At 35.1% G+C, this 57,671-nt stretch carries 29 protein-coding genes and 1 pseudogene (1 of these 30 running past the window's edge); 22 read left to right on the top strand and 8 right to left on the bottom strand.

The genetic code is table 11. The annotated features are described in order from the left end of the window. The 3 genes from NQQ59_RS23735 to NQQ59_RS23725 all read left to right on the top strand — a co-directional run. Nucleotides 1-1,087 carry the 3' portion of a calcineurin-like phosphoesterase C-terminal domain-containing protein gene (locus tag NQQ59_RS23735; RefSeq protein WP_144212186.1) on the top strand. It extends 488 nt beyond the left edge of the window, so only the last 1,087 of its 1,575 coding nucleotides appear in the window; its start codon lies beyond the left edge, outside the window; the stop codon is at nt 1,085-1,087. A gap of 13 nt (nt 1,088-1,100) precedes the next feature. Beyond that, nucleotides 1,101-1,997, top strand: a complete 897-nt coding sequence (locus NQQ59_RS23730) for a glycerophosphodiester phosphodiesterase family protein (protein WP_186296535.1) — start codon at nt 1,101-1,103, stop codon at nt 1,995-1,997. Nucleotides 1,998-2,195: 198 nt separating this feature from the next. Beyond that, nucleotides 2,196-3,488 carry a DUF3108 domain-containing protein gene (locus NQQ59_RS23725; RefSeq protein ID WP_144212187.1) on the top strand — a complete coding sequence of 431 codons (1,293 nt, stop codon included), beginning with the start codon at nt 2,196-2,198 and terminating at the stop codon, nt 3,486-3,488. A 35-nt stretch (nt 3,489-3,523) separates the two neighbouring features. On the opposite strand, the gene NQQ59_RS23720 is transcribed toward NQQ59_RS23725, so the two are convergent. The 5 genes from NQQ59_RS23720 to NQQ59_RS23700 all read right to left on the bottom strand — a co-directional run bounded on the left by NQQ59_RS23720 (nt 3,524) and on the right by NQQ59_RS23700 (nt 13,626). Continuing rightward, entirely contained in the window at nt 3,524-4,504 is a 981-nt protein-coding gene (locus NQQ59_RS23720) for an SDR family NAD(P)-dependent oxidoreductase (RefSeq protein ID WP_144212189.1), read from the bottom strand. 430 nt (nt 4,505-4,934) lie between these two features. Next, nucleotides 4,935-6,743: an alpha/beta hydrolase fold domain-containing protein gene (locus tag NQQ59_RS23715; RefSeq protein WP_144212191.1), complete on the bottom strand. Its 1,809-nt coding sequence runs from the start codon at nt 6,741-6,743 to the stop codon at nt 4,935-4,937. Beyond that, nucleotides 6,727-9,693, bottom strand: a complete 2,967-nt coding sequence (locus NQQ59_RS23710; RefSeq protein ID WP_144212193.1) for a glycoside hydrolase family 2 protein — start codon at nt 9,691-9,693, stop codon at nt 6,727-6,729. Before NQQ59_RS23710 ends, NQQ59_RS23715 begins: the two co-directional genes overlap by 17 nt. After that, nucleotides 9,693-10,817 (bottom strand): glycoside hydrolase family 88/105 protein, encoded by a 1,125-nt coding sequence (locus NQQ59_RS23705; RefSeq protein WP_144212195.1) that lies wholly within the window; start codon nt 10,815-10,817, stop codon nt 9,693-9,695. Before NQQ59_RS23705 ends, NQQ59_RS23710 begins: the two co-directional genes overlap by 1 nt. 22 nt (nt 10,818-10,839) lie before the next feature. Next, a complete protein-coding gene (locus NQQ59_RS23700) occupies nt 10,840-13,626 on the bottom strand; it encodes a glycosyl hydrolase (protein ID WP_144212197.1) in 2,787 nt (928 codons plus the stop codon). 422 nt (nt 13,627-14,048) lie between these two features. On the opposite strand from NQQ59_RS23700, the gene NQQ59_RS23695 reads away from it, so the two are divergent. The 14 genes from NQQ59_RS23695 (at nt 14,049) to NQQ59_RS23630 (ending at nt 41,680) form a co-directional block, all read left to right on the top strand. Beyond that, nucleotides 14,049-17,201, top strand: coding sequence for a SusC/RagA family TonB-linked outer membrane protein (locus NQQ59_RS23695; protein WP_144212199.1), 3,153 nt, complete (start codon nt 14,049-14,051; stop codon nt 17,199-17,201). 41 nt (nt 17,202-17,242) lie between these two features. Beyond that, entirely contained in the window at nt 17,243-19,345 is a 2,103-nt protein-coding gene (locus NQQ59_RS23690) for a RagB/SusD family nutrient uptake outer membrane protein (RefSeq protein ID WP_144212201.1), read from the top strand. A gap of 438 nt (nt 19,346-19,783) precedes the next feature. Continuing rightward, a complete protein-coding gene (locus tag NQQ59_RS23685; protein WP_144212203.1) occupies nt 19,784-22,927 on the top strand; it encodes a SusC/RagA family TonB-linked outer membrane protein in 3,144 nt (1,047 codons plus the stop codon). Nucleotides 22,928-22,933: 6 nt separating this feature from the next. Then, nucleotides 22,934-24,469 carry a RagB/SusD family nutrient uptake outer membrane protein gene (locus tag NQQ59_RS23680; RefSeq protein ID WP_144212205.1) on the top strand — a complete coding sequence of 512 codons (1,536 nt, stop codon included), beginning with the start codon at nt 22,934-22,936 and terminating at the stop codon, nt 24,467-24,469. 434 nt (nt 24,470-24,903) lie between these two features. Continuing rightward, nucleotides 24,904-28,041 carry a SusC/RagA family TonB-linked outer membrane protein gene (locus NQQ59_RS23675; protein ID WP_144212207.1) on the top strand — a complete coding sequence of 1,046 codons (3,138 nt, stop codon included), beginning with the start codon at nt 24,904-24,906 and terminating at the stop codon, nt 28,039-28,041. A gap of 22 nt (nt 28,042-28,063) precedes the next feature. Further along, complete coding sequence (locus NQQ59_RS23670; RefSeq protein ID WP_144212209.1) at nt 28,064-30,007, top strand: RagB/SusD family nutrient uptake outer membrane protein; 1,944 nt, start codon at nt 28,064-28,066, stop codon at nt 30,005-30,007. Between the two features lie 286 nt (nt 30,008-30,293). Then, nucleotides 30,294-31,769 (top strand): sialate O-acetylesterase, encoded by a 1,476-nt coding sequence (locus tag NQQ59_RS23665; protein WP_257698456.1) that lies wholly within the window; start codon nt 30,294-30,296, stop codon nt 31,767-31,769. 49 nt (nt 31,770-31,818) lie between these two features. Continuing rightward, entirely contained in the window at nt 31,819-32,838 is a 1,020-nt protein-coding gene (locus tag NQQ59_RS23660) for a family 43 glycosylhydrolase (protein ID WP_144212212.1), read from the top strand. A 2-nt stretch (nt 32,839-32,840) separates the two neighbouring features. Then, a complete protein-coding gene (gene rhaM / locus NQQ59_RS23655) occupies nt 32,841-33,170 on the top strand; it encodes an L-rhamnose mutarotase (RefSeq protein WP_144212214.1) in 330 nt (109 codons plus the stop codon). Between the two features lie 120 nt (nt 33,171-33,290). Continuing rightward, the gene (locus NQQ59_RS23650; RefSeq protein WP_144212216.1) at nt 33,291-34,640 is read left to right on the top strand and encodes a glycoside hydrolase family 88/105 protein; all 1,350 of its coding nucleotides are present in this window, start codon (nt 33,291-33,293) and stop codon (nt 34,638-34,640) included. A gap of 206 nt (nt 34,641-34,846) precedes the next feature. Further along, entirely contained in the window at nt 34,847-36,181 is a 1,335-nt protein-coding gene (locus tag NQQ59_RS23645) for a TolB-like translocation protein (RefSeq protein ID WP_144212218.1), read from the top strand. A gap of 86 nt (nt 36,182-36,267) precedes the next feature. Further along, the gene (locus tag NQQ59_RS23640; RefSeq protein ID WP_257698455.1) at nt 36,268-37,659 is read left to right on the top strand and encodes a family 43 glycosylhydrolase; all 1,392 of its coding nucleotides are present in this window, start codon (nt 36,268-36,270) and stop codon (nt 37,657-37,659) included. Between the two features lie 19 nt (nt 37,660-37,678). Further along, a complete protein-coding gene (locus NQQ59_RS23635; protein ID WP_144212219.1) occupies nt 37,679-39,007 on the top strand; it encodes a rhamnogalacturonidase in 1,329 nt (442 codons plus the stop codon). Between the two features lie 231 nt (nt 39,008-39,238). Beyond that, nucleotides 39,239-41,680 carry a glycosyl hydrolase 115 family protein gene (locus NQQ59_RS23630; protein ID WP_144212221.1) on the top strand — a complete coding sequence of 814 codons (2,442 nt, stop codon included), beginning with the start codon at nt 39,239-39,241 and terminating at the stop codon, nt 41,678-41,680. 105 nt (nt 41,681-41,785) lie between these two features. On the opposite strand, the gene NQQ59_RS23625 is transcribed toward NQQ59_RS23630, so the two are convergent. From NQQ59_RS23625 to NQQ59_RS23615, 3 genes are all read right to left on the bottom strand, one after another. Next, the gene (locus NQQ59_RS23625) at nt 41,786-43,300 is read right to left on the bottom strand and encodes a rhamnogalacturonan acetylesterase (protein ID WP_144212223.1); all 1,515 of its coding nucleotides are present in this window, start codon (nt 43,298-43,300) and stop codon (nt 41,786-41,788) included. Between the two features lie 174 nt (nt 43,301-43,474). Further along, nucleotides 43,475-46,339 (bottom strand): glycoside hydrolase family 2 protein, encoded by a 2,865-nt coding sequence (locus tag NQQ59_RS23620; protein WP_144212225.1) that lies wholly within the window; start codon nt 46,337-46,339, stop codon nt 43,475-43,477. Nucleotides 46,340-46,359: 20 nt separating this feature from the next. Next, a complete protein-coding gene (locus NQQ59_RS23615) occupies nt 46,360-47,667 on the bottom strand; it encodes a rhamnogalacturonan acetylesterase (RefSeq protein WP_257698454.1) in 1,308 nt (435 codons plus the stop codon). A 321-nt stretch (nt 47,668-47,988) separates the two neighbouring features. Here NQQ59_RS23615 and NQQ59_RS23610 point away from each other — a divergent pair, with 321 nt between their 5' ends. The 5 genes and pseudogenes from NQQ59_RS23610 to NQQ59_RS23590 all read left to right on the top strand — a co-directional run. Next, nucleotides 47,989-51,390, top strand: a complete 3,402-nt coding sequence (locus NQQ59_RS23610; RefSeq protein WP_144212229.1) for a DUF4450 domain-containing protein — start codon at nt 47,989-47,991, stop codon at nt 51,388-51,390. Between the two features lie 95 nt (nt 51,391-51,485). Beyond that, complete coding sequence (locus NQQ59_RS23605) at nt 51,486-53,615, top strand: hypothetical protein (RefSeq protein ID WP_144212231.1); 2,130 nt, start codon at nt 51,486-51,488, stop codon at nt 53,613-53,615. A 213-nt stretch (nt 53,616-53,828) separates the two neighbouring features. After that, complete coding sequence (locus tag NQQ59_RS23600) at nt 53,829-55,682, top strand: rhamnogalacturonan lyase (RefSeq protein ID WP_144212233.1); 1,854 nt, start codon at nt 53,829-53,831, stop codon at nt 55,680-55,682. A 491-nt stretch (nt 55,683-56,173) separates the two neighbouring features. Then, on the top strand, nt 56,174-57,244 hold the full coding sequence (rhaT, locus tag NQQ59_RS23595; RefSeq protein ID WP_144212235.1) for an L-rhamnose/proton symporter RhaT: 1,071 nt from the start codon (nt 56,174-56,176) through the stop codon (nt 57,242-57,244). A gap of 26 nt (nt 57,245-57,270) precedes the next feature. After that, nucleotides 57,271-57,671 (top strand): annotated as a pseudogene (locus NQQ59_RS23590) (bifunctional rhamnulose-1-phosphate aldolase/short-chain dehydrogenase); the annotation flags it as partial.

Here is a 57,671-nt window from a genome sequence, read left to right as displayed (position 1 = left end):
CAAAAACATCCCATTCGGGTTAAGTATGGGAGATTTGGTTGGAAATGATTTGAGTTTGTTCAATCCGTATATTCAGGCAGTAAAAAAAGTCGGAATTCCGTGGTACAATCTGTTAGGAAATCACGATTTAAATTTTGATGCCAAAGCAGATCATTTGGCTGATGAAACGTATGAAGCTCATTTTGGTCCTGCTAATTATACTTTCAATTACGGAAAAGTGCATTTTATTGTAATGGATGATGTTTTATATCCAGATCCAAGAGATCATGAAGGATATTGGGGAGGTTTTACGGAAGAACAATTAAAATTTATAGAAAATGATCTGAAAGTCGTTCCAAAAGATAATTTAATTGTTTTGGCTTTCCATATTCCAATAAGTGAGCCTGATGCTAAAGACGATTCTTTTAGAGATGAGGACCGTCAAAAATTATTTGAATTGTTGAAGGATTTCCCAAACACACTTTCACTTTCAGCTCATACGCATTTGCAAAGACAAGATTTCTTTGATAAAAAAGATGGCTGGTTGCAAGAAACGCCACATCATCATTACAATATCGGAACAACTTCAGGTGACTGGTATTCTGGAAAACTGGATGAAAAAGGAATTCCAATTTCTGTTATGAGAGACGGAACGCCAAAAGGATATGCTTTCATTCATTTCAATGGAAACAAATATACAGTGGATTACAAAGTGGCAGGAAAACCAGAAAATTATCAAATGAAAGTTTTCGCTCCAAAAGTAGTGGCAAAAGCAAAACGCACAAAGTCTGGAGTATTTGCCAATTTCTTTATGGGAAGTAAAAAAGACAAAGTGGTTTACCGCGTAGATCAAGGAGAATGGAAAGAAATGGAATACGTTGAGGTTCAAGATCCATCATACGTAGAATTGGTTTATGAATGGGAATTATCAGAAGTGCTAATGCCAGGAAAACGTTCATCAGATCCTGAAAAAAGCACGCACGTATGGAGAGGAAATATCCCTTCGGATCTTGCGATTGGAGAACATGCTATCGAAATTAAAGCGACAGATATGTTTGGTAAAACACATACCGCAAATACAACTTACAGAATAGATAAAGTAAAATAATCGATTTCATAAAATGATAAAAATCAAAAAGATAAGTTGTGTTTTAATAGCAGTTTTGGCGGTATCTTCTTGTGGAAGTCAAAAAGCAATTACTTCAAAAATTGAGGTACAAGGTCATCGAGGCGATCGCGGGAATTTTCCTGAGAACTCAATTCCTGCCTTTATCAGCGCTGTAAATAAAGGTGTTGATGTTCTAGAATTGGATGTTGTAATCTCTAAAGATCAAAAAGTAGTTGTTTCTCACGAAGCTTTTATGTCATCACAATATATGTCAGATTTTGCAGGAAATCCGATTTTAAAAGAAAAAGAGAAGACTTATAATCTCTATGAAATGACGTACGACAGCATCAGAAAGTTTGACGGTGGTTCAAGAGGAAATGCTAATTTTCCGAACCAGCAAAAACAAAAAACATATAAGCCTTTGTTGTCAGAATTGATCGATACGATTGAACATTATATTGCCAAAAACAATTTAAAAACAGTTCGATACAATATCGAAATCAAATCTGAAAAAGCGGATTATGGTAAAAAACAGCCAGAACCTGAAGTTTTTACTCAAATGGTAATGAAAATTATCAAAGAAAAAGGTATTGACGGAAAGATAAACATCCAGTCTTTTGATCCGACGATTTTAAATGTGATGCACAAAAAATATCCAAAAACAAAATTGGCTTATTTGGTTGGAGAAGGAGCTATCGCTAAAAATCTTTCACTGCTTGATTTTAAACCAGAAATTTATAGTCCACATTATAAACTGTTAAATAAAGCTTCGGTAGATTCTTTAAGAATTTTAAAAATGAAAATTATTCCATGGACTGTAAATGATGAAACTGCTATCAATAATATGATTCAACTCCAAGTAGATGGAATTATTACCGATTATCCTGAACGAGTTTTAAGTAAAAGATAAAAATCTGTTTAGTTGTGTTTTTTTTTGAATAGGCCTTCAATTTAATTGAAGGCTTATTTGGTTTAAATCCCTTTTAATTTTAGAAAAAGGGCTGAAAAGCCAATTTGATCCAGAGAAAAATAAAAGTTTTTTTCTTACATTTGATAAAGAAATTAAGTATTCTAAAACAATTTGCCCCATTAAATTATAATAGTACGCATGAAATTATCTGCACTTATTCTAGCAGTGAGTCTGCTTCCATTTGCTGCATTATGTCAAAAAACGGTTGGACCCGGCAGCAAGGATATCAACACCAAATATATCAAACCCGAAAAATCACTTTTTACTGTTTATTATGTTAAAGATACGAGCTGGACAAAGCAAGGATCAATGGTATACGATGTTGTTTTATCGAATAATCAATTAAGTTTGACCAATTCATACACCCCAAAAGACAATTCTAGAACTAGTAATCGCATTTCTATAGCAGATGCCCAAACACTAAAACCTATTAGTTATGACAGTGATGGTAAGGAAATAAAATTAAGCCTTAGTTTTAGTAATCCAATTACTGGGACCTATTATTCCAAGAAAACCAAAAAGACAAAAAAAATAAATCTAAATCTTCAAGATCCATTTGTTGATTTCAACTGGACAGATCTTATGATCGGAACATTGCCATTAGATGTGGGGTATAAAGCACGTTTTGCTCAATTTTATTATAATGATGAAACCTCGATACATCTGGAATATTACACGATTAAAGAAGTAAAAAGCTTTATTTACAATTCTCCCAAAACGGGTAAGCATGAAACATGGCTTGTTAGTGTTACAGAAGAAAGTACCAAAGCAGTTTATAATTTTATTATAGATAAAAAAGACCGCCGTCTTTGGCAACGCGAAATGTCAATGGGTAAAGGTATGTGGGAAATCACAGTAAATGAGGAATTGGATTATCAACCTATTAAAAATAAATTCAATAAAGAAGAGGTTGTTCAACAGATCTCGAAAGGAAATAGTGTTGTTATTGGTACTGCGTATGCACGAGCAAATTCTGGTAAAAAATTAGGAGGTTTAGTTAATACAGCTAAAAAGCAATTTGCTCCAAAAGGAACAGAAATCACACTTTTTCCTAGTTCTGCGTATTATGAAGAGTGGGTAGAAGTGAATAATAAAATCCGTAAGCAGAAAAAAATGCCTGAAGTTCCCTTGAATCGTGATTTTGGTTACTCTATCAAAAAGGCCAAAGTGTATGATGACGAAGGACATTTTGAGTTTTCAGATCTAATGCCAGGAACTTATGTGATTATGGCTAGCTTTGATTTTTCTAACTCGTATAACTATTCGTATGTTTCAGGTTATACAAATTATTACAATTATTGGGGATATACGGGTTCTACAACAAATTATGGTACAGCGAGAGCATCTTATGTAGACAAAGCGAATATCGAAAAACGTGTAACCATAGACAAGGATGGCGAAAAGAAAGAAGTCAACTTAAAGGAAATGTAATCGTTGTGATTTAACAATTTTAAATAAAGAAGACTCTATTTTTTACTGACCAACAGAAAACCTAGACCAAATCCTAGTCCTGCAAAAAAGGCCAATTTTAGATTGTCGATTTTTTTGGAGGGAGGATTTCCATAAACGCGTAATGGTTCTTTAGAATTGGTCAAAACATTTCCAGGGTTATTTTCCTTTTCGGTATTAAGTTTCATTTTTGTTCTCAAAACAGCTGATGCGGAATTGATTATTAACTTGGGAAATAATTGATAGGTTTTGGTAATTGCCGAAGCTCTTAAATCTGGAAATAGATCTTTTCTTGGATGTTTTGCAAGATTGACCATTTGTGCTGCAGTATCTCGAGGATCAGAGGCTATGGAAGAAATTTTCATATCAAATCCAGAATATTTGGCAGAATGAAGATTACCTGTAGAATTTTGTAATTGAGGATAGAGATTGCAGATATGAATGTTTTTTCTGTTCGATATTTCACCTTGAAGACATTCCATCATACCTCTAATTCCATATTTCGAGGCAGAGTATACAGCGCTGTATGGCGCAGGCATAAATCCTCCAATAGAAACATTGTTAATCAAAATGCCTTTATTTTGATCTTTAAAAATTTTGATTGCATGATAAGCTCCATGCATGTATCCGAATAAATTGGTTTTAAGAACTTGCTCGTGAATTTCCATTGGAATTTCTTCAAATTTTCCACTGGCCATTACACCGGCATTATTGACCCAGATATCAATTTTACCATACGCTTCTAGAGCCTTGCTAACAACTCTATTTACGTCTTCTGCGATTGACATATTAGCAGACACCCCGATGGCAGAGACTCCAAGTGCACGACAATATTCTACAACGTCATGTAGCCCTTTTTGGCCTCTTGCTACTGCAATAATGTTACAGCCTTCATTTGCAAAAGCTTCAGCCGCTGCACGACCTACACCGCTGCTTGCACCTGTTATTACTACATTTTTTCCTTTAAGGTTGCTACTACATGCTTGTATATCTTTCATATCTCGATTTATTAAGGTGTCATAAATTACTTCGGAGTATTCTTGCAGTTAATTATTCAGAGCTTCTTTTTGAAAAGATGTTATTCGTTTTTTCATTGGTTCTGCTTGAGGAACTTTTTAAAGTATGTTTTTTCTCAGAAGTTCTGGTGCTTGATATTCTGTTTTTCTTATTTGGAATATTCATAGTAAATAATTTAATTACTGAAGAATTTGTTTTTAGAATGAATTGTAAAATTATTCTATGTTGTTTATTTTGAGTTATATAATTACGTTTGGTAATTGCTTAATTAAGAGGTTCTTTTTTTTAAGTTTAAAAAATGAAAAACTAAAAATCCTTGATATCGATTAAATCTTAAAATACAAAAGCCCCTTTTGTAAGGGGCTTTGTTAATCATTATAATGTAAAAATCAGTCTGATTTTTGGCTGTTTCTATTCCTTTTTTAAAGTCATAATTTCATCAGCCGAAACTTTGATTACAGTACCATGTCTTGTACCAGTCGGGAAACTTACTTGTTCTGAAATATCTTCCCAGCCTTTTGAAGTTTCCTTCACAGCACCATATTTTTTTTGTGTGTATTTATCAAAATAAACAATCCAGTTGCCATCAATCTTTATTGCTGTCGGGCCTTCTGCCCAATAATCTCCTGTAATAGGTTTGCTTGCTGAACTATAAGGTCCGGTTAAATTTTTACTGTAAGCCACTTTTAAATTCTTCTGAACCGGATTTCTGGTTTCATCTTTTAAATACATAACATATTGTTGGTCCTGTTTTACAATAGAAGCATCTATGACATTAAAACCTGGTTCATACAATAATTTTGTTTTTGCGAATTTTTTAAAATCTTTAGTAGTCGTGTAATAAATTCTATGATTGTATCCTTTTTCTTCTTCTGATTTTGTTTCTGGAAATTTACCATTAATTGTAGAGGCCCAATAAATCATATACGTTTTTGATTTTTCGTCATAAGTAATTTCAGGTGCCCAAGTATTTCTGGCTTTTTCTTCATGCGCCATTACTGGAATAAATTCTTGTTTTGACCAATGGATCAAATCTTTAGATGATGCATAACCAATGCCTTTGTCTGTCCAGCTTACCGTCCAAACCATATGATACAATCCGTCTCCGCCTTTGATAACACAAGGATCACGCATTAACTTATCTTTTCCAACTTCTGGAGTTAAAAATGAAGTGTCGTTTTTTAAACTTGTCCATTTGTAACCGTCCTCGCTATAAGCCAAATGAAGTCCGTCTTCACCATTCCCTTTAAAATAGGTAAATACATAACCATCAGGTTTTAAAGTATAATCGTTTGCAGAAAGCCATTTTTCACAGTCTTTTGGCCAATTGGCATTGGTGCCTTTAACACCTAATCCGAAACCGTGACCGCCATTTTCATATAAATGCATTTCTGCCGAAACTTTTTCTTTCTTTAAGCCTAAATAATAATTAATACTATTTTCAACAGGAACCGCTTTGTCGTCCGTTGCATGAACTAAAAATGCTTTTGGCGTTGAAGCATTGATTTGTTTTTCATTTGAATATTTCTCAGTCAGTTCATTGTTGGCATTTTTGCCTAATAAATTGTCCTTTGAACCTTGATGTGTAACGCCTTCCTGCATTGAAATAACAGGATAAATCAAAATGGAAAAATTAGGTTTTGCACTAATCGTATCTGACGGAGTATAAACTTTATCATTGTAATGCGTTGACAACGTAGAAGCCAAATGTCCTCCAGCCGAGAATCCCATAATTCCAATTTTATTTGGATTCAGTTTCCATTTTACAGCATTTCTTCGAACAACTCTTATGGCTTCCTGAGCATCTTGGAGAGGACCAACAATTTTGTTTTTCATAATTAAATCGCTTGGCAATCTATACTTTAAGACAAAAGCGTTTATTCCCAAGCTATTAAACCATTCAGCAACTTTAAAACCTTCTTTATTGATTGCCAACATGCCGTAACCACCACCAGGACAAATGACAACAGAAGTTCCGTTTGATTTTTGCGGATCGGCTAAATAAACAGTAAGCGTTGGTAAAGTTACTTTTCGAACTCCATCGGCAATACCATTTTTATCTTTGTCAACTATTTCAGAATAATCTTTTGAGACAATTTCGTCTGGAATTTTATCCCATAACGGAATTTCTTTTTTCTGCGAAAGTGCCGGAATTGTAAGCGAGAGAGACAGAAAAAGCAATGTGGCTTTTAAACGATTTAAATTATTTGATTTTTTCATAAAATTCTATTTCAACAATGCGTAATTGACCAGCCGCATCAACTGATGTTTTATCTTTGTATAAATCTAACTCTTTTGTTGGATCTACTTCAACAATTTTCGAAAATACGTCTTTTTCTTTGTTAGCGCCAATTAATTCAATAGTGATTTTTTCTGCCAAAACAGGTTCCAACGGAATCGTAACATAACCTAAACTCTGAGTTGTATTTCCTTTAAAAACTTCTTTTCCGTCTGCTAAAATTCTGATTGGATAGATTTTGCTTCTCCAGCCTGTAAATTTAGCAACAACTTCATTAACAATTGATGGTTTTGAAAGCGTGTAGGTTATCGAACCTGTATTGATATTTCCGTCATTTCGCCATTCGGTTAATTCGTTATCGTCATAACTTTTGTACGTATCATTATTGTTTGAAGGAGAAACGGCATTCAAAATATTTACCGGAATCCTTTTTTGTCTATAAGAAGGTGTTTTTGGAGTTGGCCCTCGTTCTAAATTCGAAGGCAGATTATTGCCTGGAAGTTCTTCTGAAAGACCATTTATTGTATTTACGGTTTTAGTCTCAAATGAAAGTTCAGCCGATTTTAATCCGTTAGATTGAGCTGAAATCGTAATTTTTCCGGCTTTCGCCAAAGATTGAATCATAACTCTATTCACACCATTTTCAACTGGAATTTCTTTAGAAAGAATATAATTTTTTGGACCTTGAGCAATTCCACCCAACCAAGTAAGAGGACCATTTGTAGTAAACGAAATCATATTATTACTGATTGGACAGCGATTCCCATTTTTATCCAAAACTTCAACTTCAATTAAAGCAGTATCAGCACCATCAGCTAACATTCCTTGTGGTTGTGTGATTAATTTCAGTTTGATTTGAGAAGGTTCGTCAACGGTTATTTTTTTATCTTGACTTAAAATAGTCCCATTTCTATCATAACCAATTGCTTTAATTGTGCCTGATTTAAAGGCAATATTTTCAAAAGTAAATAAAAATTCACTGCTTCGTTTTCCAAAACCTTGTGAAATTCCGTTGACAAAAAGTTCGACTTTTGACGCTGTAGAAACGACATAAATATTCTTTACAACATTGTCAGCATAGTTCCAATGTCCCATAATGTGTGTACGATGTTTTTCAACATCAACCCAGCCGTCCCACATCACTTGATGCGCCCAATAACCGTCTTTTGGAATACGCATAGCATCAACTTCGCCACTAGTTCTGTAATTTGATTCACCACGATGATGTGTATTAGAATCCGAAAAAATAATATTTACGCCACCAGAATTTACTCGTTTTCCAGTTCCAGGTCTTTCTCTGTAATAATCATACCAACGAATCACATTTTCAATTGCATGGTGATCCTGATTATGATTGTAATCGGAAGCTGGATTTCCGCGATACAAAGGGCCGTCGCCTTCTTTATGAAAAGGAGGAGAGAATTCATCCCAGTATTTTCGCATTCCTTCATCTCTCGAATATTCGGTTGCCCACAAAGGTTTTCGCGCACTTTTATTGATGTAAAGCATTTCTCCACCATATTCGGCTTCTTGGCTGTCTAACATTTCACGGGAACCGATTGCACGCCCGCCAAAAGGATCATAAGTATCTCTAAGGCTTTTCATTTCGTGCATGTGCGCTTCGCTGATGGATTCGTTGCCGCTTTCATAAAAAATAATACTCGGATTATTTCTGTTGTAAATAATGGCATCACGCATCAGGTTTACACGTTGTTTCCAAGTGTCGCCTTGTGCGTCTTTTTCTGCATCACCGGCTGGCATAGCTTGTAACAAACCAACTCGATCGCAAGATTCAATATCTTGTTTCCAAGGAGTAACGTGCATCCATCGAACTAAATTCCCATTTCCTTCGACAATTAATTTATTACTGAAATCGCTCAACCAAGCTGGAACCGACATTCCAATTGCTGGCCATTCGTTGCTGGTTCTTTGCGCATAACCTTTTACCTGCAAAACTCTGTCATTCAACCAAAATTGCCCTTCGGCGAAAGCTGTTTTTCTAAAACCAGTTTTGGTTGCAACTTCATCCACAACTTTTCCATCAACTTTTAAAATGGTTTTTACCGTGTATAAGTAACCGTAACCCCAACTCCAAAAATGAAGATTGTTTACTAGAGAATTCGCTTTTAGTATTTTGGTTTCATTTGGCGCAATTGTCGTCTTTTCTCCAGAAAAAGAAGTCACTTTTTTGCCTTCTAAATCTTCAATAATCACATTATATTCAATAGTTTTTGCAACATCAAATTCATTGCGAATTTCGGTTTCAGCGTTTATTACTGCGCTTTCTTCTTGAATATTAATTTTTGAAGGATAAATATAAACTCCAGTCGTCTTTAGATTGGAATAGAGTGGAAGTGTCTGATATAATTTATTGGTAATATGTAGAAAAACATTTTTTGGGATTCCGCCGTAATTGGCATTGAAATTAATGTTATTCCATTGATACGATGCTCCTGTGGATTGTTCCTTGTATTTCCAGTCGTTGTCGATTCTTAATGCGACAATATTTTCTTGTGGAAAAGGTTTGATTAAATTTGAAATATCAAAACCAAAAGCCATGACGCCATTTTCATGCAGTCCAACTTTTTGTCCGTTGATATAAATGGTTCCGGCTTGGCGAATGCCTTCAAATTCTAGGAATATTTTTTTGTTTTTAATTCCTTTGGGAAGCTTGAATTTTTTTCGATACCAAACAATTCCGGTTGTGAGATGTTCAATGTCTTTTTCGAAAGCTTCTTCTTGATTGTAAGCGTGAGGGAGTGTGATTTTTTTCCACGAATTATCATTAAAACTAAGAGACTCTGCATTTTGAGAGTCTCCTGTTTTTAGTTTCCAATCGGAATTGAAATTGTATTTTTCTCTCTTAAATTCCTGAGAAAATATCGTGGTTTTAAAAAGAATTAAAACAAGAAATAAGAGTGTATTTTTCATTATTTCATTTTATAAATTTCTGAACCAGCTAGTAAGAAACAGCCTAAACCATAATCTTCAAAATCAGGAATTTTATCATATGATAACGGCTGACCGTCTTTAGGTTCTTTTCCAGTTGATTGTAAAAATCCTAAAAATCCATTTGTGTGTAAACTTTCAGTTGTCATGGCATTCCAAGCTTTTTGAACAACAGGCAAATACGTTTCTTTTTTCAAAATACCACTGTTGATTCCGTAAGCCATTCCGTAAACGAACAAAGCAGTTCCAGAAGTTTCTTTTTCGCCGAAATTTGTAGGATCATGTAAACTTACATTCCAGAATCCGTCAGGTCTTTGAATTGGAACTAAAGCTGCCGCCATTGCTTTTAAATCTTTAATATATTGATCTCTGTGTGGTGCGTTTTCAGGAATAATAGTCAGCACTTTTGCCAATGCGCCAATAACCCAACCATTTCCACGGCTCCAGTAGCAGTTTTTTCCATTTGGTTCTTTGTACGGCGGATCAAAATCGGCATCACGCCACCATAAACCATCTTTTGGATTGAAAAGTCCATTATCACCATGTTTGTTTCTTGAATACATGTACATTTCATACATTTTTTCAAAGTAACGATTGTCTTTTTCTAAAACTCCCATTTTCGCAAAAACCGGCATTCCCATTTGTATAGCATCAATCCAAGACCAATCATCCAATTGAGGAGTGTTTAAAAGCATATTGATATTTGCTTTTGTATTTTTTAGTTTTTTAGAATCTGGTTCTAAATTATACAAGTCAATATAAGTTTGAGCAGCACAGTAATTATCGGCGTTACGAGTTGTATTTCCTCCGTTGAATCCCCATTTATGAAATTCTGACCAAGACATAGCATAATCGTAATACGCCTCTTTTGGGAAAATTTCATGTAACGCCATTAATCCTTCATAATAAACTCCACGTGTCCAAATGTTACTTGGACGTTCTTTATTAGTGATGATCGTTTTACCTGTTTCTGGCCATTTTTGCATGAAATAATCATTGGCTAAAATCATTTGTTTTAGAACTAATTTTTTGTCAAATGGCTGTTGCGCGCTGATTGTACAGGTGTACAAAAAGCATATTGAGAAGAATAAGGATAATTTTTTCATTTTTTGTATTCTTAGTTAATAGTTAGTTTTGCTGTTTTAATGGTGTAAGTGTTATTGGTCCTAAAAGTCCCGAAGGCATTGGAGCCCATTTTGTTGCATCAAATTTTTTATAATCTTTATCGACCATATTGATTTCATAAAAAATCTTCCATTCTTCGCCTTTTAATTCTTTATTGCGAATGCGGTTTGCAGAAAGATTGGTTACTTGAATTTTTAATGTATTTTTTCCAGATTTTAATTTTTCGATATTTAATTGATAAGGAACAGACCACGCTGTACCTATAAATTCATCATTTAGCCAAACTTTTGCGCTTTCGCGAACATCTCCTAGGTTTAAACTCCAATGTTCAATTTTTTTATTTGGATTTTCAAATTGTAAAGTATATGTCGCTGAACCTGAAAAAGCTTCGGCTTCTGGGCTTAATTTTGTCCAAGATTCTAAAGTTGAAACTGTTGCGCTTGGTGGCAATTCTGGTCCGCCTTTGTCAAAATTGATTTTCCAGTTTCCTTTTAATGGTACGGCTTCAGCAATTGGTTCGTAATAATTCCATTTTTTTTGTGAAGCCGTATTTTCTGTTTTTAGAAAATAAGATTCTCCTGGTGCAATTTTAATTTTAACCAAAGTTCTATTTGCTTCTTTTTTTACAATTGCATTTCTAAATTCTCTAGTTAACGGATTTAAAATCACCACTTCTTTATTTCCAATTTCTATCGGAATAAATTCATCAATTGTTTTTGGAGTATGATTTACCAAATAATATATTTTTTCGCCATCAACATTTCTTCTAATGAATTTTAAACCTGTATTTACAAGCGTTTCAGGATAAATTTGAGCATTTTCTAAGGTTTTGAAAATATCCGAAGTTGGCTTAACCAAATCGCTATTTGCAGTCAAAATATTTTGAAGATCTTGTTCTTGCTTTTGATAATCATTAAATCCAGGAACAGATTCTGGAAGCCCTTCAAAGATGATTTTGGCACCCGCTTTTTGTAATTCGATCAGTTTTTGAATGGTTGCAAGCGGCATTTTTTTCACTGGCGGAATTACTAATGCTTTAAAAGTTGTTCCGTTAAGATTTATTTTTCCATTTATAACTTTGGCTTCAGCAATAAAATTATCTGAGATAAAATCTACGCCATAACCTTTATTCATTAAGTTTTTAGTCGAACTGTAAAAAGTTGTCGGATGAAGCCATTCTTGCAATGAATGTATTTTGAATTCAAAGAATAAGGTTCCTTTTTGATATTTGTCCCAAGTATCAAAAATTGGCCAATAAAGCAAAAGTTCATTATCAGATTTTCCTTGTTGCAATAAAGATTGGCAATTTGAAATATAAGAGAATAGAGAAGGAGCATCTTCCCAAATACTGTTATTTGCATTGAAATTGACTGACGCATAAAATTGCCATCCCGGCCAGACAGCGCGATCTGGAGAATAAGTTGAACCATGAAGAAAAATATGATTGATTCCGCTCAGCATCAAATCTTCAGCTTCTGGTTTACATTGTGAAAGTGCCGTTTTAAAATGTTCTCTCAACCAAGTAAAAGTCTCAGATGAAACGAGATTTTTCCCAGAAATATGTGCTGCTGATGATGAAAATTTCAACATAACCGGATCCGCATCGCCTTCGCGGATGTCTTCTTTTTCTCTTCTAAAACCTGGAATATCAAAAGGCATAGAGCCAAAAGTTTCACATTCAGGAATATCGGCTGCGGCGTATAAATCAATTAAATTTCCAGGTGATCCATGCGCTTGAAGTTTAGTTTTAAAGCTTTTTGAATGTGCCCATTCTGTCCAAGGTTTATCGAATTTAGTCAATAATAAATCACCAATGGTCTGGCGATAATCACTTCTAATGCGATTTCCAATTTCACCATCGGTTTCATTTAATAATATTGGCAATTGTTTTTTTAAATCGTAGCCTCTTAGTTTTTGAAATTCTTCGAAGAATTTAGGTGTAAAATCAGTTCCGTAAACTTCGTAGCTATCATTAAAAATAGCTCTGATTTTTCCTTCACGACCTTTGAAAGCATTGTTAAATGGAACAACATAAGCATTAAAAGCATCTTGCGAATAGTGATCTAAGGTAAAACCGCTTCCGCCCGGTGCCGCTCTTTTTACTTGTTGACCAGTTTTGCCACTATAAACAGCATAAATGGTATAATCTGTCTTTTTAGCTTTCCATTTTAATTTATTTGGTTCGGTCTGATTTGGAATTTCTACAGATTTCCCATCAATTCCTTTATCTTTTGTTTTCGTCTGATTCTTTTTCAGCTGATCGGTTAAATTGATGTAAGAACCGTCTTTTCCATAAGCCACTACATATAATAATTCGGTAGGATTTTTTTCTTTTTGGTTTTGAAGTGTAATGTTTTTATCAATAGTCTCGTCTTTTTTAATCTGATATTTTTCAATAATCAGTTTTGTTGCGGCGTTTGCGACTGTCACATGCGATCCGCCATAAGGCCAACCTGTTCCTAAAACCATGTCAACTTGCATGTGAAGGCTGTCTGCTACATGAATGGTATAATCCAGCATTTCCATCCATTTTGGAGATAGATAGTCGATGAAATTGTTTTCTTCGCCTTTTACGCCATATATTGGGGTGATTTCGACACCTCCAATTCCGACCCTATGAAAATCAATTAAACTTCTTTTTAAGTTTGGTTTATCTACTGCACTTCCCATCCACCACCATCTTGCCCAAGGCTGATTTACATTAGTTGATTTAGGCCATGGTGAACTTTCCTGAGCTGGAGCAGTAATAATACAACTTAAAAGAAATAATAAAAGGTAATGTAGTTTCATTGGCTAAGATTTTAGTTTAATAAAGACAGTAAATCTCTTTTGTTTTTATCGCTTTATTGGCATCATGCAAAATGTCATTAGAGTAAAAGTATTAGGACTAAATTACAAACCTATCCTGTAGCATCCTGTTTGTTGTGAAATTAAATACTTAGTAAAAGTCTGTTATTTTTATATATATCATATTTTAATTCATAATAAATAATAAGAAGTGAAAAAAAAATAAAGAAAAAAAATGGATATGTTATTTTGTGTTTTTAATATTTGTATTGTATTGAAAATCAGCTTGTTGTGTTTTTTTTTCATGACTATTTTTTGTTAAGATAACTTTAACAATCTGAAAGTTAACAGGATACTACAGGATACAGCGCCAATCTCTTCTGGATAAATTTGGTTTAACTATAACTAACCAAATTTTACTTTTTATGAAAAACAAATGGAGTCTTTTTGTGGTCTTCCTTATGTGTGTTTTATTGCATACATCAGGTTACGCACAGAACAAAATGGTTAAGGGTACAATTACTGATGTATCCGGGCTGCCTGTTCCGGGAGCCAATGTGATTATTAAAGGAACAAAGCAGGGAACTAGCACTGACTTTGACGGGAAGTATTCTATAAGTGCTTCACCAGGACAAGTATTGGTTTTTTCTTCTACTGGTTCTAAAACAGTTGAAAAGACTGTTGGTACTAATTCAGAGATCAATGTAAGTCTAGCTGATGAAGTATCTGAGCTTAATGAGATAGTTGTCGTGGGTTACGGAACTCAGAAGAAATCTGATGTAACAGGATCAGTGTCAACTATATCTGCTCAGCAGTTAATGAATCGACCTGTTTCTAATGCTACTGAAGCTTTACAGGGTAAGATTGCTGGGGTTGACATTACTACAAACGAACGTCCAGGAAGTCTTGGTACCGTTCGTATTCGTGGTACTAGATCTTTGACGGCAAGTAATGATCCTTTGTATGTTGTAGACGGTGTACCATTAATGTCTGCTTCTGCAATTGAAACTTTAAATCCAAGAGATATTGAATCGATGGATATTCTTAAAGATGCATCTGCCACAGCGATTTACGGATCTCGTGGAGCAAATGGTGTTATTATTGTGACGACTAAACAGGGAAAAGCAGGTAGATTTACTTTAAACTATGCAGGTACTGTGACTACTTCTGAAATTGTTGATAGGGCACCATCAATGAGTGCATCTGATTTTATTACTTTCAGACGTTGGGCGGCTTATAATCTTGATCCTACTAAATATGCGCATCCTGATTCTCCTACTCAGGCAAATGATAGATTGATTTTTGACAGTGCATTAGATGGACAAACTTCAAGAGATAATGTATTAAAAGGATGGGCAAGTGGTTCATGGGATGCTTCTAAGGTAACCAATACAGACTGGACTGATTATGTAACTCAGGGAGGAGTAAGTACAGAGCATGTTATTAGTGCAAGTGGTGGTTCTGAAAAAGTAAATACATACGGTTCTGTTGGTTATTTAGATAATCAAGGTACTCAAAGAGGGCAATGGTACAAACGTTATACCGCAAAACTGACTTCAAATATCACTCCGGTGGATTGGTTTAAAATGAATGCTTCTTTCAATGTTTCATGGAGCGAGCAGGATTATGGAATGTCAACTTTAAGTGCAAGAAGTGGTACAGCTCCAGATGCAATTTATGGAGCAGCTAAACAGATTTATAATATTGCAGTTCCTTATGATGCAAACGGTAATTTGATCATTAATCCGGGTGGTGAATCTGGAGTTTATACGATTATGGACGAGTGGGATAAAAGTACACAGCAATCGCAAACACTGCGTGTTTTGGCAAATTTTTCTGCTACTTTAGATTTTGGAAAAATGACGAAATCATTAGAAGGGCTTACTTATAAGCTAAATTTCGGACCTGATTTCCGTCATTGGAGAGAAGGTGCTTATATTGACGGGACATCATCTTTAAAAGTGAATTCAAATGGAAGTGCGGGTGTTAATTATGCACGTCTTCAAAACCGTCGTGATTTTTCATGGACAGTAGATAACATTATTAACTATGATCGTACGTTTGCAAAACATAAAATTGGATTAACTTTATTACAAACGGCATCATCATGGAATATAGAAAATTCTTCAATGAGTGCTAATAATATTCCTAAACCTTCATTTTTATGGAATGCTATGGGGTCGGTAGATGCTACAAACGCAGCTAACAATGCACGTATGAGTTCTGGGCTTACGGAGCGTGGTATCAGTTCTTATATGATTCGTACAAATTACGGATTTGATAATCGTTATCTATTGACAGTTTCAGGACGTTGGGATGGAGTTACGCAATTATCTGAAGGACATAAATGGGACTTTTTTCCTTCTGCGGCATTAGCATGGCGTATTAATAATGAAGATTTTTTAAAAAATGTTGCCTGGGTTGATAATTTAAAACTTCGTTTAGGTTTTGGTACTTCTGGTAACTCTTCTGTTGATCCTTATGGAACTTTAGGAAATATTAGTCAAATATTCCTACCTTTTAATGGTATGAGTAACGTAGCAGGTTTCACTACAAACGAACCTTATTATACTGCTAATCAAACAGGGATGCCTAATAAAAATCTGGGTTGGGAAAAAACAACACAGTACAATCTAGGTGTTGATTTTAGCTTCTTGAACAACAGAATTAGTGGTACTATTGATGCTTATAAATCTGATACTAAAGATTTATTATTACAAGTTGATATTCCTCCGGTATCAGGTTATCCATACATTGTTTCTAACATTGGTCAGACAAAAAATCATGGAGTGGAGGTAACACTTAATCTTATTCCAATACAAACTGCAAGTGGATTTACATGGGAAACTAATTTAAATGGTGCATGGCAAAAAGATCAAATTGTAAAATTAGCAAATGGCGCAAATGATATGGTAAGCAATTCTTGGTTTATTGGTGAATCTATCGCTGTTCGTTACGGATATGATAATCAAGGAATTTGGCAAAATACTCCAGAGGATCTTGCAGAAATGACGAAATGGAATGCTAATGGCTACAAATTTACTCCTGGAAATGTTAGACCAAAAGATCAAAATGGTGATTATAAAATGGATGCTAGTGATCGTGTAGTTGTAGGTAACAGTAACCCTAATTGGACAATGGGATGGAATAACAACTTTACTTATAAAGGATTTGATTTAGGAATAAACCTTTATGGTCGTACAGGATATACGGCTTCTTTAGGAGGTGAAGCTTTGACAGCACATGCTAATCAACGTGAGACAGATTACTGGACTCCGGATAATCCAAATGCTGAATTTCAAAAACCAATTTTAGGTCAGGCGACTTCGGGTTCACAAGATGCTTTTTCTGGACTTCTAGGTTTCCAAAAAGCATCATTCGTAAAAATTCGTAATATTTCTTTAGGCTATAATTTATCTAAAGATTTTGCAAATAAAATTGGATTAGCAAACATGAAATTATATGTTCAGGCCGTGAATCCTGGAAGTATCTACCAATCATTAAAATGGTACGATTTTGACACTAATAGAACTTATTTCAATCGCAGTTTTGTTATGGGGGTTGAAGTTGGGTTTTAATAAATTGTGGCGAATTGAAGTATAACATTAAAAGTGAAAAAATGAATAATATAAAAAATATAGGAATCGGTCTTTTATTAATGGCGGGGGTGTTTTTTACTTCGTGTTCAGAAGACTTTCTTGACGAAGAACAAACAAATGCATATTCTACTGCTTATTTTGATACACCTGAAGGGCTTCAAGCTTTAACAGTATCGCTTTATGGTAATATTCGCTGGCATTTTGGTTTCGAATGGTCTTACGGAAATACTTTGTATGGTACCGATGAGTTTACTAATGCAAATGACCTTACCAATGAAATGTGGAATACTTATGATAATCGTTTTGGACCGGTAGGAGCATCAACTGCAACAGGAGCTGCTAATGGAAATGCAACCAATCCAAATGCGCTTTGGGATGAAATGTACTATGGTATTGCCTCTTGTAATACGATCATTGCTAAAGCAGAAACTGTGATTTCAGATTTGAAAATCAGAAATCGTTGTTTGGCCCACGCGTATTTTTTAAGAGGATATAACTATTATAGACTTGTTGCACAATACGGGGGTGTTGTTCTTCAAACTAAACCAATTGAAGGAGTTGTTCGTAACTATGAGCGTGCTACAGAAGAGAAATGTTGGGAACAGGTTGTATCTGATTTCCGTAATGCTTACAGTCTTTTTGAAGGCGAAGTCTTTACTTATGGAAAGGGAATTACTTGGACAAAAGCAACAGCAGCACATTTTTTAGCAAAAGCATTGTTATTTCGTTCATCTGAGCGTAATGATTCTTGGAATAGCGCCTATAAAGATACCGATCTTAAAGAAGCGATTGATGCTTGTTCATACGCAATTACAGCACGTGGACCATTGACAGCTAATTATAGTGATTTGTATGCAAACTGGACAGGAATTGATTGTCCGAATGAACAATTAAATGAAATTTTGATGGCTGCAGGTCACAATGGTGATGCCTCTACAGTAGGTCGTTTTGGAAACCGTACGTATAGTTATTTTGCTCCTCAGTTTTCAAGTTTTTCTGGAGGATGGGTAAAACGTGGTGTATGGATTGGAAGTATGGATTTTCAGCGTTGTCGTCCAACAGAATATACTTACGGGATTTTTGATCACGTAAATGATGCCCGTATGTGGAAAACTTTTAGAACTGTTTATGGTGCTAATACTGTAATTACTCCGAATCCTTCAGGTGTAAAAGTTGGTGATCCTGGTATTATAATGATTTTGAATACCAAAAATGACAATACCTATAATAATGCTAAATTTGGAGCAAGTGTACAGGCACCAACTTGGACAGATGTTAATGGCCGTCTACCTGAATGGAATACAGGAGCTAGACAAACTGCTACTACAGGAACTTTGGCTGTTAAAAAAGGACAATTTGTACCTAACTCTTCAGTATTGTACCAAAATGGAGTTTATGTAGCGCCTACTTTTAAAAACCAGCCAATTTGTAACTTTTTTGCTGGGATTAATAAAACGGAAGATGGTTCACGTACTGCTGAAAGAGGTGATGCACACCGTGATGTAATTATGGCTCGTCTTGCCGAAACGTATTTAGTACGTGCAGAATGTTATGCCCGTCTTGGTCAGTATGGAAGTGCTATGCAGGATATTAATGTAGTACGAGTTAGAGCACAATGGAAAGCGGGAGAAAATAGATCTTATTACAATGATGGTTCTCAGGCTTTTAAAGTTAATCCTTTAAATACAGGAAGTTCAGCTACAAACTTTACGGCTTCTAATTTAGATATGAATACGTATTATTTGTCTAATCCAACACTTGCTGTTACAACTGCGGCTTCAGACTTAAGATTAACTTCTTTTCCGAATAGCTTACCTGCAGAAGATGAAGCAGTAATGGTTAAAGTTGGAGCTTCAACAGATAAAGAACGTGCGATAAACTTTATTCTTAACGAATCAACTCGTGAGCTTTTAGGTGAATGGCAACGTTGGGAAACACTTTCTCGTACCGGAATGCTGATCAAACGCGCTAAAGCATTTAATGCTGAAGCTGCTCCAAATATTACAGTTAATAAACATGAACTTCGTCCAATTCCTCAAACGTTTATTGATGGATTATTAAACGATGATGGTTCAAACTTGTCTAGTGCACAAAAAGCAGCATGGCAGAATCCAGGATATTAGTATCTTTTTATTTTTTGTTTTTGAAGAAGGAAATCGTCTCATTTTGAGACGATTTTTTTTCAATTTAGGTGATCCTAATCACTGTTTAATGTTTCCATAACTCATGAGTTTTTTCTAAACTGGGTACATAAGTTTTTTATAGAGAAATAGTTGCTTTTTAAGGGGTGAATTTTATCTTTTTATAAAATATTTTGATAAAAATTACAATTTTATAAGCTAAGGTGTTAATGTGTTTTTGTTTTGATAAATTTTTAATTCTTTCCTTTAAAATAAAGGTTTAACGAGTTTTTACGGGTTAAAAAATATTTAAATAAAATCTTTAATTCGCTGTGAATTACTGTCATTACTGGGAAGTTTAACAGGATAGTACAGGATACTGTGAATAGTGCTTCTAAATAAATTTGGTTTTAACTGATTATCTAACCAAATTAAACTTTTATGAAAAACAATCTTAATCTTTTACTGATTATGATCTTATGCTTGCTGGCATACTCATCCAGTTATGCGCAAGAAAAAACGGTTACAGGAACCGTTACAGATCCAGCCAAATTATCAATTCCAGGAGTTAATGTCATTGTCAAGGGAACCAATAGGTCAACTAGTACAGATTTTGACGGTAAGTACTCCATTTCTGCCGCATCTGGAGAAACGTTAATTTTCTCTTTTGTGGGATTTGTTAAGAAGGAAGTAAGATTAGGGGCTGCTGCTAATTACAATGTTTCACTAGATGCCGAAAGCGCCAATCTAAACGAAGTGGTAGTAATTGGGTACGGTACCCAAAAGAAGAAACTTACTTCTGGAGCAATTTCAGGAATTAAAACAGAAACTTTTACAGAACGTCCAATCTCAAGAATCGATCAGGGATTAATTGGTCAGGTAGCTGGAGTTCGTGTTAAACAGACCACTGGTTTACCAGGACAGCCTTTTAGTATAGAAATTAGAGGAGCTGGTTCTATTACAGCAGGAAATGAGCCTTTGTATGTTATTGACGGATTCCCGATTTATACGGAAGGATCAAACAGTAACGGAGGTTTTTCTAATGGAAGCCCACTTGACAACATGAATCCAAACGATGTGGCTTCGATTGAAGTTTTAAAAGATGCTTCGGCAGCTGCAATTTATGGTTCGAGAGCTTCAAACGGGGTTGTGATTATTACCACAAAAAAAGGTAAAACAGGGAAACCAAAATTTACTTTCAATACATACGGAGGAGTGAATAAGGAAGCCAACAGAGTAGATATGTTATCGGCAGAAGGATGGATTAAACGTGCAAAAACGATGATTGATTCGCAATGGGTTGGTTCTGGAATTGCTGGAGCATCGGCAAGTCAGACTACTGCAGAAAGAATTGCGGCTTACAATGCAGTAAATCCTTCAACTCCGCTTACAACATCCAATTCAAGATATTTTACATACTTGTATGATGACAGATGGGATATGCCAGGACATCCTGGACTAGATTATATTGACTGGCAGGATAAAGTTTTCCGTACAGGAGAATTCAGTAACTATCAATTAACTGCGTCAGGAGCTACAGAAACTGTTAATTATTACGTTTCTGCCAATTATCAAAAAAATACAGGATATATCATCGGAACGGATTATTCTCTTTTTTCTGCAAGAGCCAATGTGGATGTTAAATTATCTGAAAATTTTAAAATGGGAATCAATTTAGCACCTTCATACTCCATTAAAAATGATCCAGGAGTTGAAGGAAAAGACAATACTTTGTTTAAAGCGCTTACTGCAACTCCTGTTTTTGAAAGTGCTTCAAACGCAGCTGGAGAAAAATATACCACTCGTTATGCTTGGGGATCTAGTACAACAAATATGCTGAATGCTTTAGCTAGGACAGGAAGAAATTCCATGTATAGAAATCTGATTTCAGGATATGCCAGCTATCAGTTTGCTAAAAACTTTACATTAAAAAGCACGATTAACTTTGATAACTCAGACAACGTAAACGAGAGTTATACGCCAAATGATGTTATTGCAAGTATCAGAGGAGCTTACAATACATACAGAAGACAGAATATTGTAAATGAAAATACACTTACCTATGACAGAACTTTTGGGAACCACAGTTTTAATGTGCTTTTAGGAGAATCTTTCAACTCCTATGAAATTACAAAATCCACCATGTCATCTGGAGCGCTTTACAACAGTTCAAGTATAGAAACGCTTCCTGCGGGATCGATTGGTTCTACTAATGCTGAGAAAAATGCCTTGCTATCTTATTTTTCACGTCTTCAGTATAATTACAAAGAAAAATACATTTTATCGGCTAGTATCAGACGTGATGGATCTTCAAAATTTGGTACAGACAGAAGATGGGGAACTTTTTCTTCTCTTTCGTTAGGATGGAGAGTGAAACAAGAAGCCTTTCTTCAGGATGTTGACTGGTTAACCGAATTTAAATTAAGAGCTAGTACTGGTATAAACGGAAGTAATAACATCGGAAGTTATGCACAGTACGCAACTCTCGGAACATACAACTACTCAATTGGAGGTGCAGTGGCAATTGGTCAGGGAGCTGCTTCTATTCCAAATCCTTCTTTACATTGGGAAGAATCAAAAAGTATAGATTTTGGATTGGATTTCGGATTTATTAAAAACAGACTTACTGGAACATTTGAGATGTACAGAAAAAATAACAGTGAATTGTTGTTAAGAGTACCGGTTCCAGGAGATTCTGGTTTCCAAACGTATTTAACTAATATTGGAGAAGTACAGAATCAAGGATGGGAATTTGAGTTAAACTCTCTAAACGTTAAAACACCAAGTTTTGAATGGAGAACTTCTGCGAACATCAGTCATAATGAAAACAAAGTTTTGGCATTAGGGCCAGACCAGTCTAAAATTGAAATTAGTAACTCATTTGATGGAGGTGTTCCATTTGTAAAATTAGAAGTTGGAAAACCAATGTACACCATCTTTGGATTAAGACAAAATGGAGTTGTGACTCAGGCAGATATTGATGCTGGTGGAACTACAATTGGAGGGAATAAATTGGTATTAGGAGATCCAAGATATGTGGATCAGAACGGAGACAAAAAAATCAATTCAGAAGACCGTGTCGATTTAGGAAATCCAACTCCAAAATATACTTGGGGAATCACGAATACTTTTAAATATAAAGATTTTGATTTAAATGTTCTGGTTCAAGGACAAAATGGAGGAACGGTTTATGGTTTGACAGGACGTGCGATTGATCGTACAGGAATGGGGTCTGTAGAAAATTCATTAAATGTTGATCCGGCTGTTAGAGGAAACTGGAGAACCTCTTTTGGTTATCAGGCCAACTCAGACTGGTTGTATAAATCAGATTATGTAAGTGTTAGAAGTATTTCAATTGGATATAACTTAAGACAAGCACTTAAAGGAGTTTCAAGAATCGATAACGCAAGATTATATGTAACAGGCGAAAACTGGTTTTATTGGAATAAATACAAAGTAGGTTTCAATCCAGAAGCAGTAAATACTTCAGGAAGTTCAAACAGTGATTTTGCTGTTCCCGTTGATTATGGTGGAGCGCCTTTGGCAAAATCTTTAGTAATTGGACTTAACATTAATTTTAATTAAAGAAAAATGAAAAAATATATCTTCATAGCAGCAAGTGCTTTATTGTTATTTGCACAGTCATCTTGTACAGAGGAGCTGACACAGTTGCCTTTGTCTCAGGGAACAATCGAAAACTTTTATGCAACTCCAGGCGATTTTGTACAGGCCAGAAATGCTACTTATTCTATAGCTTTTCACGGAACTTCTGTTTACGGTTATGCAAACCGATTAATGAACTTAAGCGAAACCAGATCGGATAACTTGATGGCGACAACACAGGCTTCAAGAGATTGGGAAGGAATCAACAGTTTTTACACTTCGATTAGTTCTAATACGTATGTAAAAGAAGCTTATTTAACTAATTACAATGCGATTTATAAAGCCAATCAGTTATTGGAAAAAATTGCTGAAAAAGGAGATGCGATTTTCACCAATCCAGCTGATAAAACTTCAATGGCTGCAGAAGCTCGTTTTTTAAGAGCGTTTTGTTATTTTGATTTAGTAAGATGGTTTGGTCGTGTTCCTTTAATTGATAAAACTTTGACAGCTCAGGAAGCAGCAAAAATTCCAAGAACAGCTGTTGCAGATGTTTATAAATTAATTATTTCAGATTTAGAACAGGCGATTCCAGATCTTGCTCCATCTTATGATACTGCAAATTTTGGACGTGTTACTAAATATGGTGCAAAAGCATTACTAGGATTGGTTTACATGACACGTTCAAGTCCGACTTACGGAATTGATGGCGCCACATTAGGATTAAATGAATGGGATAAAGCATACAAAGAATTAAACGACATTAAATTAAGTGGTTTATATACTTTTGGAGCAGAGTACGATCCTATTTTTAAAACAGAAGGAAATGCTAATAAAGAAAATGTATTGGTAATTCCGTATACTCAAAATATTTCAACTCCCGTAGGAGGTAACTTTATGGTAGAATTGGGTTACGAGCCTTATTTTGCTTCTTTAAACTTGTCAGCGCAGGGAGCTTTAGAGTCAAGACCAATTTCAAACGGATTTATGAGTTTGTTTGCTGCAACAGATAAAAGAAAAATTTTCGGTATTGCGACAAGTTATACTGTGGCTTCTGGAACTTATAAAGGTAGTTATACTCTTCCGGTTTTTAAAAAATACATAGATGCAACAAGATACGGAAACGGTCGTGAAGACTGGGGTGTCGATTTTATGATTACACGTTACACAGATGTATTGATGTTAATGGCTGAATGCACGCTTCATGGTGGCGGAGGTTCTCAAGCAGAAGTAGATGATATTGTAAACAAAGTAAGAACCAGAGCAGGAATTACGGCAAATGCTTCTAATATTACATTAGATCAATTATTTGAAGAAAGAAGAAAAGAGTTTTTTGCAGAAGGAACAAGATGGTTTGATTTAATAAGATCAGGTAAAGCGGTAACAATTATGAACGCTTGGAAAGCTGCAGAAGATACTGAAAACAAAATCAGAACTATTGATAATAATTCATTGTTATATCCAATTCCATTATCAGAACTGCTTGCGGTTCCTGGATTATATGATCAGAATCTTGGTTACGATTAATAAATTTTGCCCCAACATTATTTTTTGTTTTTGAAGAAGAAAATCGTCTCATTTGAGACGATTTTTTTTTGGATTTAATCATCAGAAATGAGTTTGTATACTGATAAAATAACAGATTTCTGAAAAATAGTTTTTTTGAATATAGAAATCACACTTATTTTACGTGTTAATTTGTTTATGTTTAAAAATTTTTGATAAAAATTGCGACTATTTATGTTTATGTCTTTGTTTGGTTTGTTTTTGATATTTTTTTGTTCCTTCCTTTAAAATCAAGGCTTGGCAGGATTTTACTGTTAAAAAAAACTTAATAAGCGTATTTAACACACTGTAAATTAAGGTGGTAGCAGGTGGGTTTCACAGGATACTACAGGACACTACGAAATTTACTTCTAAATAAATTTGATTAACTAATTATTTAACCAAATTTAACTTTTATGAAAAACAATTTGAATGTGCTGCTGCTAATAGGCATGCTTGTATTATTTCATGCAACCGGCTATGCGCAGAACAAAGTAGTGAAAGGTACTGTTAAAGACGCTACCGGATTACCGATTCCGGGAGTTAATGTACTCATTAAAGGAAGTCAGAATGGTGTAAGCACAGATCTGGACGGAAGTTACACCATCAATGCGGCTTCAGGAGATGTTCTTACTTACAGTTTTATCGGTTTTAAAAAACAAGAAATTCCTGTAGGACAGGCATCTGTTTACAATGTCGTACTGAAAGAAGATGACAATTCTCTGGAGGAGGTAGTCGTAGTAGGTTACGGTGTAAAAAAGAAAAAGGATCTTACTGGATCGATTGTAAGTGTGAATGCTGAAGATATTGCTTCAAGACCGGTTGTGAATGCGGTTCAGGCCATGCAGGGTAAAGCTGCCGGTGTAGATGTAGCATCTACAGAACGTCCGGGAACAGTTGGAGCTATTACCATTCGTGGCGCTCGATCTATTTCGGCATCAAACGCACCTCTTTACGTTGTAGATGGTATTCCTTTAAATTCAAGGTTGGTAACTGATGCTTCAACTGGAAAAATTAGTGTAGATCCTAATTCAGGAGGTATAGACTTTTTAAATCCAACAGATATCGAAACAATTGACGTTTTAAAAGATGCATCAGCAACAGCGATTTATGGTTCTCGTGGTGCAAACGGAGTTATTATTGTAACGACGAAAAAAGGTAAAAATGGAAAATTTACATTGAATTACGACACTTCGTTAATGACGGAAACCATTCATGAAAATGCTCCAATGATGACTGCTGGTGAATATATTGAATTTCGTCGTTGGGGAAGATATTACTCTAATCCATCCGCTTTTCCAAAGGGTGATGCTCCAAATATTGAAAATGACCGACTGATCTTTTTGGCTTCTGCCGATCCAGCAGCATGGGCAAATGTCGAAAAGGGATGGAGAGATGCCAATGGAAATCTTACTACAACTTGGGATGGATCTAAAGTGGCTACTACAGACTGGAGTAAATTTGTAACCAGAACAGGTAATACACAACAGCATACCATTGCAGTTAGTGGTGGAACTGAAAAAATGAAAGGGTATGGTTCCTTTGGATATTTAAATAATACCGGAACCCTGTTCGGACAAAGTTATGTGCGTTACAGTGGTACTGCAAATGTTGATATTACACCGACCAAATGGTTTTCAATGGGTGTAAGTCTTAATACAAGTTATGGTATAAATGAATACGGACAGTCTAATGTAGGAAGAACTGCTGTAACTAGTTCAACTGGAATTTATGCAACAGCGAGAACAAATCTTCCTTATGCCGTTCCTTACGATGCCAATGGAAACAGAATTGACAATCCAGGAGGAGACTCTACGATTAGAACTCCTGTTGATGAATATAAATTATCTCAAGATCAACGTGTAACACTTCGTGCTTTTGGTAGTTTGTATGCTCAGTTTGACTTAGGAGCAATTTCTTCTAAATTAGACGGATTAAAATACCGTATCAATTTCGGACCAGATCTTACTTCTTACCGTGACGGGGTTTATTTAGATGGTAAATCGGCAATTCGTTCAGGAACAAGTTTTGCTTCTTTGGCAAATGAAAAAACCATTTCATATACGCTAGATAACTTGCTTTTGTATAACAAAACTTTTGGAAACCATAGTATTGGCGGAACATTGTTAATGAGCCAGACAGAATATCATAATGAGAATAGTGCTATGTCTGCTAATGATATTAAGAATCCAGCAAACAAATGGAATGCTTTAAATCCAGCAAACGTTACTCTTGCAGGATATTCTTCAGGATTAGTAGATACTGGCTTATTGTCTTATATGGGAAGAATAAGTTATGGTTATACTGATAAATATTTGCTGACGGCTTCTGGTCGTTATGACGGAGCTTCACAATTAGCTGCAGATAATAGATGGGCGTTTTTTCCGAGTGCATCTGCAGCATGGGTAATTAATAAAGAAAAATTCCTTGAAAATGTAAGCTGGTTAAACCAATTAAAAATTAGAGTTGGTTATGGTGTTACTGGTAATGCAGCCGTTCCAGCATATGCTACTCAGCCACCGTTGATTGGTATTGTATATCCAACTGGATCTGGTGTGGTAAATAACACTTCTTTAGGGAATGTTGATTTAGGTTGGGAAAAAACAGCACAGTTCAACTATGGTATAGATTTCTCAGTATTCAGTAACAGAATTTCAGGAGCTTTGGATTATTTCACAAGTAAAACAACAGACTTATTACTAAAAACAAGTGTTCCAACGCCTGGCGGGGTTAAAGATACTTACAGAAACGTGGGAGAAACTGAAGGTAAAGGTGTTGAGTTAACTTTGAATACAATAAACGTTGCAGTTAAAGATTTTGAATGGTCAACTAATCTTAGTGCTTCATATCAGCAGAACAAAATTGTATCACTTCAAAATGGAAAATTTGATGACATCAATAACAATTTGTTTATTGGGGATTCGCAAAATGTAATTTATGGTTTCGCATCAAATGGAATATGGAAACCCGAAGATGCTGATGAAATGGCGAAGTTTAATGCTGCTGCTGGTTCAAATATTTTCTCTTTTGGTAATGCAAGACCAGTTGATCAAAATGGTGATTATAAAATTGATGCTAATAATGACCGTGTTATTATTGGTTCTAAAGATCCTAAATATATCGTCGGGATGACTAATACTTTGACATACAAAAATTTAGATTTTTCAATTTTTGTTTATGGTCGTATGGGATATTTATATGATACTTTAGGTGAGAATGAAGGAGCAAAGGGAAGTCAGAGACAAATCAATTATTATACAGATAATAATACAAATGCAGAATATCAGAAACCAATTTATTCTGCTGGAACTGGAGATCCTTATTTCCCAGTATTAGGTTATAGAAATGGTTCATTCTTAAAAATAAGAAACATTTCTCTTGGGTATCGTTTTGATAAGGAATTTGTAGAAAAATTAGGTCTTGCAAAACTAAGATTGTACTGCCAGGCTAATAATTTAGGGATGATTTTTACTAAAGTGAAATGGACTGATTTGGACACGCAAACAACTGCGTCAAACCGTGGTATGACTTTAGGACTGAATGTCGAATTTTAAAATAATTCAAAAAGACAACATTATGAAAAATTATAAAAAAAGATATATTAATTTGATGCTGCTTGCCGCTTTAACTTTGAGCACTTCATGTAATAAAGATTTTCTTGACGAAGAACTGACTACAGCATATAATAAAGATTATTATAAAACCGAAGCAGGAATTCAGGCTTTGGCAATTGGAACAAATTATCAGGTTTTGGCAGCCGAATTTGTAGGCGAAGTACCTCTGGCAGTTTCAGAATCAGGGACAGATGAATTCCATGCTGGGGGTGACCCTTCAAACTGGATTTGGAATTCCTATTCTTCAGGTTTCAAAGCTTTTGTAACGGTTAATAATGCGAATACTGTTGCGGCAAATACCAATTGGGATAATTTATATATCGGAGTAGGAAATGCAAATCAGCTTATCGAAGCTGCTACTGGTATTGTGTCAACTAATGACGCTATTAAGAAAACAGCATTGGGAGAAGGATATTTTTTAAGAGCTTTTAGTTATTTGAAATTAGTAAGTCAGTACGGAGCTGTACCTTTAACTCTGAAAACAAGTCCAACAGTTCAGTTAGAATTCACAAGAGCAACACCACAGGAAGTTTTAAATCAGGTGATTGCAGATTTTACACAAGCTTATAATTTACTTTCTAATGCGGGAGCTCCTGCAAAAATCACGAAAGATGCAGCAGCACATTATTTGGCAAAAGCCTATTTGTTTCGTGCGAGTGAAATTAATGATGCTTGGAATGCAGCAACAAAAACAGCTGACTTACAACAAGTAGTAACTTTATCTGATGAGGTTATTTCGCATCATCCACTGGCGCCAAATTTTGATAATTTATGGAATTATACTACTGCAGATGGAGCAAATGAGAAACTTGGAGAGTTGATATTATCCGCGCAGTTTAACAATAGTACTTTGACGACAGGTGGAAATCAGCAGCATTTGTATTTCCTTTCTACTTATGACCAGTTGCCACAAATGAGACGTAACCTTGCTGGGGGAAGACCTTTTAGCCGTTTGGCACCTACTTATTTTGTGTATGATGTTTTTGATCATGTAAACGATTCTCGTTTTTGGAAAAGTTTTCAGACAAAAAGTATTGTCAATAATGCATCAGGAGCTATTTATAAAAATGGTGACTTAGGAATTATGTATGTCGTAAACAATGCTTCCGATACTCGATTTGCAAAAACTAAAAATACAGATGCCATTATTTATTCTAAAACAGGAAAAACAATTCCGAGTGTGTATGTGGCTTATGCAGCAGATAAAGTAGGTTTAATGGCCGATGTAAGATTTCCATCTTTAAGCAAATATATGGACGGAAACAGAATTGATTTGAGTAATATAAAAGGATCTCGTGATATCATATTGGCTCGTTCTGCAGAAACTTATTTGATGGCTGCTGAAGGAAAAATACGTTTAGCAAAAGCAGGATCAGCTTCTTATGCCGATGCGTTGCCTTACATTAATACTGTTCGTGCCCGTGCCGCTTATAAAGCAAGTGAGAATCGTTCGGCATATGTCGATGGATCTGCAGCATGGACAACTGGAGGACAAGCAGGAATTCCAATTTCTTATATTCCTGAAAATTCATATTACGAATCAAACAATATTGCTGTTACAACCAATGCTACCAGCTTGACAATAGCAAGTGTTTCTGCACTTCCTGCTGAGGATATGGCGATAATTACAAAATTAGGTTACGGATCAGATTATGATAGAATGTTATGTTTGGTTTTAAACGAGCGTACAAGAGAGCTTTGTGGTGAGTTTCATCGTTGGCAGGATTTGAGCAGAACTAAAACTTTGATAGCAAGAGCGAGAGCCTATAATATCGAGGCATCGCCAAATATTCAGGATTATCATAATTTACGCCCAATTCCTCAGACTTTCCTTGATGGAGTTTATTCAAGTGGAAAACCTTTGTCTGCTGAACAGAAAACGGAAATGCAGAATCCTGGATACTAATATTCTATTGTTGAGTAAACAGGATTTAATAAATCCATTTTATTATTAGTAATTTTTCTAAAACCGTCTTTTAGGAGGCGGTTTTTTTATAAGTATCAAATGACTTAAACTAATTAGAGTTTTAGCGTTACTAAAATTTAATTACAGGAAAGAACAGGATACCGATACCGTTATAGTGCTTTATCTTTAGGAAATTAAGATTAAAATTATTGAATCAATGATTTGTAGAAATATTTTTTTTGTTTTATTTATTTTTTTAGGAATAAAATTAACAGTCAATGCACAGGTGAAATTACCAGCATTGGTTGGAGATAACATGGTTTTACAGCAGAATTCAAAAGTGAATTTATGGGGATGGGCAGCTCCAAATGAAAAGATTATGATCTCTTTAGGATGGCAAAAAAATCCTGTTGAAACAGTGGCAAATCCTGATGGGAACTGGAAAATTGCTGTAGAAACGCCAAATGGAAGCGAAAAGCCCTATAATATTACAATTAAAGCTTCAAATAACATCATTTTAAAAAACATTTTGATTGGGGAAGTCTGGATTTGTTCAGGTCAGTCTAATATGTATTTTCCTGTTGGAAAAGAAGATGGAACCTGGAAAACAGGTGTTAAAAATTATGAAGAAGAAATCCAAAATGCCAATTTTCCATCTATAAGATTGTTTACAGTATTAACGAAAGCTTCCCAAAAACCACTCGATGATATAACAGGAAAATGGGCAGAATGTTCACCAGCTACAATCAAAACTTTCTCGGCAGTTGCTTATTTTTTTGGTAGGGATTTATACCAGAATTTAAAAGTTCCAATCGGATTAATTTCAACTTCTTGGGGAGGAACAAAAGCTGAAGCCTGGACTTCGCAGTCTGTTTTGGAGCAAAACACAGATTTTATTCCAATATTGGAACAAGATGCAAAGAATGAAAAGATATTTCAGGAAAAACTAGAAAAGTATTATGCTGATTTAAAGAATGAAAGACTTGCGAACAACAATGATTCTTCATTTAAAAGTCAGCTTAAAAAGCCTAAAAAAGAAGAAAATAAAACGTCGTATGTTCTTTACAACGCCATGCTTCATCCTTTGATTAATTATACCATAAAAGGTGTGATCTGGTATCAGGGCGAAAGCAATGCAGAAAAAGCATTTTTGTACAGAAGTCTTTTTCCAGCCATGGTAAAAAATTGGAGAAGCGACTGGAATCAGGGGGATTTCCCTTTCTATTATGTTCAGATTGCCCCACATAAAGGACAAAATCCAGACATCAGAGAAGCACAATTTATAGCTTCAAAATCAATATCAAATTCAGGTATGGTGGTAACGACAGATGTTGGAAACGCAACAAATATCCATCCGATTGATAAACAAACGGTTGGTTATCGTTTGGCTTTATTTGCAAAAGCAAAAACTTACGGATATAAAAATTTGATTTATTCAGGTCCGACTTACAATCACATGGAAGTTAAAAAGCATTCGATAGAATTATTTTTTGATGATGTAGCAAATGGATTTAAAAAGAGCAAAGAAGATTTAAAGGAATTTGAAATCGCAGGAAAAGATCAGGTATTTTATCCTGCATCAGCAAAAATCAAAGGAAAAACAATTTTAGTTTCTTCCAAACAGGTAAAAGAACCAGTTGCAGTACGTTTTGCATGGAAAGCGGTTCCAGAGCCTAATTTATTCAACGCAGAAAACTTACCAGCATCACCTTTTAGAACAGATGATTGGGAGAATAAACCAAATAATAATCAAGGTAAATAATCTGCAAAATCTGCAGAATCTGCGAGAGAAATTTTTAAACAAATTGGGAATGAAATTAAACTTAAAATATCTTTTTTTAAACCTTGTTGTTGTGTTTTTCAGCATAACAATGAATGCACAAAAAGAAGCAAAAAAAGATTCGAAATCTATTGCGCCAAAGCCGCTTTACCGAGATCCAATTTTTGACGGAGCGGCCGATCCAACCATTATATGGAATGAAAAAGAGAAAAAATGGTTTATGTTTTATACGAATCGAAGAGCAAAAGATTCAACCGCAAAAGGAATTACTTGGGTGCACGGAACAAAAATTGGCGTGGCAACATCCATTGATGGTGCAAAATGGATTTATAAAGATACTTGTTCAATAAATTATAAACTAAAAGATGTAACCTATTGGGCGCCTGACGTTATAAAATACAAGAACAAATATCATATGTATTTAACGATTGTTCCCGGAATCTTTAATGACTGGTATCATCCACGTTCGATCATTCATCTGACAAGTTCTGATTTAATGAATTGGAAGTTTGAATCTGAACTAAAACTTGCTTCTGATAGATGTATTGACGCCTCTGTATATAAGTTGCCAAATGGAAGCTGGAGAATGTTTTACAACAATGAAAACGATGGAAAATCAATTTATTATGCCGACAGTAAGGATTTATACAATTGGGTTGATAGTGGAACAAAAATTATAAAAGATAGAGGAGAAGGACCAAAAGTCTTTAAATGGAAAGGAAAAAACTGGTTGATTTCAGATTCATGGCGAGGTTTGAATGTGTATTCCTCTGAAGATTTTTTAAACTGGAAACGTCAGGAAAAGAACATTCTTCAAACTCCTGGAACTGGCGAAGACGACAAGGTAATTGGTGGTCATCCAGATATCATTGTGAGTGGAGATAAAGCTTATATTTTCTATTTCACACATCCAGGAAGAACTCCTGAAAATAAAGGAGTAGATAGTTACGAAACAAAAAGAAGTTCTATTCAGGTGGCAGAACTCGAATATATAGACGGTGAAATTGTCTGTAATAGAGATAAACAGGTTCTAATAAACTTAAAACAGTAAAGATGGCAGAAAAAAATTCAATTCGAAATGCGTTCAAAATGCAATTAAAATCTGGTTTTGAAGCTGAATATAAAAAAAGACATGACGAAATCTGGCCAGAATTATCGGCTCTACTTTCAGAAACAGGAATACAAGATTACAGTATTTTTTTAGATGAAGAAACACTAACGCTTTTCGCAGTGCAGAAAATTAGCGCAGATTTTGATGAAAAGTATCTTCCAAATCATCCTATCGTAAAAAAATGGTGGGCTTATATGGCTGACATAATGGAAACAAATCCGGATAATTCGCCCGTAGCCATTTCTTTAAAAGAGGTGTTTTATTTGGAATAAATCATAAATTTAAAGAACTTACTACACAGATAAATAGTTGATTACTATAATTCTTTCTTCAAAAGGAATGAATAAGGTAAATAGCTAATATATTTTTTACTAACTAAAATAACAGTAACCATGAATTATAAACTAACCACAATAACTTTATTAGCCTTTGGAGTTTTTTGTACAGCAGAAGCGCAGAAAACAGATGCAACTGCTCCATTACATTTATTGCAGCCTGATTATCCAACTCCTTATGTTATTCCGAAAAAAGAAGATATAAAAGTCGTATTGGATCGTGTCTTTAACTTTTTGGATAAAAATTCAGCTTCAAAAATTATTGATGCTAATACTAAAGCAGAAATAACAAACTATAAAAAAGGAAATCAGGATATTGTTTTTGAGCCAGGCGCATTTAGACTAACCAGTTATGAATGGGGAGTGACTTATGCCGGAATGCTTTTGGCTTCTAAAGCAACAGGCGAAAAATATTATGCTGACTATTCAAATAAGAGAATTAAGCTGATAGCTGATATTGCTGAAAATTATAATGAAAAGAATATTAAGGATAAAGATATGCTTAAAACACTTCATCCTGAGGCATTAGATTTTGCAGGAGCTTTGTGTGCGGCATTCATCAAAGCGAAAAAAGAGGGTTTAAAAGCCAATATTGATCCTTTGGTAAACAATTATATTGACTTCATCAGCAACAAACAATTCAGGTTAAAAGATGGAACTCTAGCAAGAAACAGACCGCAGGACAATACGCTGTGGCTAGACGATATGTTTATGAGTGTACCAGCGCTGGCGCAGATGGCTAGTTATACCGGAAATACAAAATATTTTGACGATGCAGTGAAACAGGTAAATCAGTTTTCTGAAAAAATGTTCAATAGTCAAAGAGGAATTTATATGCACGGCTGGGTCGAATCTATGCAGGTTCATCCCCAGTTTCATTGGGCAAGAGCAAATGGCTGGGCGGTTATGACAATGATTGAGTTATTAGAAGTTCTTCCAAAAACGCATCCGGGTTATCCTCAAGTTTTGGCGCAATTGCAAAAACATATTGCGGGATTGGTTCAGTATCAAGATGGAACCGGATTTTGGCATCAATTGTTAGATCGAAATGATTCTTACTTAGAAACTTCTGCAACAGCTATTTATGCCTATTCAATCGCAAGAGCAATCAATCGCGGTTATGTGGATAAAATGACATATGCTCCTGCAGTTTTATTGGCTTGGAATGCAGTTGCTACAAAAGTAAATGACAAAGGTCAGGTAGAAGGAACCTGCGTAGGAACTGGAATGGGCTTTGATCCTGCATTTTATTACTATCGTCCAATAAATGTTTTTGCGGCTCATGGTTACGGTCCAGTTTTACTGGCTGGATCTGAAGTGATTTTGCTTTTAAAAGACAGTCAGTTTCAAATAAACGATAGCGCGATACAATTAAAAATCGAAGGGAAAGATAATTTACATAAATAGTTTTGAATTATGAGTTATAAATTATGAGTTGTTTGATACGACTCATAATTAATCATTTTTAGATACTTTGAATTGCCTCCAGCTTTAGCTGGAGGTATAAGAATATTGATTTGTCGGCTTTAGCCAAATAAACTTTGTGAGATCAATGCTAAGGAATAAAAAAACTTAGTGTCTTCGAGCCTTTTCGGCCATATACCCAACAACATATGAAATCAACTATAAATATATTTTTTGTATTATTTACTACTGCAGTTTTCTGTCAAATTGGAAAGCGGTTTCCATCAGAAAAAAAGATAATAAAAGACCCAGTTACAGGTCAGGAATTGATTTTTTTGACTACAAAATCGGCTGGAGATTCAAAAACATACCCAACACACCCGCAATGGACAGCTGATGGAGAATGGCTGATTTTTAGAACCAAAAGAGCCAATGGAGATGCTGTTGCAGTTAATGAAAAATCAGGTTTAATGGTTCAGGTTACCGAAGGCGGTTATTCTGGAACTTTATGTATGGCTCAAAAATCGATGAAATTGTATTATATGCGAAAAGCAGATGGAGATAAAATGCAAATCATGGAAGTAAATCTGGAGTCTGTTTTTAAAGATAGTCAGGCAGGAAAGATGAAACCCGTTTCGGCTTATGAACGTGTTTGTGGTATTACCAATCCAGAAATGGGAGCGTCTGGCGATATGGCTTTGGATGCAGATGAAGAAAGAGTTTATTTTAGAATAGGAAAAGAAGAGGCGGCAAGACATCTTGATCCGTCTGTGAAAATTGAGAAGAGTTTTGGTCCAAGAAACATGGGAGCTGGTCCGGGCGGAATTAGCAGTATGAATATCAAAACTGGAGGAATTAAACATGTTGTTTCTGTACCATTTCAAGTGGGGCATATTCAATCGAATATTTGGAATCCTGGTGAGTTGGTTTTTTGTTGGGAAACCGGAGGAAAATCTCCACAACGTACTTGGACAGTAATGGCAGACGGAACGGGATTAAGACCTTTATATCCTGAATCTGATTTTGAATGGGTAACGCATGAAGCTGTGATTTCTAAAGATGAGGTTGCAATGGCAATCATGGGGCATAGAAAAATTGATATTCATAAAGAAACTCCTGTTGAAGTCACAGAGAGCACAGAAGTGAGAAATCCACAAAATCCGGGACAGGAAAGTAATTGGGGAAATTCAGGAACCAGAGAAAAACCAACGGGATTAGCGATTGTAAATTTAAGAACAAGAGAAATGATTATTGCTGGACAAACCAAAAGTGGCAGCGGATTATGGCATGTTCACGGTTCTGCAGATGGAAGATGGGCAGTTGGAGATGATTTTTCAAGAAGCTTGTATTTGATTGATCGAAAAACAAACGAAATGATGATGCTGACAACAGGTCATAAAGAAACTGCAGCCGATCACGTTCACCCAACTTTCAACAGAGATGGAACAAAAATTCAGATTCAGTCGGCGATGCTTTCAGAAGATAATCGAACGCTAAGTATCTGTATTGTAAATGTTCCAAAAGAATGGTTGAAACGTAAATAGAACAGTAAAAAGATACAAGAAAATAGAAAATAGAAAATAGAATGTTTACTAAGATTCATCCCAATTTAAAAAGTTTGCTTAAAGAAATGATTTTTTTATTTCTTTTGATGAATTCTGTTTTGGTATTTGCGCAACAACCTGGAAAATATGATGCTATTAGTTCTGGAACCCCTTGGCTTGACCAAAATGGAAATATTGTGAGTGCACATGGAGCTTGTATTGTAAAAGAAAAAGATACTTTTTATTTGTTTGGTGAAGCACACAGCGATAACAGCAACGCGTTTGCAGGATTTAATTGTTATACTTCGAAAGATCTTTACAATTGGAATTTTGAGCGTCAGGCACTTCCTGTTCAAGAATCGGGAAAATTAGGTCAAAATCGGGTTGGTGAGAGAGTCAAAGTGATGAAATGTCCTAAAACAGCAGAATTTGTAATGTACATGCACGCTGATTCACTTACTTATAAAGATCAATTTGTGGGGTATGCGGTTTCTAAAAATATTGAAGGGCCATATACTTTTAAAGGCCCGATTTTATGGGATGGAAAACCAATTAAAAAATGGGATATGGGAACTTTTCAGGATCAGGATGGTTCTGGATATATTTTGGTTCATGGTGGTGAAATTTACAAATTAAGTGATGATTATAAGTCGGTTACGGAAAAAGTAAACGAAAATATTACAACCGGTTTTGAATCACCAACAATGCTTAAAAAAGATGGATTGTATTATTTTATCGGTTCTCATTTAACAAGTTGGGAGAAAAATGATAACTATTATTATACATCCAATTCAATAAAAGGACCTTGGCAATTTCAGGGTTTAATTGCGCCAAACGAAACATTGACATGGAATTCTCAATCGACTTTTGTTTTGCCAATTCAAGGTTCAAAAGAAACTACCTATATGTTTATGGGCGATCGTTGGTCGTTTCCTAAACAAGCTTCTTCGGCAACTTATGTTTGGCAGCCACTTACAATTTCGGGAACTTCTTTAAAAATCCCAGAATATCAGCAAAGTTGGCAGATCGATTTGCAAACTGGAGTGGTATCTAGACCAAAGAACAAAGATCAAATTTTAAAAAATACAGACAAAGAAATTAAATACTCCGGTAATTGGAATCATTCAAACGAAAATAGCCTTTCAGAAAGTAAATCAGAGGATAAAAATGCCTCATTTTCAATTAAATTTAAAGGACAACAGATTGGTTTTTCAAGTTTTGTGAGCAACGAAAAATGTTATGCCAAAGTTGTAGTTGCAGATGAAAAAGGTAAAACGATTACCAGTTCAATTGTTGACATGTACAGCAAAAATCGAATAGAAACAACAGTTTACAGATCTCCTTTATTAAAAAAAGGAAATTACATTTTATCAGTTTATAATACAGGAGAGAGACCAAATTGGTCGGATAAAAAAAAGACAAATTACGGTAGTACTGGAAATTTTATTTCGGTAACTAAAATCGAAATCAAGAAATAAAAATTAAAAATAAAGTAGAATGAAAAAGTTTTTCAGTTTAGTTTTATGTGTTTTGGGAATTTCTCAAAGCTCATTTTCACAAAAATACAGCAACGACAAATTTCCAGATGGAACAGAAATTCCGATTTGGTTTAAAACGCATACAAAATTAGAGCTAAAAGATTTAGGTAAAAAATACACCATTACTGATTTTGGAGTAAGTAAAGATAGTACCAAAATTCAGACTAAAGCCATTCAAAAAGTAATCGACAAAGCGTCTGCAAGTGGTGGAGGTGTCATTGTAATTCCAAAAGGAGTTTTTCTGAGTGGCGCTTTATTTTTTAAACCTAAAACAACCTTATACGTTAGTGAAGGAGGAGTATTAAAAGGTTCTGATAACATTGCTGATTTTCCTATTATGCCATCAAGGATGGAAGGACAGAATTTAGATTATTTTCCAGCTTTAGTAAATGCTTACGGAGTTGATAATTTTTCGATTTCAGGAAAAGGAACCATTAACGGAAACGGAAAAAAATATTGGGATGCTTTCTGGGCGCGTCGTAAAGAAAATCCAAAATGTACCAATCTTGAAGTTTCAAGACCAAGATTAGTGTTTGTTTGGAATTCGAATAACATTCAGTTTCAAGATGTGAAATTGATAAATTCAGGTTTTTGGACGAATCATTTCTACAAATGTAATAATGTGAAATTATTGGATTTGTATATTTTTTCACCGCATCTTAAAGACAAAGCACCAAGTACCGATGCAATTGATATTGATATCTGTACGAATGTTTTAGTAAAAGGCTGTTACATGTCGGTTAACGATGATGCAGTTGCTTTAAAAGGAGGAAAAGGTCCATATGCAAATCAGGATCCAAATAATGGACCTAATAAAAATGTAATTATTGAAGATTGTAATTACGGATTTTGTCATTCGGCTTTAACTAATGGAAGTGAATCAATTCACAATAGAAATATCATTATGCGTAACTGCAAAATTGATGGAGCTTCGAGAATGTTGTGGCTAAAAATGAGACCAGATACACCTCAAAATTATGAGTATATTAGAGTGGAAGATATTAAAGGTTCAGCTAAAACTGGTCTGGCTGTTTTTGCCTGGAAGCAATTTTTTGACTTAAAAGGTCGTCCAGATATTCCTCTTTCTTATGGAGATAATGTAACATTGAAAAACATCGAATTGAAATGCGATACTTTTTACGGTGTTGAAAACGATCCCAATGTTCGCTTGTCAAATTTCACTTTCGAAAACATAAATGTGGAATCGGCTAAAACAGAAATTGATAAGAGTCTTATTAAAAATGTGACTTTTAAAAATGTGTATGTGAATAAGAAGTTGGTTGAGTAAAAGTTACGGAGGGGCAAAGTAACAAAGTAACAAAGTAACAAAGGGACAAAGGGACAAAGGGACAAAGGTTTTTTGCTTCGAATAAAACTTAAAAATTTAAATAATTTTATTGAATTGCCTCCAGCTTTAGCTGGAGGTATAAAATAACACTAGACTTAGGCTTTAGCCAAATAATCAGTTTTTTAAGATGACTTTATGCCTTAGTGTCTTTGTGGCTAAAAATTAATAACAATGAAGAGATTAGTAATTTTAATTTTTGCTATTGCGGCCACAAATTGCTTTAGTCAGAACAAAAATACGACTGAATTTTTAATTGCTGATTCCAATCGTGCGGAAAATATTTATATTGATCAAAATACCAATCCCTTGATTGTTTGGGCGGTGAATGAACTCGCAGATGATATTCAGCAATTGACTGGAAAACGTCCAGAAATACTTCAGTCTGATTCATTTTCAAAAAAAGGAATTTATATCGGAGAAGCTTCGGATAAACTTTTTAATTCGTTTAAAAATAAGAAAGAATTATCAGGGCAATGGGAGAAGTTTGTGATTCAAAAAGAGAAAGAAAACCTTCTGATTATAGGTTCTGATGTTCGGGGAACGGTTTATTCTATTTTTGAATTGACAGAACGTTTGGGAGTTTCACCTTGGAAATGGTGGGCAGATGTCCATCCTATAAAAACAGAAAAACTTTCTCTAAAGCTTGTAAACCAAAAAATAATTTCTTCACCTTCCGTTCAGTACAGAGGTATTTTTTTAAATGACGAAGATTGGGGATTACAACCTTGGGCTGCCAAAACTTTTGAACCAGAAACGGGAGATATTGGTCCGAAAACCTACGAAAAAATCTTTCAATTATTGTTAAGATTAAAAGCCAATACCATCTGGCCGGCGATGCATCCTTCTACAAAAGGATTTTTTACCATTGCTGGAAATAAAGAAATGGCGCAGAAATATCATATTGTAATTGGTTCTTCTCATGCTGAGCCAATGCTTCGAAACAATGTGGATGAATGGAAACCAAAAATCTACGGAGATTACAATTATTTTACCAATAAAACCAAAGTCGATCAATATTGGCAGGAACGTTTAGATGAATTAAAATCGGCGCAAAATGAAACTATTATGACTTTAGGAATGAGAGGTGTTCATGATAGCAAAATGGAAGGTGCAAAAGATTTGAAAGAATCGATTGCAATGGTTGAAAAGATCATTCTTAATCAGCGAGAAATGTTGTCGAATACTTTTAAAAAACCTTTAGAAGAAATTCCGCAGGCTTTTGTTCCATACAAAGAGGTTTTGGAATTATATGATAACGGACTTAAAGTTCCAAGTGATATTACATTGGTTTGGCCAGATGATAATTACGGATATATTCGCCGTTTGAGCAATGAAGAAGAACAGAAAAGGGTAGGAGGAAGTGGTATTTATTATCATATCAGTTATTGGGGAAGGCCGCACGATTATCTTTGGCTGAGTACCATGCAACCGGGTTTGATTTGGTACGAAATGAATAAAGCGTATCAAAACGGTGCAAACAAAATGTGGATTGTCAATGTTGGTGATATAAAACCTGCAGAATATGATACAGAATTGTTTTTGGACATGGCATGGAACATTAATAGCATCAAATCGGACGGAATTAATCAATATCTGAAAGATTGGTCGGCGAGAGAGTTTTCGTCAAAAATCAGTTCTGAAATTAGTGCTGTATTGGAAGAATATTATCGTTTAGCAGTCCTTAGAAAACCAGAATATATGGGCTGGAGCCAAACCGAGCCCACAACGCAAATAAAACTTTCAGATTTCTCCGAAAAGGAAATTTGGAGTAGAATAAAAGCCTACGATAAACTTATTGAAAAAGTAGATAGTCTTTCATCATTTGTTCCGCAGGAAAGAAAAGACGCTTGGTTTCAATTAGTTGTTTATCCTGTAAAAGGAGCAGCTTATATGAATCATAAGTTTTTATATTGGAATTTGGCTGCGATAACTTTAGATGAAAAAGAAAGAGAGAAATATGAGGTTTTGGCTTCGATATCATATAAAAAAATAGAGGAACTCACAGATTTCTATAATACCAAATTAAGTGATGGAAAATGGAATAAAATGATGTCCATGCATCCTAGGAATCTTCCAGTTTTTGATTCGGTTAAAAAGCCAGAATTCATTAAAAAAGAACAAAAAAATACCGAAAACAGAATTGCAATTCAAGCCAATGCTTTTGTGTCAGAAAAAGGTTTTAAAAATTACCAATGGAACACCATCAATGGATTGGGATATAGCAATAATGCGATTACTTTATTTCCGTTTAAGCAACAATATTTTAAAACAGAAAAGCCTTTTGTAACCTACGAATTTGAGATTAAAACTGCTGGAGAATATGAAGTTGAAGTACGTTTACTTCCAACACATGCCAATAATTTTGATCATGAAATAGGGATTCAATTGGATAAGAATACAGTACAGCTTTTTAAAACGAATACAAGAGACAGGGAAAAAGCATGGAAAGAAAATGTTTTAAGAAACAGTGCCATTGTAAAACTCCCTGCAACGAATTTAGAGAAAGGAAAGCATACTATTAAAATAGAGGTTAACCAAACAGGGATTGTATTAGATCAATTGTCAATTTCCCCTTCAAGCGAAGGAGGCTCTTATGAAATACCTAATAGATAATTTGAGCTTCTATTCTAAGAGAAGAAAATGTAATGATAAAAAAATAACCTCTCACTACATGAGAGGTTATTTTTTTGAAAAACTGATTTGAAAATCTTCTTGTATTTATTGCTTTGCTTGAATTTCGATATAGTCTTTCAGATTGCAGTCTTTTAGTTTTTTCAAACTTTCTGCAACAGTAAGTGCATTAAATGCTGCGCCTTCGGCTCCCGTATGGGTATGGTCTTTTGGGAAAAATGCTTTTACTTTTTCTTTTCCTAAAGCCTCGTATTTTGTGGCTACAATGTCATTTAGGTCAATGTAAGGAACATTCTCTTTATCGGCAGCTATTTTAGACCAATTTACGTAAGTGTCTGTTCTGCGTTCGGCTTTGTCGTTTGGCCATTCGTTTCTTGGTGTCAGGCTTACCACAATCGGAATTGCGCCTTTTTCTTTGGCTTCGCGAATGAATTTTACCATATACCACCCAAAAGTATGTACAATTTCTTTAGTTCCGTCAGGACGTGTTACTTCTTGTATTTCGTCACCATTTCCTTTTAATGAACCTCTGAATTTTTCTTTATCAATATCGCCAGCATCATTATGCCCGAATTGGATGATTACAAAATTCCCAGGTTGCAATTGGTTTTTGACTTCATTCCATAAACCTTCATATTCAAAAGTTCTAGTGCTTCTGCCACCACGCGCTTTGTTGATTACTTCAATTCTGGTCGTATCGCAATATTGAGGAAACGGCACACCCCAACCCACAGCATCGGGATTATTATTGTTGTTTGCCATTGTTGAATCACCAATTAAGAATAATTTTTTCTTTGGCGGAAGCACAATTTTCGGATCTTTTAAAATATAATTTTTTAGAGAATTTTTACTGTTTTTCAATTCATTAATAATAACAGAAGCCGAAAGGACCGCACCTTTTGCAGAAGTATGGGTGTGATCTTTTTTGTAGAAATAAGTTCCCGTTACCTTGGATTCACTTAATTTCTCCATTTCCAAAGCCATTTTTTCATTCAAATTGATGAAAGTTACTTTTTCTTTTTCAGCAATTTGTTTCGCCCATAAACCGTATGATTTATCGTTGCGAGGTACTTTTCCTTCTTTCCAGTCGTTTCTAGGAATTGGCGAACAAATAATCGGAATAGCGCCTTTTGATTTTGCTTCGCGAACTACTTTCTGAATGTACCAGCCGTAACTATGAACGGTTTCATGTTTTTTGGTTAGAATGTTGTCGATTTCCTGTGTTTCGTTTCCAATTCCTTTTATGGTTCCGCGCGCACGAAGGCTGTCATTTACTGGTCCGTCGTCATTATGTCCAAACTGAATTAGAACATAATCACCTTTTTTAAGTTTGTTCAAAACAGCAGTCCACAAACCTTTATCCTGAAAAGTTCGGCTGCTTGTTCCGCCCAAAGCATGATTTTCAATGTGAACTTTTGAAGTATCTAAAAACTGACCAATATAATCTCCCCAGCCCCAAAGTCCGCCAGCTCCGTCGCCTCTTCCGTTTTTAACGGTGGAATCTCCTACCATGAAAACGGTTGGTTTATTGTCTTGTTTTGGAGTAAAATTGAAGAATAAAACTGCCAATATGAAGGTGAAAAATATTTTAAATGATTTCATATTTTGAATTATAAATTATGAATAATGTTGTGCATATTTATTTAACCGCAAAGTTCGCAAGGGTTTACGCGATGAGCGCAAAGCTTTGCGAACTTTTTTTTTTTCAGTATAAACAGCTAAAAATCTTAGCGTTCTTTGCGGTTAAAAGATTTTAGTTTTTAAACCTGAAACAAATTAATTATTTCTAAAATCAAACCATAAATTCATTTTAATACCGTCATCACCGCTTTTGATTCTGATATTGGTTGGCTGACTTTGAGGTCCTTGTTGTTCCAAAGGTTTAAAATCTCTCATGGCCGGAATTTCATACATAAACGAAATATCGCCTTCTGGAAATGCTGGTTGTGGATTACTTCCTGGAAAACCATTTTTAGGTAAATCTGGAGTAAATAATCTCAAGAATAAATTGTCAGACTCACTGAAAACTTTAAAAGAGGAAGCGCCTGCTTTTAAGTTGGCTCCCAATAAATTGGCGTGATATCCTTTGAATTCTGGATAAATTAAATTTTCAAAACTTTCGCCTGTAATTGTATTGTTGTAGTCTTTCTCCCAAATACCGTAAGTTGTTCCTTTGATTCTGTTTTTCCAAACATGATAAGGACCTCTTCCAAACCATTTGATTCCTTTAACGTCTTTTTCAGGAAAACTAAAAGTAATTCCGAACGAATTGATTTTATCTTCAAAAAATGCTCCGTCAAATCCGTCAGCACCGTTTGCTCTTTCGTTTTTTAGAACAATCATTTCCATTTTAAATCTTCCATCAGCTTCCATCGTCCATTTTATGGTTGAAATTCCACCAACATATGAAACCAAACAAACCGCTTTGTCTCCATCTTGTGAAACCTGAATATCCTTTAATTTAGCTTTCATTCCAATAGGACGCGGACCATTTGTTAATGGAATAGAGGAAGTTCCGTTTTTGACAGAAGTAATTTCTCCGTTCGTAGCATTCAAAACAACCGTAACGTCACTTCCTTTTAGAGTAACTTCTGTAGCCGTTTTTACGGCAGATGCCTTTGCTTTTGTATTTTCTACAGCTAAAAATTTAGTAGCATAAAATAACGCTTTGTGTATAGGCCAAGTCCAAGTATAAATTTCTTTTCCAAATTGATCAAAAGCCGAAATGGATAAAACATCACCTTCAGCAAAATTGCTCGGAACTGCGAATTTAATTTTATGTGTTTCACCCGGATCAATGCTCGGAATTTCGATTTTTCCTGTGGCTATTTCTTTCGCAGTAGCATTCGTATAAAGTACATTTTTATCCGATTGCAACACTTTGAATTCCATTTTGCAAGTATTCAAATTGCTGAAAAGAAAATCGTTTGTAATCAAAAAAGAACCATCAAAATCTGGTGTAACTTGTTTTGGCTGAAACTGAATTGGCGCCCAAACTTCTTTTACTGTATAATAACTTCCTTCTCTTTCACGATGTGGGCCTAAAATTCCGTCAGCAGCTAAAGAACCTTTAGAATCAAATTTTACATCTCCTGTCCAATCTGAGCGCAATACGGCTTCGTCAAGCATAGCCCACATAAATCCTCCAGCAAAAAGCGGACTTTCTTTGTAGCGATTCCAGAAATCTTCCAGAGCCGCTCCATGTCCGTTATCATAGGTTCCGTGCATGAATTCAGTTGGGAAAAATACATTTTCACCAGCATTAAAACGGTGCATTCCTGTCAAATAAGTCGGGTAGTGATGTGTGTCCCAACCGTTAAAATCTGCCCAAGGATGAATCACGATTCTTTTTTGCGGATCATATTGTTCAAAAACTTTGTCTACATTGTAATTCCATCCACCTTCGTTTCCGTTATCCCAAATAATTACTGATGGATGATTGACATCTCTAGTCACCATTTCTTTCACCAATTTGGTTCCTGTTTCAGTATCATAAGAGTTTTGCCATCCAGCCAATTCATTCAAAACAAAAATTCCCAAAGAATCACATGCTTCAAGGAAATGTGAATCTGGAGGATAATGCCCTCTAACGGCATTCATATTCATATCCTTAATTAATTTAGCATCCAGTAAACTAATACGTTTGCTTGTACTTCTTCCGCCTTCTGGCCAGAATGAGTGACGATTGATTCCTTTCATCACGATTTTGGTACCATTTACATAAATACCGTCTTGTTTTTTGAACTCTAAAGTTCTGAAACCAATTCGTTTATTATATTCATGAAGCACAGTTCCGTTTTGTTTCAAAACCAATTGTAAGTCATATAAATTAGGACTTTCTGGATTCCATGGTTTTATGTTTTTCCATTGTGCAGCAATACTTTCTTTGGTGCTTTTTGCTTTTACAGGAAAAGTAAAAGTTTGAAAATTCTCTCCGTTCAAACCTTTTAGAGTTGCTTCTAAAGTAACATTTTTAGAAATATTTTTAAGATTCAGATCAACTGTAATCGAACCATCCATTTTCGGATTTACCGCTATATTTTCGATATGTGCTTTTGGAGAAACTTCCAACCAGACTGGACGATAAATTCCGCCAAAAAGCCACCAATCGGCTCTTCTTTCAGCTGCATTCACCGATTTGTTTGCCGAATGTTTCCAAACATGAACTTCTAAAGTGTTTTTTGAACCATATTTCAATAAAGACGAAATATCGTATTTAAACTCATAAAAACCTCCTTGATGAATAGCTCCTGCCAGCTTTCCGTTGATTTTTACTTCAGTATCCGTCATTGCTCCACCAAAAGCAATCAAAACTTCTTTTCCTTTGTACGATACAGGAACCTCAAATTCATATTTGTATAAACCTTCTTCTTTACTTGGTTCTTTCTGATTGAGTTCTTTGTACCAGCGACCATAGGTATATTCGCCAAATCCTTCTAATTCCCATTGTGACGGAACATTAATTTTAGACCAAGCTTTGCTGTTATTTCCATCAGTACAATAAAAATCCCATTTTACAGGATGTTCAAAATCTTCACCCGAAAGATAGATTTTGTCGGTTTGTTGTGCGTTGCTGTTTTGGGTCAGAAAAAAGGCAAACGCTGCAAGTGAGAGATTTTGGATAGTGTTTTTTAGTAGCATAGTAAAGTTCTTTTGATGGTTTAATTGCCATCTGGTTTAACAATTTCAAAACGTGCACTCATTGGAAGTGTCCAGCTTGAAATGAAATTTGGTTTCTTCGGATTATAATCTGGTGTTTCTTTTTTGATTTGCTTTTTTAATGGAATATCCAATTCGCGAATTCCTTTTAAAACGCACAGGGCAATCTCATTTGCTCCAAAACTATTAAAATGTGTATTATCATCCAACGCTTTTACCTGTCCTGGAAAAGTATTAGCGGGATATTGAACAAACGCTTTTCTAGAAGGCTCGTCACCCCAAGTTTCGTACAAGTCGGTTGTCATTTTAGTAATGTCAATCAGGGCGATATTGTTTTTTTGAGCAACTGCACGCATTGCAGCAGGAAAATCTCCATGTGTTTCTTTTAAAGTACCATTTTCATTGAAAAACCTTCGTTGTGTTGGCGTTACCAGAACTGGAATCGCGCCTTTTTCTTTTGCCGAATTTACAAACTCAGTCAATAAATTCGAATAAGATTCCCAAGGTCCATTTCCTTCACCTTTTATTTTTTCATCATTATGCCCAAATTCTACAAATAAATAATCTCCCTTTTTGATTTCAGAAAGTATTTTTTTCAGACGATTTGCTCCTTTAAACGAACTTAAAGAAGAACCTGAATAAGCATAATTTGCGACCACAACATTTGAATCAAGATAATTTGTAATGAATTGTCCCCACGAAGCCCAAGGCTCCACATCCTGATCGGTAACTGTTGAATCGCCAGCCAGATAAACGACAGTTAAATTGTCTTTTCGCGTTATTTTGATACTTTGAATCGCAACTTCACCTAAAAATTCAAGCGTTAGTTTATTATCCCAGTTTAAAATTTCTTTCTCACGATCTTTTAGACTAATGTTGGTTTGATTGTCTATTTTAATATTCCGAACATTAACATTAAAAGTTGCTGTTGCTTTGTGTCCTTTTTCAACTAGAAAATGAGTTAGCATCAATCTTCTCGATTCAGCTTTTATGGTGACATCCGATGCTTTTTCAGTGCTTCCCGTAACAACTTCAATTTGATAATTTCCTTCTGGAACAGCAACAGAAAAATAAACAGGTTTATTGCTTGAAAAGCCATCAGAATTAAAACTGACATTAGAAGCTGTATTGAAATCAAATCCATAGCCCATTTTTTCTGAAAAAGGCAATGGTTGACGAACTGTGATGTTCTTTTTGTTTTTAGCTGTTTTTGCAAAGACAAAAGAAAAAGTTTTCTCTGAACTTTTTGCTGTATCATTTTTGCTTTGCGCTAAATTGATTTCATTGTTATAAGTACTATTTGAATGCATAGCGAAGAATTGTTGCGGAGCTGCTGCAAATAGAAGGATCGATAAGAAAGTGCTAATTTTTATCAACTTTTTTTAGGATTTTGATTTTTATATTTTCAAATGTAATTGTTCAGTTTTAATATGGTATCCTGTACTATGATGTTAAAAAATATTAGTAATCTTAAAAAAAATATGATTATTCTGTTTGAGTAATCAGGTATGTACAGGATAGAGTACCGTAAAAAAATAAAGAAATTGCAATATTATTATTGAATTGATAAAATAATAACAGAATATTTTACGATCTGTTTATTGAAAGTAAATACCTACTATATAGTCTTTATGAATACTAAAAAACATTTTATTCGAATAATAATTGGTTTACTTTTTCTAGGTTCCGCAAATGCACAGGAGAAAGCCATTCGAAAACTACATTACGCACCTGAAGAAAATGCTTTTGTTTTAAAAAACGGAAACCGAAAATTCAATCGTGCTTTGTATGGTTCAAATACTGGTTTTAGAGTCGAAACGGGTGATTTGCCTGAGTTTGCTATGTATATGCCAGGAATGGGAGGAAATTTTAAACTCGGAATTGCAAACGGTAAAGAAAGCAAATGGATTACAGAAGCTTCTAAAATTGATACAAGATATGTTTTAGGAACTATGCATTATACGATCGAAGATGCAATTTTAGGAAAGGGAAAGTTGTTTGTTGATGTTGTAGCTTTAAAACAAGAAGAAGGTTTTATTGTAAAGGTTTCTGGTGAAAATATAGCTAAAAACACTAATTTGATTTGGGGATTTGGAGGTGCGACAGGAAAGAAATTCAGTCGTGATGGAGATATTGGCGCAGACCCCGAATCGGTATTTTATTTACAGCCAGAGTATTGTTTGAATAATAAATATATGTTGCAAAAACAATCATTTCTGTTGGAATATGGTTCTGAAAGTAACAAACAGAAAACAGGAAACAATAAAAGTTTACTTGGATTTTTTCCAGAATCGGCAACACATTTAAGTAATGCAAAACAACAAAAAACGCCTTTGAAATTATATAATTCAAATGCTGAAAATTTGCCCGTTCTTTCAGGAAAATTAAAAAGTGTTTCGGAAAAAGGAAATTATTGGTTGTTTTCTACAAACGATTTAAAAACAGATGTTTCGCAAAAAGGAATTGCACAGCTTTACGAAAAATCGGTTCAGGAAACACAGCTTTTGGCAAACAGAGTAAAAGTTAAAACACCGGATCCTTATATTAATAATTTAGGTTTTGCATTATCAATTGCTTCGGATGGAATTTGGGAAAGTCCGGCGTATCTGCATGGAGCCATTGCGTGGAGAATGTACCTAAATGCATGGCGTGGCGCTTACACGGCAGATCCTTTGGGTTGGCATGATAGAGCAAAGACACATTTTAGAAGTTATAGCAATTCACAAGTTACTGCACCAGATAGTGGTCCAATTGTTTTGGATCAAGAGAGAAATCTGGCACGCCAAAAAGAAGAAATCGGGACTTCGATGTTTAGTAGCGGTTACATTAGTCGTAATCCAAACAAAAATACAGTTGCACATCATTATGATATGAACTTGGTTTTTTTCGACCAAATGTTGCGTCATTTTAAATGGACAGGAGATATTGTCTTTTTGAAAGAAATGTGGCCAACAATTGAAAGACATTTAAAATGGGAAAAACGAAATTTTGATCCCGATAATGACGGACTTTATGATGCATACGCTACAATTTGGGCGAGTGATGCTTTACAATACAGTGGAGGAGCTGTGATTCATTCGTCAGCCTATAATTATTATGCCAATAAAACAGTTGCAGAATTCGCTAAAAAAATTGGTAAAGATGCAGCTCCTTACGAAAAAGAAGCAGAGAAAATTTTAAAAGCTTCAAAAGAGCAACTTTGGATTTCAAAAAAAGGAATTTTTGCTGAATATAAAGACGCTTTAGGAAATAGATTATTGCACGATTCGCCAGGAGTTTGGAGTATTTATCACACAATTGATTCTGAGGTTTCAAATCCTTTTGAGAGTTATCAAATGTTGAGTTATGTTGATAATCAGATTCCACATATTCCAATTTCAGCAGAAGGATTGAATAAAGAAAATCTATATGTGATCAGTACAACAAATTGGCAACCTTATACATGGTCAATCAATAATGTGGCTTTGGCAGAACAATTGCACACTTCACTGGCTTTTTGGCAAGGAGGACAAGCTGATAAAGCATTTAAAATGTGGGAAAGTGTTTTGATTGAAAGTTTGTATTTAGGTTCTTCTCCTGGTGGTTTTGAACAGCTTTTGTACCAAGACGCAATGCGTGGCGAATTGTATCGTGATTTTGCCGATCCAATCGGAATGGCATCCCGAACTTTAGTAGAAGGGCTTTTCGGAATTCAGCCAGACGCCATTGCAGAAGTTTTGACTATTCAGCCCGGCTTTCCATCTGATTGGGATCAAGCCTCTTTAGAAGTTCCAGATGTTTCGATTGCTTTCAACAGAAAAAATAAACAAGATACCTATCATATCGAAAATCATTTTACTTCAAAAATGAATTTAAAATTGGTTCTCAATGCACCTTTTGACGGAATTGAAAATATTAAAGTGAACGGAAAAGATGCATCATATAAAGTAATTTCAGAAAGCATCAAAACTCCAAAAATTAGTATTGAAGTACCTTATAATGCAATGTATGATATAGTTGTGAATTGGAAAGGCGGAACTTTTAGAAAACTATATACTAAATCTTCCTATAATTCAGGAGACGCATTAAATATGATCGTTAATAAAGGAGAAATAGTTTCATTTTATGATCCGCAAAGTGTTTTGGGAAAAGTTGAAAAAACAACTGGAACTTTTCTGTCAACAGTAAATGGCGAAGGAAATAAAACCTTTTTTATTCAATTGAAACAAGGTGATTTTTCTTGGTGGTATCCGGTTGATTTAAATATAAATTCTAAAAAAGAATCTGATTTAATTGTTACAAATTGGGATCTTCCATTGGATAAGTCCCAACGTGCAGAAACGATTCCGCTTTCGAATTATTTCAATGCAAAAGTTACTGATATTTATACGAATGAATATTTGTCACCAAGACCACAGACAGTAACATTACAGCTTCCAAAACAAGGAATTGGAAATTGGTGTTATCCAAACGTTTCCGTAAAAATTGATGATACGGGTTTGCGTGCAAAGGCAAAACAAAGCGGTGAAATAAAGACACCAAACGGAATCCCGTTTAAAACGCCTTCAGAGGAAAATCAGAAAAATATAATTTTTACTTCGATGTGGGATAATTATCCAAAAAGCATTGATATTCCGTTAACCGGAAAAGCTTCGCATGTTTATTTCATGCTGGCGGGAAGTACAAATCCAATGCAGAGCCGCATCACAAATGGAGAAATCACGATACATTATACCGATGGCACTGCTGAAATTTTGCCTTTAAAAAATCCAGAAAACTGGTGGCCAATCGAACAAGATTATTTCGTTGACGGTTTAGCTTTTACAACTGATGCACCAAAACCACCAAGGGTATATTTGAAATCAGGTGAAATTTCGAGAGATTTTAAAGATTTTACGCCCATCAAAGGATTTTCAAATTACGGAGTAGACGGAGGCGCAGGAACAATTTTGGATTTGCCTTTAAAGAAAAATAAAACATTGAAAAGTCTGACTTTGAAAACTATTGCAAATGATGTTGTGATTGGTTTAATGAGTGTTACTTTAATTAGATAATTTGTCAATTTGATCATTAGATAGTTGTTTACGAAGCTAATTGCAGTCGAGGCAATTCAAAAACCTGAAACCTAAAACAAAAAATATATAACCAAATGAAAAAATATCAATTTATTACTGTATTTCTGTTTTCTCTTTCGCTTTTAGCGCAACAGAAAATTGACCGAAAAGCGCTTGTTAACAGGCACAATGTTCAAATTACCGCAATAGATACTTTAGCATCTTTGACCGTTGGAAACGGAACTTTTGCTTTTACTGTTGATGCAACGGGATTGCAGACTTTTCCCAAAACGTATCAAAACGGAATTCCCTTAGGAACACAATCAGAATGGGGATGGGACAGTTATAAAAACACAGAGAATTTTAAATTTTCAGAAACCTTAAGAGATTATCAGCAGTATGGCAGAAATGTATCTTATACGGTTCAGATAAAAGAGCCAAAAAGAAAAGTTGATGCGATAAACTGGTTCAGGCAAAACCCACATCTGTTGCAGCTGGGGAATTTAGGTTTCGAAATTACTAAGAAAGATGGAAGCTTGGCTAAAGCATCGGACATTAAATCAATTTCTCAAAAATTGAATTTATGGACTGGTGAAATTGAAAGTTATTTTGAAGTAGAAGGAACTCCTGTTACTGTTTTAACAGCTTCACACCAACAAAAAGATGCAGTTGGAGTAAAAGTAAAATCAGAGTTATTACAGCAAAAACGTTTAAAAATCAGTTTAAGAATTCCGTTTCCAACCGGTGATTGGGCTGATTTTGGAACTAAATACGAAGGCAAACAAAATTATACGAGTACGCTGAAGCAAAAATCAAAATCGGAAGCTGTTGTAACGCATGTTATGGATAGTATTTCTTATAATGTAGATTTGAGCTGGAAAGGAAATGCAGCAATTAAAAAAGTGGGAGATCATTATTTTGTTGTAGAAGCATCAAATACAAATGCTTTAGAATTGAGCTGTCTTTTTGCTTTGGTAGATAAAAAATCGGTTTCAAATTCGTCTTTTACAGAAATAGAGAATAGTAGTATAAAAGGTTGGGAGCAATTTTGGTTAAGTGGTGCCGCAGTTGATTTTTCAGGAAGTACAGATCCGCGCGCTAAAGAGTTGGAGCGAAGAGTAATTCTTTCGCAGTATTTGACCAAACTACAATGTACAGGAAAAGTTCCGCCTCAAGAAACAGGATTGACTTATAACAGCTGGTATGGAAAACCACATTTAGAAATGCATTGGTGGCATGGTGTTCATTTTGCCCTTTGGAATAGACCAGAATTATTAGAAAAAAGTCTTCCATGGTATCAGAAAGTTTTTGATAAGGCTAAAAATATTGCCAAAAGACAAGGTTTTGAAGGTGCAAGATGGCAAAAAATGACAGATCCTGATGGGAATGAAAGTCCGTCGTCTGTGGGTTCATTTCTAATTTGGCAACAACCACATTTCATTACTTACGCCGATTTAATATATCGTGCTAAACCTACTACAGAAACACTAAATTTATATAGTGAGCGTGTTTTTGAAACGGCAAATTTCATGGCTTCATTCGCAAATTATGATAGTAAAACCGACCGTTATGTTTTAGGACCAGGTGTAATTCCTGCACAAGAACGCTTTAAGGCAATGGAAACGTTTAATCCAACTTATGAATTGGCATATTGGAATTGGGCTCTGAAAACTGCAATTGCTTGGAAGAAAAAATTAAACCAGAAAGTTCCTGAAAAATGGGAAACTGTTTTGGCAAAACTATCAAAACTTCCGGTTTCAGGCGATGTTTATTTGGCTACAGAAAGTGCGACAGATTCTTATACAAATCCTGAATTTAAAACAGATCATCCATCAGTATTGGGAACTTTCGGAATGCTTCCTGAAACTTCTCTTTTGGATAAAAAAATCATGAAAAATACTTTTGATTTGGTTTGGAAAACTTGGTCTTGGGATAAAACTTGGGGATGGGATTTCCCGATGACTGCAATGTCTGCAGCGCGTTTGCAAATGCCTGAGAAAGCTATCGATGCCTTGTTTATGAATGTGACAACCAATACGTATTTAAAAAATGGACATAATTATCAAGCCGAAAGATTAACACTTTATCTTCCTGGAAATGGTGGTTTGCTGACTGCCGTTGCCATGATGTGTGCTGGCTGGGACGGATCGACAGAAGAAAATCCAGGTTTCCCTAAAGATGGAACTTGGAAAGTACAAAGTGAAGGATTTAAAAAGTTTTTTTAAAGATTCTAAGTTGCTAAGGTTCTTAGGGACTAAGTTTTTAAAATTGAAAAGTAGTTAATCTCGCAAAGACGAGTTTTTGCACGCTCCCGATAGCTATCGGGATTAAACAGATTTAGGTAGATCTATTTAAGATTTTATAAAAAGAAATCTGCGAAGATCAGCTTAAATCTGTTTAAATCTGCGTGAAATTATAACCAAAACCAAATAAACTATATGAACAATAATAAAATCATTTCATTAATAATGCTTTTCATAAGTCTGAATATTTTCAGTCAAAGGCAAATGGAAAACTTAGATCGTGGCGTTGTTGCGGTTAAAAATAATGGTCAGTTTTTTATAGGATGGCGTGTTTTAGGAACAGATCCTGATCATTTGACGTTTAATTTATATCGAAAAAGTGGCAATAAACAAGCTGTTAAACTGAATGACAAACCTATTTCTGGTGCAACAAATTTTATAGATGTAAAAGCAAATTCACAGGAAGAAAATACTTGGTTTGTAAAAACGGTTTTAAAAGGAAAAGAAAGCGATGCAAAGGGAAGTTTTACGATTCCTGCGTCAAGTCCGGATAAAGATTATATGTCCATTAAATTAAAAGAAATTGAAGGTTATACAGCTAATGATCTTTCGGTAGGAGATTTAGATGGTGACGGAAGATACGATTTGATTGTTCATATGACTGGAAAAGGACATGATAATTCACATACAGGAATTACAGATCCACCGATTTTCCAGGCTTATACTTTGGATGGGAAATTTTTATGGCAAATTAATTTAGGCAAAAACATTCGAGAAGGTGCACATTATACGCAATTCATGGTGTATGATTTAGATGGAGACGGAATTGCAGAATTGGTTTGTAAAACCGCTGATGGAACGACAGACAGCCAGAATAATGTAGTTGGAGATGCTTCAAAAGACTGGGTTGATCGCGACCCGAATTCGGGAACTTATGGTAAAATTTTAAAAGGTCCGGAATATCTTTCTGTTTTTGATGGAAGAACAGGAAAACTGTTAACAACTGTCGATTATATTGCGGAACGTGGTGATTTGGCAGGCTGGGGTGGACATGGCGGAAGTGGTGGAAATGATACAAAAGGAAATCGAATGGATCGTTTCCTTGCTTGTGTTGCTTATCTGGATGGTGTTCATCCAAGTGTCGTAATGTGTCGTGGTTATTACGGAAGGACAGTTTTGGCAGCATGGGATTTTAAAGATAAAAAACTGACTTCAAGATGGGTTTTTGATAGTAAAGATGCTGAGAACCCATATTCAGGAATGGGAAATCATAATCTTACGGTGACGGATGTGGATAATGATGGAAAAGACGAAATTATTTATGGTTCTATGTGTGTAGATGATAACGGAAAAGGGTTATATACAACAGGTTTCAGACATGGAGATGCTATTCATGTTTCAGATTTAGATCCAGATCTACCAGGTTTAGAAGTTTTTGGAATTCATGAAATTGAGAATGGTACAACGGGACCTGGAGTTACAATTTTTGCTGCTGCAGATGGAAAAGTATTATTTAAAGGTTCTATAAATGAAGATGTTGGACGTGGAGTTGCAGACAATATCGACCCAACGCTGAGAGGTGCACAATTTTGGTGGGCTGGTTCTCCTGATTTATATGATATGAAAGGAAAAGTCGTTGGAAAAGCACCAAGTTCAGCTAATTTTTTGATTTATTGGGATGGAGATACTTCAAGAGAACTTCTGGATTCAAATTATATTGATAAATACAATAAAGGAAGATTGTTTACCGCAACTGGAGCGGTTTCAAATAATGGAACGAAAAAGACTCCTGCGCTTTCTGCTGATATTTTAGGTGACTGGCGAGAGGAATTGATTTTAAGATCTGAAGACAATAAAGAACTTAGAATTTACTCGACTACAATTCCAACTGAAACCAGACAATATACTTTAATGCACGATCCACAATATAGATTGAGTATTGCATGGCAAAATGTGGGGTACAATCAACCTCCACATACTAGTTTTTATATGGGAAAAGATATGAAACCTGCACCAAAACCGAATATTTATTTAGTAACTAGGAAATGATAAATGGTTTAGAGTGACAAAGAAACAAAGAAACAAAGAAACAAAGAAACAAAGAAACAAAGAAACAAAGAAACAGAGAAACAGAGAAACAGAGAAACAGAGAAACAGAGGGATCTCTAAGTTTCTGAGTTTTTCTGATCTTGATTATATAAACTAAATATATGAGAGTCATAAAGTTTAATAAAATTATTTAGTTGCCTCCAGCTTTAGCTGGAGGTTTTTTTTTATGCCATTTAGAGGAGTTTTGGATAAAAATATACATTTTGATTTTTTGTAAAATGCAGATTTTATAATTATGAATGTTGTTTTTGTAGCCTGTTAAATATGATGATAATGTAATATTGTTTATATAATGTTTTGAATAATTGTGTTCTTTTAACAAAAAATCAGAAAAAGCATAAAGGATAGTACAGGATAGTTTTGTTTTTTACATTTTTTTATTTTACAAAACCAAATTACTAACGGACTAACCACAAACTAAAAAACATTAAATGGAATCATTATTAGGAATCATTTTTCATTCTATCGGAGGATTTTCTTCAGGTAGTTTTTATATGCCTTTTAAGAAAGTAAAAGATTGGGCTTGGGAAAGCTATTGGCTTGTCGGGGGTGTTTTCTCGTGGCTTATCGTGCCTCCTGTAGCGGCTTATCTAACGATTCCTAATTTTACTGAGATTATCATTGCTGCTGCTCCATCGGTAAAGACATTGGCATTTGTGATGGGACTTATCTGGGGAGTGGGTGGATTGACCTACGGACTTGGAGTTCGTTATTTGGGAATGTCGCTTGGAAACTCCATCACTTTGGGGTTTTGTTCGGCTTTTGGTGCGTTGATTCCACCGATCTACTACAATTTTAATTTTGTAAAAGGTAAGGAATCCATCAGTGATATGTTTGCCAATTCAGGAGGACAGATGGTATTGTGTGGTGTTCTGGTATGCATTATAGGAATCGCCATTTTGGGGAAAGCCGGAATGCTCAAGGAAAAGGATTTTGCAACTGGACATGAAGACAAGGACAAGGATTTCAGTTTGGTAAAAGGACTTATCATCGCGATTGTATCAGGTATTTTGAGTTCGTTTTTCAATTTCGGGATCGAGGCTGCAAAACCGATGGCAGATGTGGCCAATGAATCTTGGAAGGCACTTCATCCAGGACAAGGAGAGTTTTTGTTCCAGAACAATGTAAGTTACATTGTGATTCTTTGGGGAGGTCTAACAACAAACTTTATCTGGTGCCTTTATCTGAATTTTAAAAATAAGACTATTGGTGACTATATCAATAGATCTACTCCGATAACCAAAAATGTTATGTTTTCTGCTCTTGCGGGAACCATGTGGTTTCTGCAGTTCTTCTTTTACGGAATGGGGGAGAGCAAACTGGGCAATGGTGCCAGTTCATGGATTCTGCATATGGCAACCATTATTCTGACAGCGAATTTTTGGGGATTTTATTTGAAGGAATGGAAGGGTGTTTCTAAAAAAACATTCAGGGCTTTTGCCTTGGGAATCGCCCTTATGATGCTTTCAATCGTTTTGGTAGGAATTGGTAACTCATTATAAATAATACAAGAAAATAATATAAGTATATGTCGAATACAAAAACAATCAATACAAATTTTAAGCATGTAAGCTACCTTTGGGATGATGCTAAAGCCGCAGCATTGGCGGGAGATGAAGTAGCGCTTTTTATTTATCGTTCCAACCTTTTGGGAGCCGATCTAAGACTGACCAACTACGGAGGAGGAAACACTTCTGTTAAAATTACCGACAAGGATCCCTTAACTGGGGAATCTTCTGAGGTAATGTGGATCAAAGGCTCTGGGGGAGATATCGGAACCTTGACAAAATCGGGTTGTGCCGCTTTGTATTTGGACAGACTTCGTAATCTTGAAAATGTCTACAGAGGAATTGAGTTTGAAGATGAAATGGTGGAACTGTTCAACCACTGTATTTTCGATCTGGCGTCAAAAGCGCCTTCAATCGATAC

Origin of the sequence: Flavobacterium panacis (assembly GCF_024649945.1) — a bacterium.
Classification (GTDB): domain Bacteria; phylum Bacteroidota; class Bacteroidia; order Flavobacteriales; family Flavobacteriaceae; genus Flavobacterium; species Flavobacterium panacis.
This window is presented reverse-complemented; position numbering and strand designations above follow the sequence as displayed.

Excerpts from the sequence above, each read along its gene's own strand:
- NQQ59_RS23600 (WP_144212233.1), top strand. The coding sequence starts at position 53,829 with ATGAACAATAATAAAATCATTTCATTAATAATGCTTTTCATAAGTCTG.
- NQQ59_RS23625 (WP_144212223.1), bottom strand. The coding sequence starts at position 43,300 with ATGAAATCATTTAAAATATTTTTCACCTTCATATTGGCAGTTTTATTC.
- NQQ59_RS23645 (WP_144212218.1), top strand. The coding sequence starts at position 34,847 with ATGAAATCAACTATAAATATATTTTTTGTATTATTTACTACTGCAGTT.
- NQQ59_RS23630 (WP_144212221.1), top strand. The coding sequence starts at position 39,239 with ATGAAGAGATTAGTAATTTTAATTTTTGCTATTGCGGCCACAAATTGC.
- NQQ59_RS23650 (WP_144212216.1), top strand. The coding sequence starts at position 33,291 with ATGAATTATAAACTAACCACAATAACTTTATTAGCCTTTGGAGTTTTT.
- NQQ59_RS23705 (WP_144212195.1), bottom strand. The coding sequence starts at position 10,817 with ATGAAAAAATTATCCTTATTCTTCTCAATATGCTTTTTGTACACCTGT.
- NQQ59_RS23635 (WP_144212219.1), top strand. The coding sequence starts at position 37,679 with ATGAAAAAGTTTTTCAGTTTAGTTTTATGTGTTTTGGGAATTTCTCAA.
- NQQ59_RS23695 (WP_144212199.1), top strand. The coding sequence starts at position 14,049 with ATGAAAAACAAATGGAGTCTTTTTGTGGTCTTCCTTATGTGTGTTTTA.
- NQQ59_RS23715 (WP_144212191.1), bottom strand. The coding sequence starts at position 6,743 with ATGAAAAAATCAAATAATTTAAATCGTTTAAAAGCCACATTGCTTTTT.
- NQQ59_RS23690 (WP_144212201.1), top strand. The coding sequence starts at position 17,243 with ATGAATAATATAAAAAATATAGGAATCGGTCTTTTATTAATGGCGGGG.
- NQQ59_RS23730 (WP_186296535.1), top strand. The coding sequence starts at position 1,101 with ATGATAAAAATCAAAAAGATAAGTTGTGTTTTAATAGCAGTTTTGGCG.
- NQQ59_RS23725 (WP_144212187.1), top strand. The coding sequence starts at position 2,196 with ATGAAATTATCTGCACTTATTCTAGCAGTGAGTCTGCTTCCATTTGCT.
- rhaM (WP_144212214.1), top strand. The coding sequence starts at position 32,841 with ATGGCAGAAAAAAATTCAATTCGAAATGCGTTCAAAATGCAATTAAAA.
- NQQ59_RS23680 (WP_144212205.1), top strand. The coding sequence starts at position 22,934 with ATGAAAAAATATATCTTCATAGCAGCAAGTGCTTTATTGTTATTTGCA.
- NQQ59_RS23685 (WP_144212203.1), top strand. The coding sequence starts at position 19,784 with ATGAAAAACAATCTTAATCTTTTACTGATTATGATCTTATGCTTGCTG.
- NQQ59_RS23700 (WP_144212197.1), bottom strand. The coding sequence starts at position 13,626 with ATGAAACTACATTACCTTTTATTATTTCTTTTAAGTTGTATTATTACT.
- NQQ59_RS23675 (WP_144212207.1), top strand. The coding sequence starts at position 24,904 with ATGAAAAACAATTTGAATGTGCTGCTGCTAATAGGCATGCTTGTATTA.
- NQQ59_RS23660 (WP_144212212.1), top strand. The coding sequence starts at position 31,819 with ATGAAATTAAACTTAAAATATCTTTTTTTAAACCTTGTTGTTGTGTTT.
- NQQ59_RS23620 (WP_144212225.1), bottom strand. The coding sequence starts at position 46,339 with ATGCTACTAAAAAACACTATCCAAAATCTCTCACTTGCAGCGTTTGCC.
- NQQ59_RS23610 (WP_144212229.1), top strand. The coding sequence starts at position 47,989 with ATGAATACTAAAAAACATTTTATTCGAATAATAATTGGTTTACTTTTT.
- NQQ59_RS23640 (WP_257698455.1), top strand. The coding sequence starts at position 36,268 with ATGATTTTTTTATTTCTTTTGATGAATTCTGTTTTGGTATTTGCGCAA.
- NQQ59_RS23670 (WP_144212209.1), top strand. The coding sequence starts at position 28,064 with ATGAAAAATTATAAAAAAAGATATATTAATTTGATGCTGCTTGCCGCT.
- NQQ59_RS23720 (WP_144212189.1), bottom strand. The coding sequence starts at position 4,504 with ATGAAAGATATACAAGCATGTAGTAGCAACCTTAAAGGAAAAAATGTA.
- rhaT (WP_144212235.1), top strand. The coding sequence starts at position 56,174 with ATGGAATCATTATTAGGAATCATTTTTCATTCTATCGGAGGATTTTCT.
- NQQ59_RS23605 (WP_144212231.1), top strand. The coding sequence starts at position 51,486 with ATGAAAAAATATCAATTTATTACTGTATTTCTGTTTTCTCTTTCGCTT.
- NQQ59_RS23710 (WP_144212193.1), bottom strand. The coding sequence starts at position 9,693 with ATGAAAAATACACTCTTATTTCTTGTTTTAATTCTTTTTAAAACCACG.
- NQQ59_RS23615 (WP_257698454.1), bottom strand. The coding sequence starts at position 47,667 with ATGCATTCAAATAGTACTTATAACAATGAAATCAATTTAGCGCAAAGC.